Source organism: Streptomyces sp. NPDC007971 (assembly GCF_042958635.1).
In the GTDB taxonomy this organism is placed as follows: domain Bacteria; phylum Actinomycetota; class Actinomycetes; order Streptomycetales; family Streptomycetaceae; genus Streptomyces.
This window is the reverse complement of record NZ_JBIBJK010000016.1, coordinates 39,681-97,351: the sequence shown is the minus strand read 5'-3', so window position 1 is coordinate 97,351 and position 57,671 is coordinate 39,681. Positions and strand designations below refer to the sequence as shown.

At 71.7% G+C, this 57,671-nt stretch carries 43 protein-coding genes and 2 pseudogenes; 30 read left to right on the top strand and 15 right to left on the bottom strand.

Annotated elements, in window-relative coordinates; genetic code table 11:
• Positions 1 to 260: 260 nt before the first annotated feature.
• Positions 261 to 950, bottom strand: a complete 690-nt coding sequence (locus ACFZCP_RS30565) for a glycerophosphodiester phosphodiesterase family protein (RefSeq protein WP_391433079.1) — start codon at positions 948 to 950, stop codon at positions 261 to 263.
• A gap of 42 nt (positions 951 to 992) precedes the next feature.
• Positions 993 to 2,089, bottom strand: a pseudogene (locus ACFZCP_RS30560) (adenosine deaminase).
• Positions 2,090 to 2,253: 164 nt separating this feature from the next.
• Here ACFZCP_RS30560 and ACFZCP_RS30555 point away from each other — a divergent pair.
• Entirely contained in the window at positions 2,254 to 2,967 is a 714-nt protein-coding gene (locus ACFZCP_RS30555) for a DUF4190 domain-containing protein (RefSeq protein ID WP_391433076.1), read from the top strand.
• Positions 2,968 to 3,026: 59 nt separating this feature from the next.
• On the opposite strand, the gene ACFZCP_RS30550 is transcribed toward ACFZCP_RS30555, so the two are convergent.
• Positions 3,027 to 3,584 (bottom strand): NADAR domain-containing protein, encoded by a 558-nt coding sequence (locus ACFZCP_RS30550; RefSeq protein WP_391433073.1) that lies wholly within the window; start codon positions 3,582 to 3,584, stop codon positions 3,027 to 3,029.
• Positions 3,585 to 3,793: 209 nt separating this feature from the next.
• Here ACFZCP_RS30550 and ACFZCP_RS30545 point away from each other — a divergent pair, with 209 nt between their 5' ends.
• The 8 genes from ACFZCP_RS30545 to ACFZCP_RS30510 all read left to right on the top strand — a co-directional run bounded on the left by ACFZCP_RS30545 (position 3,794) and on the right by ACFZCP_RS30510 (position 13,626).
• Positions 3,794 to 5,329 carry an aminobutyraldehyde dehydrogenase gene (locus tag ACFZCP_RS30545; RefSeq protein WP_391433070.1) on the top strand — a complete coding sequence of 512 codons (1,536 nt, stop codon included), beginning with the start codon at positions 3,794 to 3,796 and terminating at the stop codon, positions 5,327 to 5,329.
• Between the two features lie 54 nt (positions 5,330 to 5,383).
• A complete protein-coding gene (locus ACFZCP_RS30540) occupies positions 5,384 to 6,631 on the top strand; it encodes a spermidine/putrescine ABC transporter substrate-binding protein (protein WP_362690881.1) in 1,248 nt (415 codons plus the stop codon).
• Between the two features lie 8 nt (positions 6,632 to 6,639).
• On the top strand, positions 6,640 to 7,797 hold the full coding sequence (locus ACFZCP_RS30535; RefSeq protein WP_362690878.1) for an ABC transporter ATP-binding protein: 1,158 nt from the start codon (positions 6,640 to 6,642) through the stop codon (positions 7,795 to 7,797).
• Between the two features lie 2 nt (positions 7,798 to 7,799).
• Positions 7,800 to 8,729: an ABC transporter permease subunit gene (locus tag ACFZCP_RS30530; RefSeq protein WP_391433066.1), complete on the top strand. Its 930-nt coding sequence runs from the start codon at positions 7,800 to 7,802 to the stop codon at positions 8,727 to 8,729.
• On the top strand, positions 8,729 to 9,529 hold the full coding sequence (locus ACFZCP_RS30525) for an ABC transporter permease subunit (RefSeq protein ID WP_391433063.1): 801 nt from the start codon (positions 8,729 to 8,731) through the stop codon (positions 9,527 to 9,529). Before ACFZCP_RS30530 ends, ACFZCP_RS30525 begins: the two co-directional genes overlap by 1 nt.
• Before the next feature lie 22 nt (positions 9,530 to 9,551).
• A complete protein-coding gene (locus ACFZCP_RS30520) occupies positions 9,552 to 10,982 on the top strand; it encodes an FAD-dependent oxidoreductase (RefSeq protein ID WP_391433060.1) in 1,431 nt (476 codons plus the stop codon).
• A gap of 272 nt (positions 10,983 to 11,254) precedes the next feature.
• Positions 11,255 to 11,713, top strand: coding sequence for a hypothetical protein (locus ACFZCP_RS30515; RefSeq protein WP_391433057.1), 459 nt, complete (start codon positions 11,255 to 11,257; stop codon positions 11,711 to 11,713).
• A gap of 86 nt (positions 11,714 to 11,799) precedes the next feature.
• Complete coding sequence (locus ACFZCP_RS30510; RefSeq protein ID WP_391433055.1) at positions 11,800 to 13,626, top strand: carbohydrate binding domain-containing protein; 1,827 nt, start codon at positions 11,800 to 11,802, stop codon at positions 13,624 to 13,626.
• Between the two features lie 76 nt (positions 13,627 to 13,702).
• Here the strand turns inward: ACFZCP_RS30510 and ACFZCP_RS30505 are convergent.
• Together ACFZCP_RS30505 and gabT are read right to left on the bottom strand one after the other, a co-directional pair.
• Positions 13,703 to 13,954, bottom strand: a pseudogene (locus tag ACFZCP_RS30505) (phosphatase PAP2 family protein); the annotation flags it as partial.
• Positions 13,955 to 14,660: 706 nt separating this feature from the next.
• Positions 14,661 to 15,995 (bottom strand): 4-aminobutyrate--2-oxoglutarate transaminase, encoded by a 1,335-nt coding sequence (gabT, locus tag ACFZCP_RS30500; protein ID WP_391433052.1) that lies wholly within the window; start codon positions 15,993 to 15,995, stop codon positions 14,661 to 14,663.
• Positions 15,996 to 16,245: 250 nt separating this feature from the next.
• On the opposite strand from gabT, the gene ACFZCP_RS30495 reads away from it, so the two are divergent.
• From ACFZCP_RS30495 to ACFZCP_RS30480, 4 genes are all read left to right on the top strand, one after another.
• Positions 16,246 to 18,666, top strand: coding sequence for an ATP/GTP-binding protein (locus ACFZCP_RS30495; protein WP_391433049.1), 2,421 nt, complete (start codon positions 16,246 to 16,248; stop codon positions 18,664 to 18,666).
• 258 nt (positions 18,667 to 18,924) lie between these two features.
• Complete coding sequence (locus ACFZCP_RS30490) at positions 18,925 to 20,526, top strand: PucR family transcriptional regulator ligand-binding domain-containing protein (RefSeq protein ID WP_391433046.1); 1,602 nt, start codon at positions 18,925 to 18,927, stop codon at positions 20,524 to 20,526.
• A 426-nt stretch (positions 20,527 to 20,952) separates the two neighbouring features.
• Complete coding sequence (locus tag ACFZCP_RS30485) at positions 20,953 to 22,398, top strand: aldehyde dehydrogenase family protein (protein ID WP_391433043.1); 1,446 nt, start codon at positions 20,953 to 20,955, stop codon at positions 22,396 to 22,398.
• A 340-nt stretch (positions 22,399 to 22,738) separates the two neighbouring features.
• Positions 22,739 to 24,127, top strand: a complete 1,389-nt coding sequence (locus tag ACFZCP_RS30480; protein WP_362690848.1) for a S53 family peptidase — start codon at positions 22,739 to 22,741, stop codon at positions 24,125 to 24,127.
• A 128-nt stretch (positions 24,128 to 24,255) separates the two neighbouring features.
• Here the strand turns inward: ACFZCP_RS30480 and ACFZCP_RS30475 are convergent, their stop codons facing one another.
• From ACFZCP_RS30475 to ACFZCP_RS30465, 3 genes are read right to left on the bottom strand one after another with little or no spacing between them, the layout of a single operon-like run.
• On the bottom strand, positions 24,256 to 25,461 hold the full coding sequence (locus ACFZCP_RS30475) for a cytochrome P450 (protein WP_391433039.1): 1,206 nt from the start codon (positions 25,459 to 25,461) through the stop codon (positions 24,256 to 24,258).
• A gap of 34 nt (positions 25,462 to 25,495) precedes the next feature.
• Complete coding sequence (locus ACFZCP_RS30470) at positions 25,496 to 26,863, bottom strand: FAD-dependent oxidoreductase (RefSeq protein WP_362690842.1); 1,368 nt, start codon at positions 26,861 to 26,863, stop codon at positions 25,496 to 25,498.
• Positions 26,853 to 27,062 (bottom strand): ferredoxin, encoded by a 210-nt coding sequence (locus ACFZCP_RS30465; protein WP_391433035.1) that lies wholly within the window; start codon positions 27,060 to 27,062, stop codon positions 26,853 to 26,855. The genes ACFZCP_RS30470 and ACFZCP_RS30465 overlap by 11 nt, the downstream gene beginning before the upstream one ends.
• Positions 27,063 to 27,407: 345 nt before the next feature.
• On the opposite strand from ACFZCP_RS30465, the gene ACFZCP_RS30460 reads away from it, so the two are divergent.
• Together ACFZCP_RS30460 and ACFZCP_RS30455 are read left to right on the top strand one after the other, a co-directional pair.
• Positions 27,408 to 27,812: a hypothetical protein gene (locus ACFZCP_RS30460; protein WP_391433032.1), complete on the top strand. Its 405-nt coding sequence runs from the start codon at positions 27,408 to 27,410 to the stop codon at positions 27,810 to 27,812.
• A 150-nt stretch (positions 27,813 to 27,962) separates the two neighbouring features.
• The gene (locus ACFZCP_RS30455; RefSeq protein WP_391433029.1) at positions 27,963 to 29,900 is read left to right on the top strand and encodes an acyl-CoA dehydrogenase family protein; all 1,938 of its coding nucleotides are present in this window, start codon (positions 27,963 to 27,965) and stop codon (positions 29,898 to 29,900) included.
• A gap of 32 nt (positions 29,901 to 29,932) precedes the next feature.
• Here ACFZCP_RS30455 and ACFZCP_RS30450 read toward each other — a convergent pair whose 3' ends face one another.
• On the bottom strand, positions 29,933 to 30,409 hold the full coding sequence (locus tag ACFZCP_RS30450) for a hypothetical protein (protein WP_362690833.1): 477 nt from the start codon (positions 30,407 to 30,409) through the stop codon (positions 29,933 to 29,935).
• A 522-nt stretch (positions 30,410 to 30,931) separates the two neighbouring features.
• On the opposite strand from ACFZCP_RS30450, the gene dxr reads away from it, so the two are divergent.
• From dxr to ACFZCP_RS30430, 4 genes are all read left to right on the top strand, one after another.
• Positions 30,932 to 32,212: a 1-deoxy-D-xylulose-5-phosphate reductoisomerase gene (gene dxr / locus ACFZCP_RS30445; RefSeq protein ID WP_362690830.1), complete on the top strand. Its 1,281-nt coding sequence runs from the start codon at positions 30,932 to 30,934 to the stop codon at positions 32,210 to 32,212.
• Positions 32,209 to 33,513, top strand: coding sequence for a site-2 protease family protein (locus ACFZCP_RS30440; protein WP_391433025.1), 1,305 nt, complete (start codon positions 32,209 to 32,211; stop codon positions 33,511 to 33,513). Before dxr ends, ACFZCP_RS30440 begins: the two co-directional genes overlap by 4 nt.
• 169 nt (positions 33,514 to 33,682) lie before the next feature.
• Positions 33,683 to 34,840: a flavodoxin-dependent (E)-4-hydroxy-3-methylbut-2-enyl-diphosphate synthase gene (ispG, locus tag ACFZCP_RS30435; protein ID WP_391433022.1), complete on the top strand. Its 1,158-nt coding sequence runs from the start codon at positions 33,683 to 33,685 to the stop codon at positions 34,838 to 34,840.
• 168 nt (positions 34,841 to 35,008) lie between these two features.
• Positions 35,009 to 35,857 carry a GNAT family N-acetyltransferase gene (locus ACFZCP_RS30430; RefSeq protein ID WP_391433019.1) on the top strand — a complete coding sequence of 283 codons (849 nt, stop codon included), beginning with the start codon at positions 35,009 to 35,011 and terminating at the stop codon, positions 35,855 to 35,857.
• Positions 35,858 to 35,997: 140 nt separating this feature from the next.
• Here the strand turns inward: ACFZCP_RS30430 and ACFZCP_RS30425 are convergent, their stop codons facing one another.
• A complete protein-coding gene (locus tag ACFZCP_RS30425; protein WP_391433016.1) occupies positions 35,998 to 36,486 on the bottom strand; it encodes a hypothetical protein in 489 nt (162 codons plus the stop codon).
• Positions 36,487 to 36,666: 180 nt separating this feature from the next.
• Complete coding sequence (locus ACFZCP_RS30420) at positions 36,667 to 37,455, bottom strand: metalloregulator ArsR/SmtB family transcription factor (protein ID WP_362691230.1); 789 nt, start codon at positions 37,453 to 37,455, stop codon at positions 36,667 to 36,669.
• A 104-nt stretch (positions 37,456 to 37,559) separates the two neighbouring features.
• Between ACFZCP_RS30420 and ACFZCP_RS30415 the strand changes: the two genes are divergently transcribed.
• Both ACFZCP_RS30415 and ACFZCP_RS30410 read left to right on the top strand, forming a co-directional pair.
• Positions 37,560 to 38,090 carry a GNAT family N-acetyltransferase gene (locus ACFZCP_RS30415; RefSeq protein WP_391433013.1) on the top strand — a complete coding sequence of 177 codons (531 nt, stop codon included), beginning with the start codon at positions 37,560 to 37,562 and terminating at the stop codon, positions 38,088 to 38,090.
• A 143-nt stretch (positions 38,091 to 38,233) separates the two neighbouring features.
• A complete protein-coding gene (locus ACFZCP_RS30410; protein WP_391433010.1) occupies positions 38,234 to 39,937 on the top strand; it encodes a proline--tRNA ligase in 1,704 nt (567 codons plus the stop codon).
• Positions 39,938 to 40,697: 760 nt separating this feature from the next.
• On the opposite strand, the gene ACFZCP_RS30405 is transcribed toward ACFZCP_RS30410, so the two are convergent.
• From ACFZCP_RS30405 to ACFZCP_RS30395, 3 genes are read right to left on the bottom strand one after another with little or no spacing between them, the layout of a single operon-like run.
• Positions 40,698 to 41,606 carry an aminoglycoside phosphotransferase family protein gene (locus tag ACFZCP_RS30405; RefSeq protein WP_391433007.1) on the bottom strand — a complete coding sequence of 303 codons (909 nt, stop codon included), beginning with the start codon at positions 41,604 to 41,606 and terminating at the stop codon, positions 40,698 to 40,700.
• 48 nt (positions 41,607 to 41,654) lie between these two features.
• Positions 41,655 to 42,140: a DUF4439 domain-containing protein gene (locus ACFZCP_RS30400; RefSeq protein ID WP_391433004.1), complete on the bottom strand. Its 486-nt coding sequence runs from the start codon at positions 42,138 to 42,140 to the stop codon at positions 41,655 to 41,657.
• The gene (locus ACFZCP_RS30395; protein ID WP_391433000.1) at positions 42,137 to 42,724 is read right to left on the bottom strand and encodes a hypothetical protein; all 588 of its coding nucleotides are present in this window, start codon (positions 42,722 to 42,724) and stop codon (positions 42,137 to 42,139) included. The genes ACFZCP_RS30400 and ACFZCP_RS30395 overlap by 4 nt, the downstream gene beginning before the upstream one ends.
• 209 nt (positions 42,725 to 42,933) lie before the next feature.
• Here ACFZCP_RS30395 and rimP point away from each other — a divergent pair, with 209 nt between their 5' ends.
• The 9 genes from rimP (at position 42,934) to ACFZCP_RS30350 (ending at position 55,816) form a co-directional block, all read left to right on the top strand.
• Entirely contained in the window at positions 42,934 to 43,443 is a 510-nt protein-coding gene (gene rimP, locus ACFZCP_RS30390) for a ribosome maturation factor RimP (protein WP_391432997.1), read from the top strand.
• Positions 43,444 to 43,445: 2 nt separating this feature from the next.
• Positions 43,446 to 44,444: a transcription termination factor NusA gene (gene nusA, locus ACFZCP_RS30385; RefSeq protein ID WP_391432994.1), complete on the top strand. Its 999-nt coding sequence runs from the start codon at positions 43,446 to 43,448 to the stop codon at positions 44,442 to 44,444.
• 101 nt (positions 44,445 to 44,545) lie between these two features.
• Positions 44,546 to 44,827 carry a DUF448 domain-containing protein gene (locus tag ACFZCP_RS30380; RefSeq protein WP_391432991.1) on the top strand — a complete coding sequence of 94 codons (282 nt, stop codon included), beginning with the start codon at positions 44,546 to 44,548 and terminating at the stop codon, positions 44,825 to 44,827.
• 164 nt (positions 44,828 to 44,991) lie between these two features.
• Entirely contained in the window at positions 44,992 to 48,144 is a 3,153-nt protein-coding gene (gene infB, locus ACFZCP_RS30375; RefSeq protein ID WP_391432989.1) for a translation initiation factor IF-2, read from the top strand.
• Positions 48,145 to 48,545: 401 nt separating this feature from the next.
• Complete coding sequence (locus ACFZCP_RS30370; protein ID WP_116146515.1) at positions 48,546 to 48,839, top strand: DUF503 domain-containing protein; 294 nt, start codon at positions 48,546 to 48,548, stop codon at positions 48,837 to 48,839.
• 40 nt (positions 48,840 to 48,879) lie between these two features.
• The gene (gene rbfA / locus ACFZCP_RS30365; RefSeq protein ID WP_391432986.1) at positions 48,880 to 49,359 is read left to right on the top strand and encodes a 30S ribosome-binding factor RbfA; all 480 of its coding nucleotides are present in this window, start codon (positions 48,880 to 48,882) and stop codon (positions 49,357 to 49,359) included.
• Positions 49,356 to 50,261, top strand: a complete 906-nt coding sequence (gene truB, locus ACFZCP_RS30360) for a tRNA pseudouridine(55) synthase TruB (protein WP_391432982.1) — start codon at positions 49,356 to 49,358, stop codon at positions 50,259 to 50,261. Before rbfA ends, truB begins: the two co-directional genes overlap by 4 nt.
• A 544-nt stretch (positions 50,262 to 50,805) precedes the next feature.
• Positions 50,806 to 54,738 carry a trypsin-like peptidase domain-containing protein gene (locus tag ACFZCP_RS30355; protein ID WP_391432979.1) on the top strand — a complete coding sequence of 1,311 codons (3,933 nt, stop codon included), beginning with the start codon at positions 50,806 to 50,808 and terminating at the stop codon, positions 54,736 to 54,738.
• Between the two features lie 130 nt (positions 54,739 to 54,868).
• On the top strand, positions 54,869 to 55,816 hold the full coding sequence (locus ACFZCP_RS30350) for a bifunctional riboflavin kinase/FAD synthetase (protein WP_391432976.1): 948 nt from the start codon (positions 54,869 to 54,871) through the stop codon (positions 55,814 to 55,816).
• Positions 55,817 to 55,905: 89 nt separating this feature from the next.
• On the opposite strand, the gene ACFZCP_RS30345 is transcribed toward ACFZCP_RS30350, so the two are convergent.
• Positions 55,906 to 57,671: AAA family ATPase (locus ACFZCP_RS30345; protein WP_391432973.1), on the bottom strand; the 1,766-nt coding region annotated here is incomplete at its 5' end.

Genomic DNA, 57,671 nt, shown 5'->3' with positions numbered 1-57,671 from the left:
GGGTTCCGGTATCTCCTATGGAGGCTCTCTGCGCGGGGGAACCTTGACTGAGTCTGTGAACCTACCACGTACTTTCGGTGCCCGAGCTGTGAGGGTGGGGCGAAGTGCCATTTCAAGGCTGATTCCGGTCAGGATCGGGCAGGGTCTGCCGACTGGCGAGGCCTGCCGGCCAGAGAGGCTGCCGACCGGAGAAGGCTGCCGATCAGAGAGGGCTCCGATCAGAGAGGGCTGCCGGGCGTGGTGCCCGGCGGCCGGCGGGGTCAGCCGGGCTGCGACCGCAGCATGTGCAGGGTGTCGATGCGGTTCGTGGTGATGGAGTCGACCCCCAGGTCGAGGAGGCGGCGCAGGGAGCGGCGGGTGTCCGGCGTCCAGACGGACAGCAGGTAGCCGTCGTGGTGGACGCGGGCGGCCAGGTCCCGGTCGACCAGGGAGAAGCGGTAGTTGAGCCAGCGGGGGCGCACCACCTCCAGCAGCGCGGGCCGGGGCGGCGCCAGGGTGGTCCAGGTCAGGGCGATCTCGGCGGACGGATCTTCGGCGCGGACGGCGAGCATGGCCTCGGCGTGCGCGCAGTAGTAGACGCGGTCCCGGGCCCCGGCCTGCCGTACGGCGTCCATGGTCCTGCGCACGGTCCGGCGGTCGACCCGGCCGCACAGGTCCACCATCACGCGGCTGCCGTCGGTCGCGGTCAGGGCCTCTTCCAGGGTCGGCACGCCGCCCCCGGTGAGCCCGCGCACCTCGTCGGCCGACAGCGAGTGCAGGGGACGGTCGTGTTCCCACAGCCGCTTCAGCGTCTCGTCGTGCAGAAGCACGGGGACGCCGTCGCGGGTGAGCCGTACGTCGAACTCCACCGCGTCCGCGCCCCGGTCGAGCGCGGAACGCAGGGAGTCGACGGTGTTCTCGCGGAAGCGGTAGGGGTCGCCGCGGTGGGCCACGGCGGTCACGGTCTGCATGGCCCCATTGTGACCGTGCCGCCCCGGGTCATGACGCAGGGATCAGGAGGCGAGCCACGTGGTGGTGTACGTGTCGATCTCCTGCGCGATGCGGGCCTTGTCCGCCGTGTCCATGAAGGACGCTTCGACGGCGTTCTGCGCGAGGCCGGCCACGCCCCGCTCGTCCAGGTCGAGGAGGCGGGCCGCCACCGCGTACTCGGTGTTGAGGTCGGTGCCGAACATCGGCGGGTCGTCGGAGTTGATGGTGACCAGCACGCCCGCCGCGGTGAACTCCTTGATCGGGTGCTCGTCGAGGGTGCGGACCGCACGGGTGGCGATGTTGGAGGTCGGGCAGACCTCCAGCGGGATGCGGTGCTCGGCGAGGTGGGCGAGCAGCGCGGGGTCCTGGACCGAGCTGGTGCCGTGTCCGATGCGCTCGGCGCGCAGCTCGGTCAGCGCGTCCCACACCGTCTGGGGGCCGGTCGTCTCCCCGGCGTGCGGGACGGAGTGCAGACCGGCGGCGATGGCCCGGTCGAAGTACGGCTTGAACTGCGGCCGGGGTACGCCGATCTCGGGACCGCCGAGCCCGAACGAGACCAGGCCCTCCGGGCGGATCCGGTCGTCGGTGGCGAGGCGGGCGGTCTCCTCCGCGGACTCCAGACCGGCCTCGCCGGGGATGTCGAAGCACCAGCGCAGGATGGTCCCGAACTCCGCCTCGGCCGCCTTGCGCGCGTCCTCGATCGCGGCCATGAAGCCCAGCTCGTCGATGCCGCGCCGGGTCGAGGAGAAGGGGGTGATGGTCAGCTCGGCGTACCGCACCTGCTGCCGGGCCAGGTCACGCGCCACCTCGTAGGTCAGCAGCCGCACGTCCTCCGGGGTGCGGATCAGGTCCACGACGGACAGGTACACGTCGATGAAGTGGGCGAAGTCCGTGAACGTGAAGTAGTCGACCAGCGCCTCGGGGTCGGAGGGGACCTTGGAGTCGGGGTGGCGGGCGGCCAGCTCCGAGACGATGCGCGGGGAGGCGGAGCCCACGTGGTGGACGTGCAGCTCGGCCTTGGGCAGTCCGGCGATGAAGCCGTGCAGATCGCGGTCGGTCAAGGGTTCCTCCCCTTAAGCGGCGCCCGCGGAATCGGATCCGTGGTACGGGCGCGGGTGATCGGCTGATCGGTGACGCGGGATCATCCTAGGCCGGGCGCGCTGCGCCGGTGGCGGCGCCGGGAACCGGTCGGACCGGCCCGCCGGCACCGCCCGCGGATACGGCCCGCAGGGCTGCACAGGCCCTGCTTTACCATGACCTGACGATCGACCGAGGGGATGGGACGTGACGGATCCGACGCAGCCGGGGGCGGGCGAGGGAGCGGGCTTCGACCCGTGGGCGCCGCCCGAGAGCAAGCTGTCGCTGGACAAGGGCGCGCAGCCGCCCGCGCCCGGGCAGCAGCCTCCTGTGCAGGACCAGCAGCCCCCGGTGACCCCGCCGGCCGTGCACGACCAGGCCACCATGACGTCGCTGCCCAGCAGCGGCTTCGGTGCGCCCGGCTTCGGCCCGCCCGGCGCTGCCCCCGGCCAGGGCTGGAGCGAATCCGCCGTGCCGCCCCCGCCCTCCGCCCCCGGCGCGGCGGGCCCGGCGGCCCCCGGTGGATACGGCTACCCCGCCTACCCGCAGGGGTACGGCTGGCCCGGGATGCCGATGGCCCCGCAGAACGGCATGGGCACCACGGCGCTGGTGCTCGGCATCCTGTCCTGCTGCCTGTTCTGCTTCTACGGTGTGCCCTCTCTCGTGCTCGGCGTCATAGCCGTGGTGCTCGGCGTCAAGGGCAAGAAGCGGGCCGAGCGGGGCGAGGCCACCAACCGCGGTCAGGCCCAGGCGGGCTTCGTCACGGGCATCATCGGGATCATCCTCAGCCTCGCGATCATCGCCTTCTTCATTGTCGTCATCGTCGTCGCCGTCAAGCACGACAAGAACGACGACACGGACCCCGGCACGTCCTACAACTCCGCCCCCGGCATCTCCGCACCCGTACTGACGCGGGGCTGACCCCGACCCGCGCGGCCCGTCCGCCCGCTTTCTGCGTGGTGCGGGCGGGCGGGCCGCCGTCACAGGGGCCGCAGCCGCTCCCGTGCCTCCATCAGCGCGAAGCCCAGCAGGTTCGGCCCCCGCCAGCGCTCGGGGTGCGCGGCCGCCTCGTCGCCCGCGGCGAGGCCGATGCCCCACACCAGGTCCACGGGGCTCGCCTCCACCAGGACCCGGTCACCGGTGCCCAGCAGGAACGCCCGCAGCGCGTCGTCCGACGCGAACTTGTGGACGCTGCCCTCGACGACGATCCGGAAGCGCTCGCGCTCCCATGCCGCCTCGTCGAAGTCCCGGACCAGCCGCCCCGCCTTCTTCGCCTCGGCGGGATGCTCCGCCGCCAGCACCCGGCGCTCGGCCTCCGCGTCCTCGAACAGACGCGCCTTGCCGGCCATCATCCAGTGCTCGGCCGTCGCGTACCGCACGCCGTCCACCACGAACGGTGACGGCCACCACTGGCTCAGGCAGCTCGCGCCGATCCGGCCGTCGGGCCGCGGCCGGTGCCCCCAGAAGTGCAGATACCTGACCCGGGACCCCGCCCCGACTTCCCTGATCAGGGCTTCCACCCCGTCGATCTTCCCCATGCACGCGAGTGTGGCACGCACCACTGACACTCCGTCCGCCCTTTTCCGTGCCGACTCGACACCTGGTCGACAGATTCCGTCGCGTAACCAAAAGGCAACAACGGAATCACTTGTTGGAGGCTTATTGCTCTGTCAGGATCGGCACTCAAATCGAGCTGGAGCTACGCCACCCACCCCCCGGGACGGGGCGAACGGCGGAGGAGAGCGACATGCACAACCCGGGCACCGCCACCCAGGAACGATTTCCCGCGCAGGAGCGATTCGCGGACGGCGCGCAGTTCATCGCGGGACGCCTGACCAAGGGCACCTCGGGCCGGACCCACGCCGTGGTCGACCCTGCCACCGGCGAGGAGGTGTACACCTACGAGCTGGCCGGCCCCGACGACGTCGACGCGGCCGTGGCCGCCGCGCGCGAGGCCTTCCCCGGCTGGGCCGGCGCCACCCCCGGCGAGCGTTCCGACGCCCTGCACCGGTTCGCCGCCGTGCTCGCCGAGCGCGCCGAGGACTTCGCCCGCGCCGAGTCGCTGCAGTGCGGCAAGCCGCTGAAGCTGACCCGCGAGTTCGACGTGCCGGGCACCATCGACAACACCGCCTTCTTCGCGGGCGCGGCCCGGCACCTGCAGGGTCAGTCCGCCGGGGAGTACTCGGGCGACCACACCTCGTACGTCCGCCGGGAGCCCATCGGGGTCGTCGGGTCGATCGCGCCCTGGAACTACCCCCTGCAGATGGCGGCCTGGAAGATCCTTCCGGCGATCGCCGCGGGCAACACCATCGTGCTCAAGCCCGCCGAGCTGACCCCGCTGACCTCACTGCTGTTCGCCCAGGCCGCCACGGACGCGGGCATCCCGGACGGTGTGATCAACATCGTCACCGGCACCGGCAGGGAGGCCGGCGAGCGTCTCGTCGGGCACCCCGACGTCGCCATGACCTCCTTCACGGGGTCCACCGCCGTCGGCAAGCGCGTCGCCGAGGTCGCCACCGCCACCGTCAAGCGCCTCCACCTGGAGCTGGGCGGCAAGGCTCCCTTCGTGGTCTTCGACGACGCCGACCTGGAGGCCGCCGTCAACGGCGCGGTCGCGGGCGCGCTGATCAACACCGGGCAGGACTGCACGGCCGCCACGCGCGCGTACGTGCAGCGGCCGCTGTACGAGGCCTTCGTGGAGCGGACGGCCGCCCTGATGGAGACGGTGCGGCTCGGGGACCCGTTCGCCCCGGGCACCGACCTCGGCCCGCTGATCTCGCACGTCCAGCGCGACCGCGTCGCCGGCTTCGTGGAGCGTGCGCGTGCCTACGCCCGCGTGGTGGCGGGCGGCGAGGCCCCGCAGGGAGATCTCGCGGACGGCGCCTACTACCGGCCCACCCTCGTCGCCGACGCCGCCCAGGACAGCGAGATCGTCCAGTCCGAGATCTTCGGCCCGGTACTGGTCGTACTGCCGTTCGATAGTGAGGACGAGGGGATCCGGCTGGCCAACGACACCCCCTACGGCCTGGCCGCCTCGGCGTGGAGCAGCAACGTCTACCGCGCGAACCGCGCCACCCGTGAGATCAAGGCGGGCTGCGTCTGGATCAACGACCACATCCCGATCATCAGTGAGATGCCGCACGGCGGCTACAAGGCCTCCGGCTTCGGCAAGGACATGTCGGCGTACTCATTCGAGGAGTACACGCAGGTCAAGCACGTAATGTTCGACAACACCGCGGTGGCCAGGAAGGACTGGCACCGCACCGTCTTCGGGGACCGCTAGAAACAACGACCCGGCCACCGACCAGGCCGATCCTCCCGAAAGGGCACCACGAGCATGGAGCAGTACGAGCCCGACCGTCTCACGCCGGTCGAAACGGCCGCCATGCGGCGCAGCCTGCGAAGCGGCCGGGCCGCCATGACCCGCCGGTCGCTGCTGCGCGCCTCCGCGGGCGGCGCGCTCACGGTCGGCGGTCTCGGGGCGCTGAGCGCCTGCGGGATCCCCGCTGCGACCAAGGCGCAGGGCGGCGTGTCCGCCGACGACCACTCGGCCACGGAGAAGACCGTCAACTTCTCCAACTGGCCCGAGTACATCGACGTGGACGACAAGGGCAAGACCCACCCCACGCTCGACGCGTTCGCCAAACGGACCGGCATCCGGGTCAAGTACACCGAGGACATCAACGACAACGACGAGTTCTTCGGCAAGATCCAGCCGGAACTCGCCGCCGGCCAGGACACCGGCCGCGACCTCATCGTGCTCACCGACTGGCTGGCCGCCCGGATGATCCGGCTGGGGTACGTCCAGAAACTGGACGCGTCCAACCTGCCGCACGCCTTCGCCAACCTGTCGGACCAGTTCCGTGACCCCGACTGGGACCCGGGCCGCGCCTACTCGTACCCCTGGCAGGGCATCTCGACCGTCATCGCGTACAACAAGAAGGCGCTCGACGGCATCGAGGTGAAGTCGGTCTCGGACCTGCTGGACAACCCCAGGCTCAAGGGCCGCGTCGGCTTCCTGACCGAGATGCGCGACAGCGTCGGCATGACCATGCTCGACATGGGCAAGGACCCGGCCAGGTTCACCGACGACGACTTCGACGCGGTGATCGCCCGCCTCCAGAAGGCCGTCGACAAGGGCCAGATCCGCCGCTTCACCGGCAACGACTACACGTCCGACCTCGCCAAGGGCGACTTCGCGGCGTGCGTCGCCTGGGGCGGCGACATCGTCCAGCTCCAGGCGGACAGCCCGGACGTCGGGTACGTCATCCCGGACAGCGGCTACATGACGTCGACCGACAACATGCTGATCCCCAACAAGGCGCGTCACAAGACGAACGCCGAGCGGCTCATCGACTTCTACTACGAGCCCCAGCCGGCCGCCGAGCTGGCCGCCTACATCAACTACGTGAGCCCGGTCGCAGGAGTGCAGCCGTATCTCGCCAAGCTAGACAAGTCGGCGGCGAGCAACCCGCTGATCATTCCCGACAAGGCCATGCAGGCCAGGTCCCACGCCTTCCGCGCCCTGACGCAGAAGGAAGAGACGGCCTACCAGCAGAAGTTCTCGAAGCTCACAGGGGCGTGACGACGACGATGACGACGAAAGACACCAGCGGCGACGTCCGCCTCACCGGGATCGGCAAGACCTACGACAACGGCTTCACCGCCGTGCAGCCGCTGGACCTGACCGTGCCGCAGGGCTCCTTCTTCGCCCTGCTCGGCGCCTCCGGCTGCGGCAAGACGACCACCCTGCGCATGATCGCCGGTCTGGAGGAACCCACCTCCGGAACCGTGCACCTCGGCGACCAGGACGTCACCCACCTGCCCCCGTACAAGCGGCCGGTCAACACGGTCTTCCAGTCCTACGCCCTCTTCCCGCACCTCGACATCTTCGAGAACGTCGCCTTCGGTCTGCGCCGGCGCGGCATCAAGAGCGTGAAGAAGCAGGTCGACGACATGCTGGAGCTGGTCCAGCTCGGCGAGCAGGCGCGCAAGAAGCCGCACCAGCTCTCCGGCGGCCAGCAGCAGCGCGTCGCGGTGGCCCGCGCGCTGATCAACCACCCCAAGGTGCTGCTGCTCGACGAGCCGCTCGGCGCCCTCGACCTCAAGCTGCGCCGCCAGATGCAGCTGGAGCTCAAGCGCATCCAGACCGAGGTCGGCATCACCTTCGTCCACGTCACGCACGACCAGGAGGAGGCCATGACCATGGCCGACACGGTCGCCGTGATGAACGCGGGCCGCGTCGAGCAACTGGGCGCTCCCACCGACCTGTACGAGAACCCGCGGACCACCTTCGTCGCGAACTTCCTCGGCACCTCCAACCTCATCGAGGCCGAGGTCGACTCCAGGAGCGGCGACGACATCGTCCTCAAGGCGGGCGGCGGCAAGCTGGTGCTGCCCGGGGCGCGCTGTTCCGCGCCGGCGAAGGCCGGCGGCAAGGTGCTGGTCGGCATCCGCCCCGAGAAGATCTCCCTCACCCACGCCGACGACGCCGGCTCCATCCCCGAGGGCCGCAACCGCCTCACCGGCAGGATCGCCGACGCGAGCTTCATCGGCGTCTCCACGCAGTACGTCATCGACAGCCCCGTCTGCGACGAGCTGTCGGTGTACGTCCAGAACGTGGAACGCGACGGCCGGCTCGTCCCCGGCGCCGAGGTCGTCCTGCACTGGAGCCCGGCCCACACCTTCGGCCTCGACGCGTCCCAGGACATCGACGCCGGCGTGGAGACCGTCGAGGAAGAGGCCGCATAGACATGTCGACGCTCACCGAGGCGCCGCCGCCTCTCGCCCCCGCGAACACCGCGAAGAAGCCACCGCGCAAGCGAGGCCGCTTCACGCCCTACTGGCTGCTGCTGCCCGGCATCCTGTGGCTGGTCGTGTTCTTCGCGCTGCCGATGATCTACCAGGCCTCCACGTCCGTGCAGACGGGTTCCCTGGAGCAGGGCTACAAGGTCACCTGGCACTTCGCGACGTACTGGGACGCACTGTCCGAGTACTGGCCGCAGTTCCTGCGCTCGGTCTTCTACGCGGCCGCCGCGACCCTGCTGTGCCTGGTGCTCGGCTACCCGCTCGCCTACCTGATCGCCTTCCGCGCGGGCCGCTGGAAGAACCTGATCATGATCCTGGTGATCGCGCCGTTCTTCACCAGCTTCCTGATCCGCACCCTGGCCTGGAAGACGATCCTCGCCGACAACGGCCCGGTCGTGCACACCCTGAACTCGCTGCACATCCTGGACCTCACGAACTTCCTCGGCTGGACGGCCGGCGACCGCGTCCTGGCCACCCCGCTCGCGGTGGTGTGCGGACTGACGTACAACTTCCTGCCGTTCATGATCCTTCCGCTCTACACCTCGCTGGAGCGGATCGACGGGCGGCTGCACGAGGCGGCCGGCGACCTGTACGCCAAGCCGTGGACCACCTTCCGCAAGGTCACCTTCCCGCTGTCGATGCCGGGCGTGGTCTCCGGCACGCTGCTGACCTTCATCCCGGCGGCCGGTGACTACGTCAACGCCGAACTCCTCGGCTCGACCGACACCCGCATGATCGGCAACGTCATCCAGACGCAGTTCCTGCGCATCCTGGACTACCCGACGGCCGCCGCCCTCTCGTTCATCCTCATGGCCGCGATCCTGGCCATGGTCACGATCTACATCCGCCGGGCCGGGACGGAGGATCTGGTCTGATGCCCATCGTCACCTGGCTCAAGCGCCATCTCATAGTGATCGCGGGTCTCCTGACACTCGCCTACCTCCTGCTGCCCAACGTCGTCGTGACGGTGTTCTCCTTCAACAAGCCGAAGGGGCGCTTCAACTACCAGTGGCAGCAGTTCTCCACGGACGCCTGGAAGGACCCGTGCGGCGTCGCCGACATGTGCGGCTCGCTGTCCATCAGCCTCCAGATCGCCCTGTGGGCGACGATCGGGGCCACCGTCCTCGGCACGATGATCGCCTTCGCGCTGGTCCGCTACCGCTTCCGCGCCCGCGGCGCCATCAACTCGCTGATCTTCCTGCCGATGGCGATGCCCGAGGTCGTCATGGCCGCCTCGCTGCTCACCCTGTTCCTCAACATGGGCGCCCAGCTCGGCTTCATGACGATCCTGATCGCGCACATCATGTTCTGCCTCAGCTTCGTCGTCACCGCCGTCAAGGCGCGTGTGATGTCGATGGACCCGCGCCTGGAGGAGGCCGCCCGGGACCTGTACGCCGGCCCGGTGCAGACCTTCGTGCGGGTCACCCTGCCGATCGCGGCACCCGGAATCGCCGCGGGCGCGCTGCTGTCCTTCGCGCTCTCCTTCGACGATTTCATCATCACCAATTTCAATGCCGGCTCGACCGTCACCTTCCCCATGTTCGTGTGGGGTTCGGCGCAGCGCGGAACGCCCGTTCAGATCAACGTCATCGGTACGGCCATGTTCCTGGTCGCCGTGCTGTTCGTCCTCGTCTCGATGCTGATCACCAACCGCCGCAACAATCAAAAGGCGTAGAGCTCTGTAGGGAGTTGAAATCATGGCCCCAAGCGCCATGAGTCGTGGTAAAGACAACTGGATCGCCTCTCTTTCCGAAGCCCAGCCGGTCCCGTACTGGCTGGAAGACCCCGGCAAGCCCCCCGCCGAGCCCGCTCTCACCGGTGCACAGACCTGCGACCTGCTGGTCGTCGGCGGCGGCTACAGCGGACTGTGGACCGCGCTCAACGCCAAGGAGCGCGACCCGCAGCGCGATGTGGTGCTGCTGGAAGGCCGCGAGGTGGGCTGGGCCGCCTCCGGCCGCAACGGCGGCTTCTGCGCCGCATCCCTCACCCACGGCCTGCCCAACGGCCTCGCCCGCTGGCCGGACGAGATCCACCAGCTCCAGAAGATGGGCGCGCACAACCTCGACGAGATCGAGGCGGCGATCGCCCGGCACGGCATCGACTGCGAGTTCGAGCGCACCGGCGAGATCGACGTCGCCACCGAGACCTACCAGGCCTGGGAGCTGCGCGACTGGCACCGGCAGCTGGAGGAGAAGGGCCTCGCGGACGGCATCGAGTTCCTGGACGCCGACGCCGTGCGCGAGCAGGTCGCCTCGCCCACCTTCGAGGCGGGCCTGTGGGACCGCCGGGGCGTGGCCATGCTGCACCCGGCCAAGCTGGCCTGGGGCCTGAAGCAGGCGTGCATCGGGCTCGGCGTACGCGTCTACGAGCACACGCCCGCCCTCGGCCTGAAGCCGTACGGCGCGGGCATGGCCGTCCGCACCCCGTACGGCTCCGTCCGCGCCCGCAAGGTCGCGCTCGGCACGAACATCTTCCCGAGCCTCCTGCGGCGCGTGCGCTCCTACACCGTCCCGGTCTACGACTACGCGCTGATGACCGAGCCGCTCAGCGCCGACCAGCTGGCCTCGATCGGCTGGAAGAACCGCCAGGGCCTCGGCGACTCGGCCAACCAGTTCCACTACTTCCGGCTGTCCGCCGACAACCGGATCCTGTGGGGCGGCTACGACGCGATCCACCACTACGGCGGCCGGGTGCGCGCCGAGTACGACGACCGTCCGGAGACCTACGCCAAGCTCGCCGGGCACTTCTTCACCTGCTTCCCGCAGCTGGAGGGCGTCCGCTTCACGCACGCCTGGGGCGGTGCGATCGACACCTGCTCGCGCTTCTCGGCGTTCTTCGGCACGGCCCACCGGGGGAACGTGGCGTACGCGGCGGGCTACACGGGCCTCGGCGTCGGCGCCACGCGCTTCGGTGCCGACGTGATGCTGGACCTGCTGGACGGCGAGGACACCGAGCGCACGCGCCTGGAGATGGTCCGCAGGAAGCCGCTGCCGTTCCCGCCGGAGCCGTTCGCCTGGACCGGTATCGCGCTCACCAAGTGGTCGCTGGCCCGTGCCGACGAGCACGGCGGCCGCCGCAATCTGTGGCTGCGGGCGATGGACCGGCTGGGGCTGGGCTTCGACAGCTGAGCCCGCCGAGCGGCTCTTTTTCTGCGCACAGGCCCAGGTCACAGACCTGGGCCTGTGCCTTTCTCGCCGTTTCCCCGCGACGACCGCACCACTGCGCGGACCACCGGGTCCGGGACGAGGACCACCGAAACAGGGGCTTGCCCGGGAAGGGCGGTCCGAGTGGGTGTGACCCGGCTCACCCGAAAGAAGACCGGCAACCTGCGTAATGCCCGCCGCAAGGCCTCCCTCTCCCTCGGGACGTGACCGCGTCCACGAGAGAGGGAGGTCTTCTCATGACTGGGGCGAAGACAGCGGCCGAATGGCTGGCATCCGTCGCGCCGGATCCCGAGTCCTGCCGGTGGGAGTGGGAGCGCCACCCCATGGGGGTCGCGCTGCTGCCCGCAGGCAAGGCCTGGGACGTACTGATCCTGCCGGGCGGCCTCGGCCTTCCCACGCTCGACGTGCTCACCCGCGTCCTCGACCGGCCCGGCCCGGTGCTGGCCGACTTCGGGGACAACCGGGTCGGCTTCTTCGTGCCGCCGGGTACCGCGGCCCGCTGGCTGGGCACCGGCATCCGCACCGCCGGACCGGGCACCTGGATCGTCGTGCCGCACCCGGGCCGGGCGACGCGCGGCGTGCGCTGGCTGGTACCGCCGGACGGCTCGGGGACGCTGACCGACCCGGCATTGCTGGAGCTGGCGATGCACGAGGCGGCGGCGGGGCCGGCGAGGGGCGGGGGCGGGGACGAGTAGCACCCGGGCACCTTGACAGGAGGATTGGTCTGGACCAAGTTGAGTGCACTCCGCCCCCTCCAACTCCCCCTTCGCCGGAGGCCCTTGTGGAACGCGCTCGCAGCAAGCACGGCGCAAGACGTCCCGGATCCGCCCTCGCCCTGCTGACGGCCGCACTGCTGGCCGTACCCGGCATCACCGCGCTCTCGTCGGCCGCCCGTGCGGCCGACGCGGACCTCGTCCGCAACGGCGGCTTCGAATCCGGCCTCGACGGCTGGACCTGCACGGCCGGTACGGCAGTCGACTCGCCGGTGCACAGCGGGACTTCCGCGCTGCAGGCCACACCGGCCGGCAGCGACGACGCCCCGTGCACGCAGACGGTGACCGTCCAGCCGAACGCGCAGTACACGCTGTCCGGATACGTACGGGGCTCCTACGTCTACCTCGGTGCGAACGGCACCGGCACCACCGACGTCTCCACCTGGACCCAGTCCGCCCCCGACTGGCAGAAACTGACCACCACGTTCACCACCGGTTCCACCACGACCAAGGTGACCCTCTACACCCACGGCTGGTACGGCACCGGCGTCTACCAGGCCGACGACATCTCCCTGATCGGCCCGGGCGCGTCCGCCGGACAGCCGCCCGCCGCGCCCGGCGGCCTCACGGCAGGCGCCGTCACCTCCTCCTCCGTCACCCTGTCCTGGCCGGCCGTGACCGGCGCCACCGGCTACTCCGTCTACCGCGACGGGGTCAAGGTCCGGACGGCGAGCGGCACTTCGGCCACCGTCGGCGGTCTTTCGCCCTCGACGGCGTACAGTTTCCAGGTCACCGCGAGCAATGACGCCGGGGAGTCCGCCCGATCGGCCGCGGTGACCGCGACGACCACGGCCGACACCGGCGGCGGCTCGCCCGGCCTGCCCGCCCACGCCCTGGTCGGCTACCTCCACACCACCTTCGCCAACGGCTCCGGCTACACCCGCCTCGCCGACGTGCCCGACAGCTGGGACGTCATCGACCTCGCCTTCGGGGAGCCCACCTCGGCCACCTCCGGTGACATCCGCTTCAACCGCTGCCCCGATGGGGGAGAGTGCCCGAACGCCGAGCGCGACGCCGACTTCAAGGCGGCGATCAAGGCCAAACAGGCGGCCGGCAAGAAGGTGCTGATCTCGATCGGAGGCCAGAACGGCCAGGTCCAGCTGACCACGGCCGCCGCCCGCGACACCTTCGTCTCCTCCGTCGCGAAGATCATCGACGACTACGGGCTCGACGGACTCGACGTCGACTTCGAGGGCCACTCGCTGTCCCTGGACACGAACGACACGGACTTCAAGAACCCCACCACGCCCGTGATCGTCAACCTCATCTCGGCGCTGAAGACCCTCAAGGCCCGGTACGGCGCCGAGTTCGTGCTGACGATGGCTCCCGAGACCTTCTTCGTGCAGAACGGCTACCAGTTCTACGGCACCGGCAAATGGGGCGGCCAGGACCCGCGCTGCGGCGCCTACCTCCCGGTCATCCACGCCCTGCGCGACGACCTCACCCTGCTGCACGTCCAGGACTACAACTCGGGCCCGGTCATGGGGCTGGACAACCAGTACCACTCCATGGGCGGCGCCGACTTCCACATCGCCATGACCGACATGCTGCTCACCGGCTTCCCGGTCGCGGGCGACGCGAACAACGTCTTCCCGCCGCTGCGCCCCGACCAGGTCGCCATCGGCATGCCGGCGTCGACGAACGCGGGCAACGGCTACGTGCCTCCGGCCGAGGTCACCAAGACCCTGGACTGCCTGACGAAGAGGACGAACTGCGGGTCGTACGCGACGCACGGGACGTGGCCGGCCCTGAGAGGTCTGATGACGTGGTCGGTGAACTGGGACCGCTACGCGAACTGGGAGTTCCAGAAGAACTTCGACGCGTACTTCGGCTGACGCCCCGGCCGATCACGAGGGACAGGGTGGTCAGCAGCACGGTGCACAGGCACCAGCTGGCCACCACGTCCAGCGGCCAGTGCCAGCCCCGGCGCACCAGGCCGTAGGAGACGGCGAGCACGAGGGCCGCGCAGCCACCGGTCAGGGCCCGGCGGGCGGCGGGCGTGCGGAGCCGGGGCAGGAGGAGCAGGGTCGCGGAACCGTAGGCGATCGCCGCCGTCGCCGTATGGCCGGAAGGGAAGTAGCCGACGGCCGGGGGCACCACGGGGGTTCCCGGCCGGGCGGTCCAGTCCTTCAGCGGCACGACGATCGCCGGGACCAGCGCCATCAGGACGGCCGCCGCGGCCGGCGGCAGCCACCACCGGGCCGTACCGGCGGCGCGGCCCCGCCAGGCGCACCAGGCCAGGGCGAGGACGAGCACCGGCACGGCGACCTGGATGTCGCCGAGGTCGGCGAGCAGCTCGGAGAACCGGTCCGGGTGGACGAGCGCCCGGCTCAGCCGCGCGTCCGGGCCGAGCAGCGGGCCGTGGACGGCGACCTGCCAGGTGATCAGGGCGAAGGTGAGGGCCGGGACACCGAGGAGCAGGGCACGGCGGACTGAGGTCGACACGGGGCCCAGCTTCGCAGGTGCGGACGCGGCGAGGAGGAAGCCGCCGCGGAGAAGTGCCGCGGGAGGCAAGAGGGGAGAAGGAGGTCGGCCGCCCCGGAACAGGGGGGGTGGTTTCGAGGCGGCCGTCCGGATCGGGACGTCGCGCGCCCCGGGGGGTTTGGGGCGGCGACCGTCCGATCGGTGAGGAGATCCCGGAGCCGTCAGGCCCCGGTTGTGTGCGCGAGGGCACGACCAGGTCGAAGCTGGGGAGGCCCCGGCCTGAAATCGCCCACAGTCCCCTGTGGACGGGGTGTATCTCTCATCTGGGTAGAACCTACGGCAGCCCGAGGCGCTTGGGCAGACGGAATCGCGTCCCGTCATCCACCCCGCACACCTTCTTCACACCGCCTGCCGCAGGTGCCCTTCAGAGGTGCGGACCGCTCGCTCAGATGCGCGAAAAGGCCTGCTCGATGATGTCGAGGCCCTCGTTCAGGAGGTCCTCGCCGATGACCAGCGGGGGCAGGAAGCGCAGCACGTTGCCGTAGGTGCCACAGGTCAGGACCAGCAGGCCCTCCTGGTGGCAGGCCTTGGCGAGCGCGGCGGTCGCCTCCGCGTTCGGCTCCTTGGTGGCGCGGTCCTTCACCAGCTCGATGGCGATCATGGCGCCACGGCCACGGATGTCGCCGATGATGTCGAACTTCTCGGCCATGGCGCCGAGGCGGGACTTCATGACCGCCTCGATGTTCTTCGCCTTGGCGTTGAGGTCCAGCTCCTTCATCGTCTCGATGGCGCCGAGCGCACCGGCGCAGGCGACCGGGTTGCCGCCGTAGGTGCCGCCCAGGCCGCCCGCGTGCGCGGCGTCCATGATCTCGGCGCGGCCGGTCACGGCGGCCAGCGGCAGACCGCCGGCGATGCCCTTGGCGGTGGTGATCAGGTCCGGAACGATGCCCTCGTCCTCGCACGCGAACCACTGGCCGGTGCGGCAGAAGCCGGACTGGATCTCGTCGGCGACGAAGACGATGGCGTTGTCCTTGGCGAACTGGCTGATCGCCGGCAGGAAGCCCTTGGCCGGCTCGATGAAGCCGCCCTCACCGAGCACCGGCTCGATGATGATCGCGGCGACGTTGTCGGCGCCGATCTGCTTGTTGATCATGTCGATGGCCTGGGCGGACGCCTCGGCGCCGGCGTTCTCCGGGCCGGTCAGCCACCGGTATCCGTACGCCACCGGCACGCGGTAGACCTCGGGCGCGAACGGGCCGAAGCCGTTCTTGTACGGCATGTTCTTGGAGGTCAGCGCCATCGTCAGGTTCGTACGGCCGTGGTAGCCGTGGTCGAAGACGACGACGGCCTGGCGCTTGGTGTACGCACGCGCGATCTTGACGGCGTTCTCGACGGCCTCGGCGCCGGAGTTGAACAGCGCCGACTTCTTGGCGTGGTCACCCGGGGTCAGCTCCGCGAGGGCCTCGGCGACCTCCACGTAGCCCTCGTACGGGGTGACCATGAAACAGGTGTGGGTGAAGTCGGCCAGCTGGGCGCTCGCGCGGCGTACGACGGCCTCGGCGGAGGCGCCGACGGAGGTCACGGCGATGCCGGAGCCGAAGTCGATGAGGCGGTTGCCGTCGACGTCCTCGATGATGCCGCCGCCCGCGCGCGCGGTGAACACGGGCAGCACGGAGCCCACGCCCTGCGCGACCGCGGCGAGACGGCGGGACTGCAGCTCCTGCGACTTCGGGCCGGGGATGGCGGTGACGACGCGGCGCTCCTGCGGAAGTGCGGTCATGAGGGGCTCCTGGGGGTATTACGGACGCTTACCTTCTTTTCTCGCAGGCTAAGGCGGGGTGTGGAGGGTGGGCATGCTCCATGTGGGCGTTGTCGGGGAGACCGGTTGTCCGCGGTGGACATAGCAGCGCGGGCGGAGTGCGCCCGGACCGGCCGCGCTCTTCGGCCGCGTAAGCAGTGAACTCCCCTTGCCGGGGCATTAGATTGGCTCGCTGACGGTGGACGGAACGGCTGGTCAAGGGGCAGGCTCGATGGACTCGGACGGCACGAAGGACACACGCGGCACGCGGCGGCACGGCGTTCCGCGGCCCTCCGCGCCACCGAGCGGCACCGGCCGAGAGACCGCCGGCCCCCCGGGGCCGGGACCCGCCGCGTATCCACCGCCCCCGGCCCTCCCGCCCCGTCCCGCCCACCGGCCCGGCGCGGACAGGACGGCACCGGGCGCGGACTCCGGCGGCCTGCTGTCCTGGCTGCTCACGCCGCGCGCCGCGGCCGAGCCGGGGCTGTGGCGCTACGGACACCGCCCCCGCCCCGAGGACGCGCCCGACCGGGTGTCCGACCGGGCCCTGCTGACCGGGGCGGTCGGTGCCCTGCTCGCCGCATTCCTTCTCTGGTCGCTGTGGGCCAACAGCCTGGTGCCCCACAAGAACGTCCTGCTGGAACTGGTGACACCGTCCGACTGGTGGGGCCTGGAGAAGCCCCGTGCCGCTCTGACGGCACGCGCCGTCTACGACAGCCTCTTCGCCACCCTGGTGCTCTACTACTTCGGGCGCGTCGGCAACTGGAAAGAGGTGGCGCAGCGGTACGTGATCTCCCGTCCGCAGCCCTCCCGCGCGCTGCGCGCCGCCGTCCTGGGAGGCCTGGTCGTCTGGCTGGTCGTCTGGCACGAACTGTTTCCCTATGAGCGGCTCGCCGTCAGCCTGACCCCGTCCGACTGGCTCTTCGGGCCCACCGACGTGAGCACCGTGCACCGGCTGCGGGTGTTCAACACGCTGCTCACCCTGCTGGGCCTGTGGCCGTTCGCCGTGCTGGGCGGCTGGCGGGAACTGCTGCGCGGACTGCGCCGCCGCGAGCCGGGCGCCGAGACCTCGCCGCAGACCGTCGCCGAGACCCCGGCCGACTGGCCCGAGCTGCGCGCCCTGGGACAGAACGCGGCGGCCGACCGGCTGGCCGAGGAGGTGCGCACCGGCCGGATGAACGACGTGGACTGCGCACGCATCCGCCGCGCCTGGACCTCCGTGGTGGCCCACCCCTCACGCCTGGACGCGTTCGCCTCGGCCGTGCTCCACGAGGGTGCCCATGCGTGCGCGCACCCGTCGGGGGAGCGCGACCTTCCCGCCCGCACCGCGGTCCACGACCTGCTGACCTCCCAGGTGCGCCTCGGCCGGTACACGGACGCCGAGCGCACGCCGCCGGCCCGCCGGCACGTGGGTGCCGCCGTCGATCCCGGCACGCTGGGCACCTCGCTGCTGGCCGTCGGCCCCTCCGGCGCGGGCAAGACCGAACGCCTGGTGCGGCCCGTCGCCGAGTCCCTCGCGCTCCAGGCGCTGGCCGGGCAGGCGGCGCTCGTCGTGGTGGCCGCCGCGGGAACGCCGCTGGGAGCCGACCAGGGCTACGACATCGTGGTGCGGCCGGGGGACCAGGCCTCGGTGTACGACCTCGACCTGTACGGAGGGGCCGAGGACCCGGACGAGGCGGCCACGCTCCTCGCCGACGCCCTCGTGGGAGACCTCGGCGAGGTCGACCTGCGCCGGGCGGGGACCGTACTGGCCCAGTTGCTCGGCCCCTTCCGGGCAGCCCACGGCCGCTTCCCGGCCGTCGGCGAGCTGCGGGAACTGCTCGACGGGGTGCCGTCGGCGCTGGAGGGACTGAGGGCCGGGCTCGACCCCGAGACGCACCCGGCCCTGCTCCGGGAACTCGACGCGCGCGCACGGCAGGCGGGCCTGCCCGGGGACCCGGGCGTCGTGCTCGCGGGACGGATCGCCTGTCTCGACCGCCCGGCCTTCGAGGGCTTCTTCGACACCTCCCCGGACGCCCGGCCCTTCACCCTGCGCTCCCTCGACCACCCGCTGCGGGTCAGGGTCGACCTGCCGGAGCGGGCGCACCCGGAGGCCTCCCGGCTGCTGACCCGGCTGCTGCTGGTCCAGTTCACGGCCGCGATGACCACCCGCCGGGACCGGTCCCTGTTCGCCTGCCTCGTCCTGGACGACGCCACGCACGCGGTCACCGCCGAGTCCGTGCGCTCGCTGCGGCGGCTGCGGCAGAGCAACGCGGGCGTCGTGCTGAACCTGCGGGCCCTGGGCGACGTCGCGGAGCAACTGCGTCAGCCGCTGCTCGCCGCCGTCGGCTGCCATGTCGCCTTCTCGGGCGTCACCACCTGGGAAGGTGCTCTGTTCGCCCAGGTCTGGGGCACCGAGTGGGTGGAGACCACCGAGGTCGCCAAGCACACGGTGTTCGCGGACCAGCCGCTGACCCGGATGATCCACGCCGTGCGGAAACTGGGCACGGGCAAGCCGGTCACCACGGACGCCGTCACCGTGCGGAAGGTCGAACGCGAGCGCTGGTCGGCCTCCCAGCTGGCGCACGAGGTGCCGCCCGGGCATGCGGTGCTGTCGCTGACGACCGTGCAGGGTGAGCACGCCCCGCCGCTCCTGGTCGACCTGCGCGGCTGAGGCGCGGCGGGCAGCGGGAGCCGACGGGCGTGGCCGGTAGGGGGACCGCCGGGTGCGGCCGGCAGTGAGCCCGGCACCGCAGTGAGCGCGGCAGGGGGACCGACGGTGAGCCCGGCAGTGGGACCGAGGCTGGGACCGATGGTGGGACCGTACGGTGAGGCAGAAACGGCATAGGCTGTTCATACGCGGCGGCCAATTGATCACAAAGATCACCGGATCTCCGTGACCTGCTGTTCCGGTTCTCCCACTGAAGGCCTCATGCCCCCGACGCTCGCCTCGCTCGTCCACCATTCCGCACTCAAGCTGACCGTGCGCGCCGGCGAGGACCGTCTCGACGTGCCCGTCCGCTGGGCGCACGTGAGCGAGCTGGCCGACCCCGTGCCCTACATGGAGGGCGGCGAGTTGCTGCTGATCACCGCGCTCAAGCTGGACGCGGAGGATCCGGAGGCGATGCACCGGTACGTGAAGCGGCTGGTCGGCGCGGGTGTCGTCGGGCTCGGCTTCGCGGTCGGAGTGAACTACGAGGAGATCCCCGAGGCCCTGGTGGACGCCGCCGCGGGCGAGGGGCTGCCGCTGCTGGAGGTGCCCCGCCGCACCCCCTTCCTCGCCATCAGCAAGGCCGTGTCCGCCGCGATCGCCGCCGACCAGTACCGGGCCGTCACGGCAGGCTTCGCCGCCCAGCGCGAGCTGACCAGACAGGCCCTGAACGCCGGCCCCGAGGGCCTGCTCGCCGCACTCGCCGCGCAGGTCGACGGGTGGGCGGCGCTCTACGACGCCTCGGGTGCCGTGGTCGCCACCGCGCCGGAGTGGGCCGGCCGCCGGGCCTCCCGGCTCACCGCCGAGGTCGAACGGCTGCGGGAGCGGCCCGCCCCCGCCTCCTCGGTGGTCGGCGGACCCGACTACGAGGACCGGGTGGAGCTGCACTCCCTGGGAACCGGCCGACGCCCGCGCGCCGCGCTCGCCGTCGGCACGGCCGCCGCCCCCGGCACCGCCGAGCGGTACGCCGTCCACTCCGCGATCGCCCTGCTCACCCTCACCACCGAGCGCTCCCGCTCCTTGCAGGAGGCCGAGCAGCGGGTCGGCGCGGCGGTGCTGCGCATGCTCCTCGCGGGCGAGCCGGACCACGCCCGGGCCGTCGCCGGGGACCTGTACGGCGGGCTGCTCGACGCGCCCTTCCGGATCATCGTCGCGGAGGCGGCGCCCTCCGCGGCCGCGCGGGCCCGTGCGGAGGCGGAGGGCGATGCGCTGGCCGGGATCGCCGAGGCCGCGGAGTCGGCGGCGGCGCGGGCCGGGGAGGCCGTGCTGGTCGTGCCCGAGGGGGAGCGGCTGGTGGTGCTGGCCGCGGACGGAGGCGCGGCGGTGACCGCGTGTGCCGGGTACGCGGCGGCGCTGGAGGCCGCGCGGGCCGTGCCCGAGCAGGCGGCCGGGGACGAGGACGAACTGGTCGTCGGCCTGTCCGCCCCCGTCGGACCGATCGCCGCGGCCGCGGCCTACAAGCAGGCCGAGCAGGCTCTGTCGGTGGCCCGGCGGCGGGGGCGGGTGCTGGTGGAGCACGAGCAGCTCGCGGCGGGGTCGGTGCTGCCGTTGCTGGCCGACGATGCGGTGAAGGCGTTCGCCGACGGGCTGCTGCGGGCGCTGCACGAGCACGATGCGACGGGGCGCGGGGATCTGGTCGCCTCGCTGCGGGCGTGGCTGTCCCGGCACGGTCAGTGGGATGCTGCGGCGGCCGATCTCGGGGTGCACCGGCACACGTTGCGGTACCGGATGCGGAGGGTGGAGGAGATTCTCGGGCGCAGCCTGGACGATCCCGACGTCCGGATGGAGCTGTGGCTGGCCCTGAAGGCGACCTCACCGGAATGACCGCCCAGGGGGCTCCGCCCCCGACCCCGGCCTACGCCCACCCACCACCCGACTCGGTAGGCCGAGCGGCGAGAGAAAAAGACCCGGGGCAAGCCCGGGGGAAAGCCCCAGGGAAAGGTCCTGGGGCAAGGTGTGGGGCGGGATGAGGGGGATGGGCGGGGAAACGCGGAGTGGCGTCACCACGCCAGAGCGGAGTGGCGTCACGCCAGAGCGGAGAGGCGCCACCACGCCAATGCAGGAGAGGCGCGACCGCGTCGAAGTGGGGAAGGCGCCACCGCGACGGAGCGGGAAAGGCGCCACCACGCCAAAGCGGAGCATCGGCCATCCGCATCAGTACGACTCGGACAAGCGACCCTCGCGCGTACCCGCCCTACCGTGGACCACGAACCGTAAGAACACCCCCAACGCGGAAGGGCCGGATTCACCATGGCTTCCACCCACGCCTTCTGGCTCGCCGGCCGCCAGGTCACCGGCGAGGACACCTTCGACGTCACCTCCCCGTGGGACGGCCGGCTCGTCGGCAAGGTCAGCGTGCCCACCGACGCCCAGGTCGAGGAGGCCGTGGCCGCCGCGTACGCCGTGCGGGACGAGTTCGCCGCCACCCCGGCGCACGTCCGCGCCGCCGCCCTCGACCACGTCAGCAAGCGCCTGGTCGAGCGCACCGCGGAGATCGCCCAGCTGATCTCCGCCGAGAACGGCAAGCCGATCAAGTGGGCCCGCGGCGAGGTCGGCCGTGCCGTGTCCGTGTTCCGGTTCGCGGCCGAGGAGGCCCGGCGGTTCAACGGCGGCGAGGCCCAGCGGCTCGACACCGACCTCGGCGGCCAGGGCCGCCTCGCGCTGACCCGCCGCTTCCCGAAGGGCGTCGTCCTCGGCATCGCACCGTTCAACTTCCCGCTGAACCTGTGCGCCCACAAGGTCGCCCCGGCCATCGCCGCCGGTGCCCCGATCATCCTGAAGCCGGCCCCGGCCACCCCGCTCTCGGGCCTCATCATCGGTGACCTGCTCGCCGAGACCGACCTGCCCGCCGGCTCCTGGTCCATCCTCCCGGTCGCCAACGACCGCATGCCCGCCCTCGTCCAGGACGAGCGCCTGCCGGTGATCTCGTTCACCGGTTCCGAGAAGGTCGGCTACGCGATCATGGACTCGGTGCCGCGCAAGCACTGCACCCTGGAGCTCGGCGGCAACGGTGCCGCCGTCGTGCTCGGCGACTTCGCCTCCGACGCCGACCTCGACTGGGCCGCGACCCGCATCGCGACCTTCTCCAACTACCAGGGCGGCCAGTCCTGCATCTCCGTGCAGCGTGTGATCGCCGACGCCTCCGTCTACGACCGCCTGCTGCCCCGCATCGTGGCCGCCGTGGAGGCTCAGGTCACCGGTGACCCGGGCGACGACAAGACCGATGTCGGCCCGCTGGTCAGCGAGGACGCCGCCAAGCGGGTCGAGACGTGGGTGGACGAGGCGGTCGCCGCCGGCGCCAAGCTCCTCACCGGCGGCAAGCGCGACGCCGCCTCCTACGCGCCGACCGTCCTCACCGAGGTGCCGGCCGACACGACCATCGCCTGCGAGGAGGTCTTCGGCCCGGTCCTGACCGTGCAGAAGGTCGACGGCGAGGCCGAGGCGTTCGCCGCCGTCAACGAGTCCAAGTACGGCCTCCAGGCGGGTGTGTTCACCCATGACGTCCAGGTCGCCTTCCGCGCCCACCGCGCCCTTGAGGTCGGCGGCGTCGTCGTCGGCGACGTCCCGTCCTACCGCGCCGACCAGATGCCGTACGGCGGCGCCAAGCAGTCCGGTGTGGGCCGCGAGGGCGTGAAGTTCGCGATGGACGACTACACATACGAGCGCGTGCTGGTTCTCACCGGTCTCGCGCTCTGACCTGCCACGGACAGGTCGGCACAACGGCCGCAGCCCACTGTGCGGGGGCTGCGGCCGTTCGTGTGCCCGGCGGTAGGGCCCGGGCGTGCCCGGCCGTAAGGGCAGGGGTGTACCCGGTGGTGCCGGCCGGGTGTACCCGGTGGTGCCGGCCGGGTGTACCCGGTGGTGCCGGCCGGTGTGCGCCCCGTGACGGCGGGCCGGGCGTGCCCGGGGGTACGGGCTCGGTAAAGGATTCGGCATCTACAGTTCAATAACCTTGTCCTGTGCATGACTCGCCGGGTGGGATGCGCATGACCACTTCGTCCGACTCCGGACGTCTCAGGGCCACTCAGGGGAATTCATGCACATAGCCCGTACCGGGCGTGGCGTCGCGGCATCCGCGGCCGCCACCGCCGCCCTCGTCGCCGCCGCGCTGGCGACCACCTCGCAGGCCGGCGTCACCGCTGCCGCGCCCGCGGCCGTGCCGCACACCAAGGCGGTTCCGGCCATCGCCGGCCACAACCTGGTGCACGGAGTGGCCAGCCCGCTCCCCATCGCGCAGTGCCAGGCCAAGTGGCACATCAACTGCTACACCCCGCTCCAGTACCGCACCGCGTACAACCTCAACCCGCTGTACCGCAAGGGCATCACGGGCAAGGGGCGCACCATCGTCATCGTCGACTCGTTCGGTTCCCCGACCGTCCAGCACGACCTCGACGTCTACAGCAAGCAATTCGGCCTGCCCAGCACCAAGGTCAAGGTGGTCAAGTGGGGGCACGTCCCCGCCTTCGACCCCAAGAACTCCGAGATGACCGGCTGGGCCGGTGAGACCACGCTGGACGTGGAGATGGCCCACGCCGTGGCGCCCGGTGCCAAGATCGTCCTGGTGGAGACGGCGGTCTCCGAGACCGAGGGCACCACCGGTCTGCCGGAGATGATGTCCGCCGAGAAGCACCTGATCGACCAGGGCGTCGGCGACGTCATCAGCCAGAGCTTCGGCGCCACCGAGAACACCTTCCCGGGCTTCGGCAGGGGCGACTTCACCAGCATCAAGAAGCTGCGCTACGCCTTCCAGGCCGCGGACCGCAAGCACGTGACGGTCCTCGGTTCCTCCGGCGACGGCGGCGCCACCGACATGCAGGCGGACGGCAAGACGTACTACAAGAAGCGCGTCAACTCCTGGCCGTCCTCGGACCCGCTGGTCACCTCCATCGGCGGCACCCAGCTCCACCTGAACGACAAGGGTGAGCGCGTCAAGCCGGACAGCGTCTACAACGACTACGGCGCGGGCGGCGGCGGCCAGTCGCACGTGTTCTCCCGGCCCGCCTTCCAGGACGGCGTGAAGAACGTCGTCGGCGCCCGCCGCGGCACCCCCGACATCTCGATGGCCGCCGCGGTCAACGGCGGCGCCTGGGTCTACTCCAGCTACGACCCGACCGCCACCGGCTGGGACGTCTCCGGCGGCACCAGCGAGGCGAGCCCGCTCTTCTCGGGCATCGTCGCCCTCGCCGACCAGGCGGCCGGCCACCGGCTGGGCAACATCAACCAGGCGCTGTACGACCTCTCCCGGCGCGCCGCCCACCACGACCGCAGCACCGGCATCGTCGACGTCAACGACGGCACGAACAACAGCTACGAGCACGTCACCGGCTACAAGGCCGTCAACGGCTACGACATGGCCACCGGCGTGGGCACGCTGGACGCCCTGCGCTTCGTGCCGGCCCTCGCGAAGGCGAGCCGCCACGGCTGACGCGGCACTGCCGCGACGGGGCTGAGTCCCCGGCAACGATGGTGACGACGGCCCGGGTCCTGCACCCGGGCCGTCCGTCTGTCCGCCCGCGCGCGGGACCGGGGGAGGGGCGCGGCAGGGACGCCGGTTCAGAACGCCACGGGGAGGTGGCGGGGGCCGCGGAGCATGGCGTTGGTCCGGTAGGGCGGCGGGTCCTGCACCAGGGACGCGGTGCCGAGGCGGGGGATCAGCGCGCCGAGCGCGGTCTGGGCCTCGATGCGCGCGAGCGGTGCGCCGAAGCAGATGTGGACGCCGCTGCAGAAGCCGAGATGCTCGTTGTCCGGGCGGGTGGGGTCGAACCGGTCCGGTTCGTGGAACCGCTTGGGGTCACGGCTGCCCGACGCCAGCGCGACGATCACGCGCGCGCCCTTGGGAAGCGTGGTGCCCGCGAAGTCCACGTCGGCGAGAGGGATGCGCTCGCGCATGTGGACCGGAGGCTCGTAGCGCAGGAGTTCCTCCACCGCGCGCGGCAGCAGGTCGGGATCGCTGCGCAGCCGCTCCAGCTGGTCGGGATGGCGCAGCAGGGTCAGGACGCCGTTGGTGATCAGGTTGACGGTGGTCTCGTGTCCGGCGATCAGCAAGAGTATGGCCGTTTCGGCGAGTTCCTCGGAGGTCAGCCGCAGGGCGGGGTCGGGCTCGTTGACGAAGGCGGAGAGCAGATCGTCGGTCGGACGGCCGACGCGCTGCTGGGCGAGGTTCAGCAGATACCCGCCCATCTCCTGCTGGGCCTGGACGGCCGCCTTCTGCCGCTGTGCGATGTCCTCGCCGGTCCCGATGTCGGCGGCCGCGACGAGGACGTCGGTCCAGGCCCGGAACGTCGGCTCGTCCTCGTGCGGGACGCCGAGCAGCCGGCAGATGACGGTGACGGGCAGCGGGTAGGCGAAGTCGTCGACGATGTCGACCTGTTCGCGGTCCCGGACCGACTCGGTCAGCTCCTCGGTGATCCGGGCGATCTCGCCGCGCATGGCGTCGATCCGGCCCGGGCTGTGCGGCGGGCCGAACGGCCGCATGGTGAGCGTGCGCAGCCGGTGGTGCTCCGGGTCGTCGAGCCGCAGGAACGGCAGCCGCCGTGTCTCCTGGGACGGGTCCGACGCGGCGGCGTCGAGATTGCGGGGGTCCACGCTGATCCGCGGGTTGTGCAGCAGGGCGACGATCTCGTGGTAGGTGCCGACCAGGTAACTGCCGTCCCGCTGCGGCACCACGGGACCGGCCTCCCGGAGTTCCGCGTACAGCGGCCAGGGGTCGGGGCGGTTGGCGTAGTCGGTGATCCGCTCCAGCAGGGTGTCGGCGGTCATGGCGGGGCTCCTCGTGGACGGGCGGGGCGACGGGTCACCCGGCGGGCCGCATCATGACCAGTCGGCGGTCCGGCAGGTGACCGGTGAGCGCGACGGTCGGGCCGTGGGAGAGCACGCTCGGATCCGGCACATCGGAAGGGATCGGGACCTCTGCCGCCGGCGGACGGTCGGAGGCACCGGCCGCGGGCGGGAACGGCGCGGCGGTCTCGATCAGATCCTGGTAGTACTCCAGCGACTTGGCCATGTTGACGGTGACCGCGGCGGTCACGCGGCCCCGGTAGCCGTAGACCACCGCAAGGCGGCGGGCCTCCAGCGAGCCCTGGGCGATGACCACCTGGTCGGAGTAGGTCGGGACGCCCACGGACTTGATGTTGAGGCCGAACTGGCTCGACCAGAACGTCGGTACGGCGAGGTGCGGGCGCCGCAGCGCCTCCGGACTGACCATGTTGTGGGCGGCCACCTCGGCCTGCTCCACCGCGTTGCGCCAGTGTTCGAGCGACAGCAGCTGGTAGTCGAACAGCGGGTGCGGGAAGCGCGAGACGTCACCGGCCACGAAGACGTTGTCGGTGACGAGCCCGTACATGGTGAAGGCCCGGCATCCGGCGTCACAGGCGACCCCGCGGGGACCCGCGGCCAGCCCGGAGTCCGCCAGCCACTCGACGTTGCGGACCGCACCCATGGCGACGACGCACACGTCCGCGTCGACCCGGCTGCCGTCGGAGAGGTCCGCGCCGGTGAAGTGCCCGTTGCCGCGCAGCGCGGTGACCTTGACCCCGCAGCGCAGGTCCACGCCGTGGTTGCGCTGCATGGCGGCGGCGAGCTTCGCCAGCGTCCCGCCGAGCGCGCCCACCAGCGGCGCGGGGCCGAGTTCGGTGACGGTGACCTCCAGACCGCGCTCCCGGCAGGCCGAGGCGATCTCCGAACCGGTGAAGCCCGCACCGATCACCAGCACCCGGCGTGGCCCGGCGGCCAGCCGCTCGGCCAGGAGTGCCGCGTCGTCGCTGGTGCGCAGGGTGAACACCCCGTCCAGGGCCGCCTCCTCGGCATGCGGCCACGGCCGCGCCCGCGTCCCGGTCGTGATCAGCACCCGGTCGTAGGGCAGCGACTCCCCGTCGGCCAGCAGCACCCGCTTGCCCTCCGTGTCCAGTCCGGTGGCGCGCACCCCGAGCCGCCACTCGGCCTCCGGGTCACGGCGCATCGGCAGCACGGTGCTGTCCGCCGGGATCTTGCCGAACAGCACCTGCTTGGACAGCGGCGGGCGGTCGTACGGCGGATGGGTCTCGTCGCCGACGACGGTCAGGGAACCGGCGAAGCCCTCCTCGCGCAGCTTCTCGGCAGCCCGCAGCCCGGCGAGCGAGGCGCCCACGACGACGATCCGGCCGTCCCGGAAGTCACCGGGCACCAGAGCTCACCCCCTCGCCCAGCAGGATGGCCTGGACCGGGCATGCCGCCGCGGCCTGGAGCACGCGTTCGCGCTGTTCGTCGGGAACAGCCGGGTGGTACAGCAACGCCTCCTCGCCGTGCAGCTCGAACATCTCCGGCGCATGGAACACGCACTGCGCATAGCCCTGGCAACGGGCGAGGTCCACCAGGATCTGCATCGCTGGTCACTCCCTCCGGCACACCGGCTTCTTCTTCCTTTCTAGCCCCAGGGAGGTCGGGGCGCGCGCTGGGCTGCGGACCCGCGTCTCACCGGCCGGTCCACCGGCCATCCGCTGAGACACCGGCCGACCGGCACGTCTTCCGATCCGAAGCCCCTGACCAGGACGGGTACGGGGACTTCCGTGCAGCCGACTGCGCCCGGCAGGCCGCCGGGCCGGACGAGAACGCCGGCCCGCCCGCGACGAGGCTGCCCGCGGCCGCGTGCCACCCATGGCTCAGGTACTCGGGTGGAACTGAGTATCTGCGCCCTGGCCGGTGACGGCGTGGGCCGACACCTTGAAGACATGCGCGAAGGACTATCGAAACCCGTGTCCCACCTGCTGTCGCTCCTCGTCCTGGCCGGGACGGCATCGGCGCTGTGGGCTGCCTGGCTGGGCTGGGACCAGCACCGTGACGTGCACCCGGACGGTACGGAGACCGGCCCGTACGAGGCGTGGCAGGTGATCGGGCTGGTGCTGACCCTGCTGGCACCCGTGTGCTGGGCGGCGTACCGCCACCACATCGCGGGCGCCGTGCTCGGCACCACGGCCGGGCTCACGGCCGCCGCCTACTACGACTGGTCGGACGACTCCAGCGGTCTCTTCGTCGTCGGCGTGGGCCTGGTCATGCTGGGCACGCTCTGCGCGACGGCCGTCGTCAGTACCGTGATCGCCTCCATGAGACCGGACGCCCAACGGCTCACGGTATGACGGCCCTCGCGCGGCGGCAGGACGTCACGCTTCGGCCGATCGGACGCGCGAGGGGTGGTGGGGTCGCCCCGATTCGGGTACCAACGATCCAGTAGCACCGGTCGGTAGCGAACGGTCCCCCATCATCCTCTTCGCGGCGAGGTGAGCCTCATGTCCGCCCCCACCACCCCACGCAAGACCGTCTCCGAGCGCGAGGCCCGTCAGGTGGCGGAGGCCGCCCGGGAACAGGACTGGCGCAAGCCCAGCTTCGCCAAGGAACTGTTCCTCGGGCGCTTCCGGCTCGACCTCATCCACCCCCACCCGCTCCCGGACCCCGAGAGCGTGCGGCGCGGCGAGGAGTTCCTCGCCAAGCTGCGCGCGTTCTGCGAGACGACGATCGACTCCGCCCGCATCGAGCGCGAGGCACGCATCCCCGACGAGGTCGTCGCGGGCCTGAAGGAACTCGGCGCCCTCGGGATGAAGATCGACCCCAAGTACGGCGGTCTCGGCCTCACCCAGCTGTACTACAACAAGGCCCTCGCCCTGGCCGGTTCCGTGAGCCCCGCGGTCGGCGCCCTGCTCTCCGCCCATCAGTCGATCGGCGTACCGCAGCCGCTGAAGATCTTCGGCACCCAGGAGCAGAAGGACGCCTTCCTGCCCCGCTGCGCCCGCACCGACATCTCCGCCTTCCTGCTGACCGAGCCGGACGTCGGTTCGGACCCGGCGCGCCTCGCCACGACCGCCGTCCCGGACGGCGAGGACTACGTCCTCGACGGAGTGAAACTGTGGACCACCAACGGGGTGGTCGCCGACCTGCTCGTCGTCATGGCCCGGGTGCCGAAGTCCGAGGGGCACAAGGGCGGCATCACCGCGTTCGTGGTGGAGGCCACCGCGGAGGGCATCACCGTCGAGAACCGCAACGCCTTCATGGGCCTGCGCGGCATCGAGAACGGCGTCACCCGTTTCCACCGGGTCCGGGTGCCGGCCGCCAACCGCATCGGCCCCGAGGGCGCCGGCCTGAAGATCGCGCTCACCACCCTCAACACCGGCCGGCTGTCGCTGCCCGCGATGTGCGCCGGTGCCGGCAAGTGGTGCCTGAAGATCGCCCGCGAGTGGGCGGCCGAGCGGGAGCAGTGGGGCAAGCCGGTCGCGCTGCACGAGGCCGTCGGCTCCAAGATCAGCTTTATCGCGGCCACCACGTTCGCCCTGGAGGCGCTGCTCGACCTGTCCTCGCAGATGGCCGACGAGGACCGCAACGACATCCGCATCGAGGCCGCCCTCGCCAAGCTCTACGGCTCCGAGATGGCCTGGCTGATGGCCGACGAACTGGTGCAGATCCGCGGCGGCCGCGGCTATGAGACGGCCGAGTCGCTGAAGGCGCGCGGCGAACGGCCGGTTCCCGCCGAGCAGATGCTGCGCGACATGCGCATCAACCGCATCTTCGAGGGCTCCACGGAGATCATGCACCTCCTGATCGCCCGCGAGGCGGTCGACGCCCACCTCTCGGTCGCCGGTGACCTCATCGACCCCGACAAGTCCCTGTCGGACAAGGCGAAGGCAGGCGCGAACGCGGGCGTCTTCTACGCCAAGTGGCTGCCGAAGCTGGTCGCCGGACCCGGGCAACTGCCCTCTTCGTACCACGAGTTCAAGCGCGAGACCGACCTGTCCGGGCATCTGCGCTATGTGGAGCGGCACGCCCGGAAGCTGGCCCGCTCCACCTTCTACGCCATGTCCCGCTGGCAGGGCCGGATGGAGACCAAGCAGGGCTTCCTCGGCCGGATCGTGGACATCGGCGCCGAACTGTTCGCGATGAGCGCGGCCTGCGTGCGGGCCGAACGGATGCGGGGCGAGGGCGAGCACGGCCGTGAGGCCTACCGGCTCGCCGACGCCTTCTGCCGCCAGTCCCGCATCCGCGTCGAGGAACTCTTCGGCCGCCTGTGGTCCAACACCGACGACATGGACCGCGCGGTGGTCAAGGGCGTCCTCGACGGCGCCTACACCTGGCTGGAGGAGGGGGTCATCGACCCCTCGGGCGAAGGCCCGTGGATCGCCGACGCGACCCCCGGACCGTCCGCACGCGAGAACGAGCGCCGCCCGTTCGGCGTCTAGACCCGCTCCTCACCCGACCGGGCAGCTGGGGCTCACGCGCCCCAGGTGCCCTGGTTCGTGGCGCAGTTCCAGCCACTGCCCTTCAGGGTGAACTGCACCCTGTAGGAGTGGGTGTTGAGCAGGTGCGTGGGCACCTTCACACCGAGGCTGGCCTTCTTCTTGAGCGTCGTGGTGTACACGGACACCGTCTTCGACGTGTTCTTGGTGACCTTGCCGCCCGTGGCCTTGGCCCGGCCGAAGCGAATGTTCTTCACGTCGGTGACGGTGAACGTGACCTTGCGGAAGCTCTGGGTGGTGCTCTTGTTCTTGATCCCGAAGTAGAGCCCCCCGTTGGTCACCCAGCCGTGCGAGTCGACGTAGAAACGGCTGGGGTAGACGAGATTGACCGGGCAGCCGCTGCGCTGCGGTGCCCGGGTCGCGGCCGACGCGGCCGTGCCGAGACCGAGTTGAGCGGCGGTGACGACACCTGCCGTGGCCAGGACGGCTGCGGTCGTGCGGATGCGGTTCATCGTGAGTTTCTCCTCCCCGTGGGCCCTGCTTGACGGGCCCGACCGGAAGGATCTCATCCCGGGCGGCCGAAAGCGCGCCATTTGCGGGACTGTTGGGACACCGCTCCACGCCGCACGGCCCGACCAGGGCGGTTCGACGTCCCGGGCCGGACCGGTGGCGCGATGTCCCGGGCCGGACTCATGCGGTGCGACGAGCTCTCGGACCGGACCGGACCGGGGCGGCTGGACCTCTCGGGCCCGACCCGGGTGGCGCGATGTCCCGGGCCGGACCGGGCGGGACCCGGCGGGACCCGGCCTGGAGCGGGACCGCCGAGCCGTACGCAGGAAGAGATCTCCCAAGGACGTGTCCGCGGACACGGTCCGGGCCGGTCGTCCGCCGGTCAGGGAGCGAAGTGTTATCAGGAGATCTTCACCATTGCTTCACAAAGGGAAAACTGCTCCATCCGGCAACGAAAGCTGTTAACGCACCCGCCCGAGGGATGCCCTGTCCTGGCGGCCGGCACTTGCGGCAACAATGGAGGGATGACCGACAGTCCCGCCAGTCCGGCACCCCTCGCCGATCCACACCTCGTCTACGACCCCCTCACGGGCGACGGCCCGAAGGACGTGGTGATCCTCGGCTCCACCGGGTCCATCGGAACCCAGGCCATCGACCTCGTACTGCGCCACCCCGACCGCTTCCGGGTCACCGCCCTGTCCGCGAACGGCGGCCGCGTGCCGCTCCTCGCCGAGCAGGCCCGCCGCCTGCGGGTACGGACCGTGGCGGTCGCCCGCGAGGACGCCGTGCCCGCTCTGCGCGAGGCGCTGGCCGCCGAGTACGGCGCGGGGGAGCCGCTGCCCGAGATCCTCGCCGGACCGGACGCGGCCACCCAGCTCGCCGCCGCTGATTCCTCGGAGTGTCACACCGTTCTCAACGGCATCACCGGGTCCATCGGGCTCGCGCCCACCCTGGCCGCCCTGGAGGCGGGCCACACCCTCGCCCTCGCCAACAAGGAATCGCTGATCGTCGGCGGCCCCCTGGTCACGGCGCTCGCCAAGCCCGGGCAGATCATCCCGGTCGACTCCGAGCACGCCGCACTCTTCCAGGCGCTCGCCGCCGGTACCCGCGCCGACGTGCGCAAGCTGGTCGTCACCGCCTCCGGCGGCCCCTTCCGCGGCCGCACCAGGGCGGAGCTGGCGAACGTCACCGTCGAGGACGCCCTCGCCCACCCCACCTGGGCCATGGGCCCGGTGATCACGATCAACTCGGCGACCCTCGTCAACAAGGGCCTGGAAGTCATCGAGGCACATCTCCTCTACGACATTCCCTTCGACCGCATTGAGGTCGTCGTGCATCCCCAGTCGTATGTTCACTCGATGGTCGAGTTCACCGACGGATCCACGATCGCCCAGGCGACGCCCCCCGACATGCGCGGGCCGATCGCCATCGGTCTGGGCTGGCCCGAGCGCGTCCCGGACGCGGCGCCCGCCTTCGACTGGAGCAAGGCCTCCACCTGGGAGTTCTTCCCGCTGGACAACGAGGCCTTCCCCTCGGTGAACCTCGCCCGGCACGTGGGGCAGCTCGCGGGCACCGCCCCGGCGGTGTTCAATGCCGCCAACGAGGAGTGCGTCGAGGCCTTCCGCACCGGCGCACTGCCCTTCAACGGAATCATGGAGACTGTCACCAGGGTCGTCGAGGAGCACGGCACCCCGGTCACGGGAACCTCACTCACCGTGTCGGACGTCCTCGAAGCGGAGACCTGGGCCCGGGCCCGGGCCCGGGAACTGACAGACCGGACGGCAATCGCGGAGGCGCGTGCATGACGACCTTGATGTTCATCCTCGGCATAGTGGTCTTCGCGGTCGGCCTGCTCGTCTCGATCGCCTGGCACGAGCTGGGGCACCTGTCCACGGCCAAGCTCTTCGGCATCCGCGTCCCGCAGTACATGGTCGGTTTCGGCCCGACCGTCTGGTCGCGCAGGAAGGGCGAGACCGAGTACGGCATCAAGGCGGTCCCGCTCGGCGGCTACATCCGCATGATCGGCATGTTCCCGCCCGACGACGCCGGCCGGGTCTCGGCCCGCTCCACCTCACCGTGGCGCGGCATGATCGAGGACGCCCGCTCGGCGGCCTTCGAGGAACTCAAGCCCGGTGACGAGACGCGCATGTTCTACACGCGCAAGCCGTGGAAGCGCGTCATCGTCATGTTCGCGGGCCCGTTCATGAACCTGATCCTCGCGATCGCCCTGTTCCTCACGGTGCTGATGGGCTTCGGCATCCAGCAGCAGACCACGACCGTCTCGTCGGTCTCGCCCTGTGTCATCGCGCAGAGCCAGAACCGCGACAACTGCAAGAAGTCCGACCCGGCCTCCCCGGCCGCGGCCGCCGGGATGAAGGCGGGCGACAGGATCGTCTCCTTCGACGGCAGGCCGACCAAGGACTGGAACACGCTGTCCGACCTCATCCGCGACAGCGCCGGCAAGGACGTGGCCGTCGTCGTCGACCGCAAGGGCCATGAACTGACCCTGCACGCGAAGATCGCCACCAACCAGGTCGCCAAGAAGGACTCCAGCGGCACCTACGTCCAGGGCAAGTACGTCAAGGCGGGCTTCCTGGGCTTCAGCGCCGCCACCGGCGTCGTCCAGCAGAACTTCGGCGACTCCGTGACCTGGATGACCGACCGGGTCGGCGACGCCGTCGACTCCCTGGTCGCCCTGCCCGGCAAGATCCCGGCCCTGTGGGACGCGGCCTTCGGCAACGGCCCGCGCGAGCCGGACTCCCCGATGGGCATCGTCGGGGCGGCCCGGATCACCGGCGACATCGCCACGCTGGACATTCCGGCCTCGCAGCAGGTGGCCATGTTCGTCTTCGTCCTGGCCGGTTTCAACCTCTCCCTGTTCCTGTTCAACATGCTCCCGCTGCTCCCGCTCGACGGCGGACACATCGCGGGAGCCCTGTGGGAGTCGCTGCGGCGGAACGTGGCCCGGGTGCTGCGCCGGCCCGACCCCGGTCCGTTCGACGTGGCCAAGCTGATGCCGGTGGCCTACGTGGTGGCCGGGATCTTCGTCTGCTTCACCGTCCTGGTGCTCATCGCGGACGTGGTTAACCCGGTGAAAATCTCCTAGCCACCCAAGGTTCGAGGCGGCCCGGGACCCTGTGGTCCGGGCCGCCTTCCATTGAGTGGGTTTGCCGGGTGGGATGTGCTGGAGCAAGGGCCGGTGCCGTAATCTCGAAGTCCGGAGCCCGCCGTTCACGGGGCCGGACCTTGATCCACGACTTGGGGTTGCACAGCAGATGACTGCGATTTCTCTCGGCATGCCGTCCGTTCCGACCAAGCTCGCCGAGCGCCGGAAGAGCCGGCAGATCCAGGTCGGATCCGTGGCCGTCGGCGGAGACGCACCCGTCTCGGTCCAGTCGATGACCACGACGCGCACGTCCGACATCGGTGCCACGCTGCAGCAGATCGCCGAGCTGACCGCGTCCGGCTGCCAGATCGTCCGCGTCGCCTGCCCCACCCAGGACGACGCCGACGCGCTCGCGACCATCGCCCGCAAGTCGCAGATCCCGGTCATCGCGGACATCCACTTCCAGCCCAAGTACGTCTTCGCCGCCATCGAGGCCGGCTGCGCCGCCGTCCGCGTCAACCCGGGCAACATCAAGCAGTTCGACGACAAGGTCAGGGAGATCGCCAAGGCCGCCACGGAGCACGGCACCCCGATCCGTATCGGCGTCAACGCCGGCTCCCTGGACCGCCGTCTGCTGCAGAAGTACGGCAAGGCGACTCCCGAGGCCCTGGTCGAGTCGGCGCTGTGGGAGGCCTCCCTCTTCGAGGAGCACGACTTCCGGGACATCAAGATCTCGGTCAAGCACAACGACCCCGTCGTGATGATCGAGGCCTACCGCCAGCTCGCCGAGCAGTGCGACTACCCGCTGCACCTCGGTGTGACCGAGGCGGGCCCGGCGTTCCAGGGCACCATCAAGTCGGCGGTGGCCTTCGGCGCGCTGCTGAGCCAGGGCATCGGCGACACGATCCGCGTCTCCCTGTCGGCCCCGCCCGCCGAGGAGGTCAAGGTCGGCATCCAGATCCTGGAGTCGCTGAACCTGCGCCAGCGCGGCCTGGAGATCGTCTCCTGCCCGTCCTGCGGCCGCGCCCAGGTCGACGTCTACAAGCTCGCCGAAGAGGTCACCGCCGGCCTGACCGGCATGGAGGTCCCGCTGCGCGTCGCCGTCATGGGCTGCGTGGTCAACGGCCCGGGCGAGGCCCGCGAGGCCGACCTCGGCGTCGCCTCCGGCAACGGCAAGGGCCAGATCTTCGTCAAGGGCGAGGTCATCAAGACCGTCCCCGAGTCCAAGATCGTGGAGACCCTCATCGAGGAGGCCATGAAGCTCGCGGAGAAGATGGAGGCCGAGGGCGTCGCCTCCGGTGAGCCGTCCGTGGCGGTGGCGGGCTGAGTTCCCGGTGGGGCCGCGCCCCTGAAAGGGGCGCGGGGAACTGCCCGACCGGCCACCGGAGACGGGCAGCCGCCCGCAGGCCGGAACCCTCCGGACTCCGAGGCGCACCGGCCAAGCAGCGCAGCTATAGTGCGGAGATCAGCAGAACCCCAGCGTGAGGCCCCGCACGTGTTGACCCAGACCACCTCACGGGTGCTCGATCCGAGCGACCTTGACGCCGCGCTCGCCGTCCTCGACCGCGAGCCGGTCGCGAACGCCTTCGTGACCTCCCGGGTCCAGATCGCGGGCCTCGACCCGTGGCGGCTCGGCGGCGAGATGTGGGGCTGGTACGAGGACGGCATGCTGACGTCCCTGTGTTACGCGGGCGCCAACCTCGTCCCCATCTGCGCCACCCCGCGCGCCGTGCGCGCCTTCGCCGACCGGGCCCGCAGGTCCGGCCGCCGCTGCTCCTCCATCGTCGGCCCCGCCAAGTCGACGGCCGCCCTGTGGCGCCTGCTGGAACCCCACTGGGGACCGGCCCGCGAGGTCCGCGCCCACCAGCCGCTGATGGTCACCGACCGCATGTCCGCCGACATCGCCCCGGATCCCGGCGTCCGCCGCATCCGCAAGGACGAGATGGAGACGATCATGCCGGCGTGCGTGGCGATGTTCACCGAGGAGGTCGGCGTCTCCCCGATGGCCGGGGACGGCGGCCTGCTCTACCAGGCCCGCGTCGCCGAGCTCGTGGGCTCCGGCCGTTCCTTCGCCCGCGTCGACGAACACGGCAAGGTCGTCTTCAAGGCGGAGATCGGCGCGGCCACGTCCCAGGCCTGCCAGATCCAGGGCGTGTGGGTCGCCCCCGAGTACCGGGGCAAGGGCCTGGCGGCCCCCGGCATGGCGGCGGTCCTGCGCTACGCCCTGTCGGATGTCGCCCCCGTGGTCAGTCTCTACGTGAACGACTTCAACACCGCGGCGCGCAGGACGTACCGGCGGGTGGGGTTCCAGGAGGTCGGCGCGTTCATGAGCATCCTCTTCTGAGGGAAGAAGAGCGCGTTCCTGCCTCCGGAGAGGCCTGTCCCCCTCCGGAGAGTCCTGATCTCCGCCGGAGAATCCTGTCCTCCTCCGGAAGAGGCTTGTCTCCCTCGGGAGAGGCATGTCCCTGCCCGGAAGAGGACTGCTCACTGCGGCAGGAGGGCCAGGAGCTGCTTCGTGTGGCCGGGCAGCTCCGCATCGGCCAGGCCCGAGATGAGGTCCCTGAGCGGCAGGGGCTGATCGACCAGGAGCGTGTCGTTCGACAGGAGCAGGCTGGGGACGAGCGTTTCGAGTTCGGCCTCGCTCAGCATCGGGCCGCCCAGTGCGCACAGGGCGTCCGCCTGGATGCGGATGCGCTCCCGCAGCCCCGCGTTGCCGCCGGCGAGCGCGATGACGCGTTCGATGGTCCAGGTGTCGAGCGCGATGCGGTTGTCGTACGTCGTCCTCGCGCCCGCGGCGACGGCGGAGACCGCGCTGATGGTGGCGGCGTTGACGAGGGTGACGTGCGCCAGAATCTGGTCGGCGTTCCATTCGCCGGCCGGCGGGGCGGGGCTCGTGCCGCCGGAGCCGTCCACCGTGGCGGCGGCGTCCAGCAGTGCGCGATAGGCGTCCCGCAGCGGGGCGGTGTCCATCATGTCCTGTCCCTTTCGATCTCGTCCGGGTCCGTCCGGGGCTTGCCGAGTCCTTCTGACTCGTGCCGGATCCTGCTGGGGCTCTTCTGACGACCGCCTGTCACCGTCGACGCCTGCCGAGGTGCGGCCGACGCCTGCCGAGTGGTGCTGCGGGCCTGCCGCGAGGCGGTGGCAGCCGCCGCCTCAGCCGTGTGCGCGGTGCATCTCCCAGGGCGCCTGCGGGAGGACCTCGCCGGTCTCCAGCAGCGACTTGAGGTTCGCCAGCACGGCCGGCCAGCCCTGCGAGATGCCGTTGTACATGTCCTGGTTGGCGAGGCTCTCGTGGGTCACGGTGAGGCGGACGATGTCCTGGTGCGGTTCGACGAGGAACGTGACCACCGACGGGTCCCTGGGCAGCTCGGCGTCGGGGGCGTCGTCGAAGGTGATGACCAGGCGCGTCGGGGGTTCGGCCGCGAGCACACGGCCGAAGACGTCGACGGTGCCCGAGCCGTCGACGCGCCGGTGTTCCCAGTCCGAGCCCGGCTGCCAGTCCGAGACGTTGGCGTGCCCCCAGTAGCGGGCGGTCAGGTCGGCGTCCGTCAGGGCCCGCCACACCTGCTCGGCGCTCGCCCGGATGTAGGTGACGTAGACGTAGGTCGGCACGGATGCGGGTGTGTCGGTCATGGCGTACTCCTCTGCCTGGGTCCTGATGGCGCTGATCGCCCGCAGACGGGGCCTGTCGAACTCCGAGATCCAGCGCTCCTCGATCTCGTGGATGGGGGCCGGGTTGAGGTAGTGCAGCCGCTCCCGTCCGCGCCGCACCACGGTCACGAGGCCGGCCTGCTGGAGAAGGTCGAGATGCTGTGTCGCCGACTGGCGGGTCATGGCCAGGCGTTCGCACAGCTCCCGCAGCGTCTGGCCGTTGTGCTCGCGCAGACGGTCCAGCAGGAGCCGTCGTGTGGGGTCGGCCAGCGCTTTGAAGACCGAGTCCATCGCTCTTGCTTCGTGGCTCACACTCCGATTATGCAGGCAGTTGCCTGCATATTGTCAAACGGCGCCCCGGCTACGGCCGCCACCTGCCCTGTACGCTCCCCCGCATGGACGTCGTGATCGGCCCCCTGGACCTTTCAGCCCACGTAGACGAGGCCCTGGCGGTCCAGGCCGTCGCCTTCGGACTCGGCTCCGACGAGGTGGCCGTACGCCGCCAGATCGTCCAGCGGCACATGCAGTACCCGGGTGCGCGCGCCCTCGGCGCCAGCAGCGAAGGGCGCCTCGTCGCCTTCGTCTACGGCATGCCCAACTCCCGCACCCACTGGTGGTCCACCGTCGTGGAGCCCTACCTGCGCGCCGGCGGCAACGACTTCTGGCTGGACGACTCCTTCGTCATCACCGAGCTGCACGTCCACCCCGGCCACCAGAACCGCGGCATCGGCCGCCGTCTGATCACCACGATCACCGACAGCGCCGCCGAGCCCCGCTCGATCCTCTCCGCGATCGACACCGACAGCCCGGCCCGCGGCCTCTACCACTCCCTCGGCTACGTCGACCTCGCCCGCCAGGTCCACTTCCCGAGCGCCCCCAGGCCGTACGCCGTCATGGGCGCCCCCCTGCCCCTGCGCCGGAAATAGCCGCCGCGTCGGAGCCCGTGCGGGAGGAGACGGCCCCTGCTGCGGAGACAGCCGCCGCGTCTCGGACAACCGATTTCCACCGGCACAGGCACCCCGGCTAACCTCCTATGCCACCACCCTTATCCGGCAGGAGTACGAGAACCATGGCGAACGCACCGGTCCAGCGCATGTCCCAGTTGATGGCGAAGACGCTGCGCGACGACCCGGCGGACGCCGAGGTCCTCAGCCACAAGCTGCTCGTCCGCGCCGGGTACGTCCGCCGCACCGCGGCCGGCATCTGGTCCTGGCTCCCGCTCGGCAAGAAGGTCCTGTCCAACGTCGAGCGGATCGTCCGCGAGGAGATGGACGCCATCGGCGCCCAGGAGGTCACGCTCCCCGCCCTGCTGCCCCGTGAGCCCTACGACGCCACCGGCCGCTGGGACGAGTACGGCCAGGAACTCTTCCGGCTCAAGGACCGCAGGGGCGGCGACTACCTCCTCGGCCCCACCCACGAGGAGATCTTCACCCTCCTGGTCAAGGACCAGTGCACGTCCTACAAGGACCTGCCCGTGATCCTCTACCAGATCCAGACCAAGTTCCGTGACGAGGCCCGCCCCCGGGCCGGCATCCTGCGCGGCCGCGAGTTCCTGATGAAGGACTCCTACTCCTTCGACCTGGAGGACGAGGGCCTGGCCAAGTCCTACGCCCTGCACCGCCAGGCGTACCAGCGCATCTTCGACCGGCTCGGCCTCGACTACCGCATCTGCGCCGCCACCGCGGGCGCGATGGGCGGCTCCAAGTCGGAGGAGTTCCTGGCCCCGGCCGAGGCCGGCGAGGACATCTTCGCGGACTGCCCGAACTGCGACTTCGCCGCGAACACCGAGGCGATCGCCTACGAGCTGAAGCCGGTCGACGGCTCCGCCGTGCCCGCGCTCGAGGAGATCCCCACCCCCGACACCCCGACCATCGAGACCCTCGCCGCCCACCTCGGCGTCCCGGCCTCCGCCACGCTGAAGAACCTGCTGGTGAAGGTCGACGGAGAGATCGTCGCCGTGGGCGTGCCCGGCGACCGCGAGGTCGACATGGACAAGGTCGAGGCGCACTTCGCCCCGGCCGCCGTCGAGCTGGTCACCGCCGAGGACTTCGTCGGCCGCCCCGACCTGGTCCGCGGCTACGTCGGCCCGCAGGGCCTGGGCGAGAAGGTCAAGTACATCGCCGACCCGCGGGTGGCCCCCGGCACCGCCTGGATCACCGGTGCCAACAAGGAGCACACGCACTCCAAGAACGTCGTCGCCGGCCGTGACTTCGAGGTCGACACGTACGTGGACGTGGTCGTCGTGCAGGAGGGCGACCCCTGCCCGAAGTGCGGCACCGGCCTGAAGCTGGACCGTGCCATCGAGATCGGCCACATCTTCCAGCTGGGCCGCAAGTACGCCGACGCCCTCAAGCTCGACGTGCTCGGCCAGAACGGCAAGCCGGTCCGCGTCACCATGGGCTCCTACGGCGTCGGCGTCTCGCGTGCCGTCGCCGCGATCGCCGAGCAGACCGCCGACGAGCACGGCCTGTGCTGGCCCAAGGAGGTCGCCCCGGCCGACGTGCACGTCGTCGCGGCCGGCAAGGCGCTGCAGACCGAGCTGGCGCTCGACGTCGCCGAGAAGCTGGCCGCCGCGGGCGTCCGCGTCCTCGTCGACGACCGGGCCGGGGTCTCCCCGGGCGTGAAGTTCACCGACGCCGAGCTGATCGGCGTGCCCCAGATCCTGGTCGCCGGCCGCCGCTCCGGCGAGGGCGTCCTGGAACTGAAGGACCGCAGGACCGGCGAGCGCGAGGAACTCCCGATCGCCGAGGCCATCACCCGCCTGACGGCCTGACGGCCTGACGGCCTGACGGCCTGACGGCCCGCCCCGCCGCGCCCCGAAGGGGACGCGGCGGGTGCACCCGTCCTACGCCTGTCCGCCCCGAGCTTTCGTGGCTGACGCCGGCTCAAAAGGGGCGCGGGGAACTGCGCGAGCAACCACATGCGACCTGCAGCGTGAAGCGGGCGTGTACCCCCTTGGCCTGCCGTTGACCGGCCCGCCGTTGACCGGGCTGCTCCTGCAGTCGTCCGGTGAGTTCGGGCATCGGTTCCGTGTCCGCCCCGAGCTTTCGTGGCTGACGCCGGCTCAAAAGGGGCGCGGGGAACTGCGCGAGTAACCACATGCGACCTGCAGCGTGAAGCGGGCGTGTACTCCCTTGGCCTGCCGTTGACCGGCCCGCCGTTGACCGGGCTGCTCCTGCAGTCGTCCGGTGAGTTCGGGCATCGGTTCCGTGTCCGCCCCGAGCTTTCGTGGCTGACGCCGGCTCAAAAGGGGCGCGGGGAACTGCGCGAGTAACCACATGCGACCTGCAGCGTGAAGCGGGCGTGTACTCCCTTGGCCTGCCGTCGACCGGCCCGCCGTTGACCGGGCTGCTCCTGCAGTCGTCCGGTGAGTTCGGGCATCGGTTCCGTGTCCGCCCCGAGCTTTCGTGGCTGACGCCGGCTCAAAAGGGGCGCGGGGAACTGCGCGAGCAACCACACACGACCCGCAGCATGAAGCGGGCCCGCACCACCCCGGCCCCCCACCACCCGCACAGCCGCCCGCTGCCCCGCCCCTAGAACCACCCGGCGAACTCCAGCAACAGCTCCGCGTCCTTCGGCCGCCCCACCCGGAGGGCCCGTACGCCCGACTCCACCGCCCGGAAGAGCGTCCACCCCCGCAGCCGCTCCTGATCGACGTCCAGCGACTCGGCGAGCCGCTTGATCCGCCGCCGGATGGTGGCCGCCCCCGACGGCATGGCGATCAGATCCTCCACCCGGTCCCGCACCAGCCGGGCCAGATCGAACGCGCACTCACCGACCACCGGGTCCGGCCCCACCGCGAGCCACGGCATCCGCTCCCCGGCCAGCACCTTGCTCTGGCGGAACGTGCCGTGCAGCAACCGGTGCTCGGGCGGCGCGGCCAGCAGCTCCTCGCGTGCCGTGAGCGCCGCGTCCACCAGTGTCGCCGCCCCGGGATCGGCCTCGGCACTCGCCCGCATCGCCTCGGCCTGGCGCCCGGTCCGCTCCGCCACCGTCTCGAACGTATGGCCGCCCGGCGGCTCCACCCAGAGCCGTCGCAGCGTCCCGGCGGCCTCCAGCAGGGCCTTCGCCTCCGGCAGCGACCGCACCGACACGTCCGGATGCAGCCGCTCCAGCAGCAGTACCCCCTCGGCGGCGTCCTCGGGATCCACCGCCAGCAGCTGTACGGCACCCAGTCCGGCCCAGTGCGCCAGCGCCGCCCGCTCGCTCTCGGGGCGCGCCCGCGGCGGGGCGAGCTTCAGCACGGCGGGGCTGCCGTCGGCCCGCCGTACCAGTACCACCAGGCTGCTGCGCCCGCCGGGCACCTGCACGCGTTCCACGCTCAACTCGCGCCGGGCGACCGCCCGTTCGGCTGACTCGGGCAGCCGCGCCAGCCAGTCCTCACCGGCCGGTGCCGTCTCACCGAGCGCCCGCACCAGCCGCCGGGGCGGTTCGAAAGCCATGCGCCAGTTGTTCCTTCCTCCTGGACCTGCCGCAGGGCGGCTGCGCGGTCACGTCGTCGGGGACGCCGAGGTCCGGGGTCCGGCCGCACCTGCATCGTCACCGGCCCGCTCGGCGAGCCCAGGGAAGGCTACGCTCTCCCCGCTCCAGCCCACCGCCCGCACCGCTGCCTCCCGCAGCGCCGCCGCGGCAGCGCCGCGCCGCCGGCCGGTCGCGGCCCGCACCAGGTCCGAGTAGACCCCCGCCACCCGCTCCTCCAACTGGGCGGCCAGCCGCACTGCGGAGGCCGCGTCCGGCACCGGGAACGGCAGCGCGTAGGCGGCGCTCGCGGCGACCGGCTCGCCGCCCAGATCGCGCACGTCGCGCACCAGCGCGTCCCGGCGGGCCCGGTGCGCGACGTAGGCCGTCCGCGCCTCGGCCCGCCGCTGGTCGCCGATCCGCCCGCCGACGACGCCGTACCCGTACACCGCCGCGTGCTCGGCCGCGAGCGCCGCCTGCAGCGCGGTCAGCTCGGCCTTCTGGGCCTCGTCACTCACTTGGCCTCCCCGGTCAGTACGAACGCGTGCGCCGCCCCGGCCGCCGCCACCGAGGCCATCAGCCGGGCCAGCTCGCCCGGCACTTCCAGCAGGGCTGTTGTCCGCCGGTCGGCGAGGGCGCGTTCGGCGGCGGCGAGATCGGCGAGGGCGCCCTTCTCGTCGGCGGGCACGGTCGGCGCGGACGCGGTGGACGCCGCGGTGGACGCTGCGGTGGAATCCGCGGCGGAGGCCGCTGTGGACGCTGCTGAGGACGCGGCTGCGGATGTCGGGGAGGCCGTGGAAGAGGGCGACTTGGCGGCGCCGGTGCCGCCGAACGCCTTCGCGTGCGCCGCGACCTGGGCACGCAGCGGCCGCAGCCGCTGGGCCAGCGCCGGATGGGCGGCGAGCACGGCGTCGTAGTGCTCCAGCAGCGCCGCGCTGTCCCGGGCCGCACGCGCGCGTGCCCGTTCGGCCGCCGAGGGTGCGGCTCCGCCGCCGGAGTCCGGTCCGGCCGAGCAGCCCACCAGCAGGGCGGCCCCGGCGGCCGAGGCGAGCAGGGATCTTCTGCGCGGCCCCGAGGGGGTGCGCGGCGGCGGGTACGGCACTGCAGACGTCCTCGGGGCACTCGTACGAAAGGAAGACCAACCAACAACGGGCGGCACGCCCGTGATCACCGTACCCGCGCGCCCCGCGCACACCACTCACCGGCACCGTCCGGACACAGGTGGACGGCAACACTCCCCGCGACCGGATACCCTTTGACCAGACACGCGACCCATCCCACAACAGCACACGCGGCCGAGGAGTCACCCGGATGAGCACCACCCAGAGCGAGAGGCTGCGAGAGCTGCTGGAACCGCTCGTCACCTCCCAGGGGCTGGATCTCGAAGAGATCGCTGTGGACTCCGTCGGACGCAAGCGGGTGCTGCGCGTGGTCGTCGACTCCGACACCGGGGCGGATCTGGACGCGATCGCCGATGTGAGCCGCGCGCTCTCGGCGAAGCTCGACGAGACCAACGCGATGGGTGACGACGCCTACGACCTGGAGGTCGGGACCCCCGGCGCCGAGCGCCTCCTCACCGAACACCGCCACTACGTGCGGGCCGTGGACCGGCTGGTGAAGTTCCAGGTGGCCGAGGACGGGGAACTGGTCGCGCGGATCCTGACGGTCGACGACGAGGGCATCGATGTCGAGGTGCCCGGCGTGAAGGGCCGCAAGGCGACCGCCCGCAGACTCGCCTTCCCGCAGATCGAGAGGGCGCGCGTGCAGGTCGAGTTCAACCGCAAGGACAAGAAGGACATGAAGGAAGAGGAGGAGGCGTAGCCGTGGACATCGACATGAGTGCCCTGCGGGGCTTGGTTCGGGAGAAGGAGATCTCCTTCGACCTGCTGGTCGAGGCGATCGAGTCGGCCCTCCTCATCGCCTACCACCGCACCGAGGGAAGCCGCCGGCACGCGCGCGTGGAGCTCAACCGGGAGACCGGACACGTGACCGTGTGGGCGAAGGAGGACCCGGAGGACCTCGAGGAGGGCCAGGAGGCCCGCGAGTTCGACGACACCCCGTCCGGCTTCGGCCGGATCGCCGCCACCACCGCCAAGCAGGTGATCCTGCAGCGGCTGCGCGACGCCGAGGACGACGCCACGCTCGGCGAGTACGCCGGCCGTGAGGGCGACATCGTCACCGGTGTGGTCCAGCAGGGCCGCGACCCGAAGAACGTGCTCGTGGACATCGGCAAGCTGGAGGCCATCCTGCCGGTGCAGGAGCAGGTGCCCGGCGAGACGTACCCGCACGGCATGCGCCTGAGGTCGTACGTCGTCCGGGTCGCCAAGGGTGTGCGCGGCCCGTCCGTGACCCTCTCCCGTACGCACCCCAACCTGGTGAAGAAGCTCTTCGCGCTGGAGGTGCCGGAGATCGCCGACGGGTCGGTGGAGATCGCGGCCATCGCCCGTGAGGCCGGTCACCGCACCAAGATCGCCGTACGGTCCACCCGTGCGGGCCTGAACGCCAAGGGCGCCTGCATCGGCCCGATGGGCGGCCGGGTGCGCAACGTGATGGGCGAGCTGAACGGCGAGAAGATCGACATCGTCGACTGGTCGGACGACCCGGCCGAGATGGTGGCGAACGCGCTGTCACCCGCTCGGGTGAGCAAGGTGGAGGTCGTCGACATGGCCTCCCGCTCCGCCCGGGTGACCGTGCCGGACTACCAGCTGTCGCTGGCGATCGGCAAGGAAGGGCAGAACGCCCGGCTCGCGGCGCGGCTCACCGGCTGGCGGATCGACATCCGTCCGGACACCGAGCAGACCGGGGAGCGTGGCGGGGAATAGATCCCGGCCACGCGTGGCTGAGATCACCACAGCCTGCATCGAGTAACTGTTCGACTTTTCCCTCGAAGGGGTGAGGTCGCTACGGGGAGGTAGACTTAGGAGTGTCTGGCCGGACGCGTGCCCGTGTATGCCCTGAACGCACCTGTGTGGGGTGCAGGCAGCGAGCGGCCAAGGACGATCTGCTGCGCACCGTGGCGGATCAGGAGCAGTGTGTTCCCGATCCTCGCGGTACGCTGCCCGGCCGGGGTGCCTATGTGCACCCCGACCTGGTCTGTCTCGACCAGGCGGTGCGCCGCCGGGCGTTCCCACGGGCGCTGCGCGTCCCGGGGCCGCTCGACGTAAAGGCGTTGCGTCAGTACGTCGAGCAGACAGAGAGTTGCTGAGCAGGCAACACGGCAAGAAAGCATGTCGCACGGATCCCCCCGTGCGGCCTGGTACCTCGCGAGTCGAAAGCAGGTCGAGATTGCGATGAGCACTCGATGAGTACGCGATGAGTACGCCCATGAACTAGCGACGGTCCGGCTTCCCCGGACCTCAGAGGAGCGAAGTGGCTAAGGTCCGGGTCTACGAACTCGCCAAGGAGTTCGGTGTGGAGAGCAAGGTCGTCATGGCCAAGCTCCAGGAACTCGGTGAATTCGTCCGTTCGGCGTCTTCGACCATCGAAGCGCCGGTTGTACGCAAGCTGACCGACGCCTTCCAGGGTGGTGGCTCCGGCAAGTCCGCCGGCAAGTCCGCCCCCCGCAAGGCTGCCCCCAAGCCCGCCGCGCCCTCTCCGGCGCAGGCGGCCCGTCCGGCTGCCCCGAGGCCGGCGGCCCCCAAGCCTCCGACGGCGCCGCAGCCCGCTGCTGCTCCGTCGGCCCCTGTGGCCCCGGCGGCCTCCGCGCCGGCACCGGGCCCGCGTCCGGGCCCGAAGCCCGCGCCGCGCCCGGCTCCGGCCGCCCCGGAGTTCACCGCTCCGCCGGCCGCTCAGGCTCCCCAGGCCCCCCAGGCCCCGCAGGCTCCGGCCGCGCAGGGTCAGGGTCAGGGTGCCGCGCAGGGTCAGGGTGCCGCGCAGGGTCAGGGTCCGCGTCCCGGCGGCGCCCGTCCCGGTGCGCCGCGTCCCGGTGGCCGTCCGGCCGCCCCCGGCCAGGGCCAGGCCCGTCCGGGCCAGGGTGCTCCGCGCCCCGGTGGTCAGGGTGCGCGTCCCGGTGCTCGTCCGGCCGGTCCGCGTCCGGGTAACAACCCCTTCACGTCCGGTGGCTCCACCGGCATGGCACGTCCGCAGGCGCCCCGCCCGCAGGGCGGCCCGCGTCCGGGCGGTCCCGGTGCTCCCGGCGGCGGTCCCCGTCCGCAGGCGCCCGGCGGCCAGGGCGGCGGTCCGCGTCCGCAGGCTCCGGGTGGTCACGGCGGTGCCTCCGGGCGTCCGTCCCCGTCCGGCATGCCCCGTCCGCAGGGCGGCCCGCGTCCCGGCCCGGCCGGTCCGCGTCCCAACCCCGGCATGATGCCGCAGCGTCCCGCTGCGGGCCCGCGTCCCGGTGGCGGTGGCCCCGGCGGCCGTGGTCCCGGTGGCGGCGGCGGTCGTCCCGGTGGCGGCGGCGGTCGCCCGGGTGGCGGCGGCGGCTTCGCCGGTCGTCCCGGTGGCGGCGGTGGCGGCGGCTTCGCCGGTCGTCCCGGTGGTCCCGGTGGCGCTGGCGGTGGCGGCGGCTTCGCCGGCCGTCCTGGCGGTCCCGGTGGTGGCGGCGGTGGCCGTCCCGGCTTCGGTGGCCGTCCCGGCGGTCCCGGTGGCCGCGGTGGCACGCAGGGTGCCTTCGGCCGTCCCGGCGGTCCCGCGCGTCGCGGTCGCAAGTCGAAGCGGCAGAGGCGCCAGGAGTACGAGGCCATGCAGGCCCCGAGCGTCGGCGGCGTGATGCTGCCGCGCGGCAACGGAGACACCATCCGTCTCTCCCGCGGCGCGTCGCTCACCGACTTCGCCGAGAAGATCAACGCCAACCCGGCGTCGCTCGTCGCGGTCATGATGAACCTCGGCGAGATGGTCACGGCCACGCAGTCCGTCTCCGACGAGACGCTGCAGCTCCTCGCCGGCGAGATGAACTACCAGGTTCAGATCGTCAGCCCCGAGGAGGAGGACCGCGAGCTGCTCGAGTCCTTCGACATCGAGTTCGGCGAGGACGAGGGCGACGAGGAGGACCTGGTGGTCCGTCCGCCGGTCGTCACCGTCATGGGTCACGTCGACCACGGTAAGACCCGACTGCTCGACGCCATCCGCAAGACGAACGTCATCGCGGGCGAGGCCGGCGGCATCACCCAGCACATCGGTGCCTACCAGGTCTCGACCGAGGTCAACGACGAAGAGCGCAAGATCACCTTCATCGACACCCCGGGTCACGAGGCGTTCACCGCCATGCGTGCCCGTGGTGCGAAGTCGACCGACATCGCGATCCTGGTCGTCGCGGCCAACGACGGCGTCATGCCGCAGACGGTCGAGGCGCTCAACCACGCCAAGGCGGCCGACGTCCCGATCGTCGTGGCGGTCAACAAGATCGACGTCGAGGGTGCCGACCCGACCAAGGTGCGCGGTCAGCTGACCGAGTACGGCCTGGTGGCCGAGGAGTACGGCGGCGACACGATGTTCGTCGACATCTCCGCCAAGCAGGGTCTGCACATCGACTCGCTGCTGGAGGCCGTGGTCCTCACGGCCGACGCCTCGCTCGACCTGCGGGCCAACCCGGCCCAGGACGCGCAGGGCATCTCGATCGAGTCCCGTCTCGACCGCGGCCGTGGTGCCGTGGCGACGGTCCTCGTGCAGCGAGGCACCCTGCGGGTCGGCGACACGATGGTCGTGGGCGACGCCTACGGCCGTGTGCGCGCCATGCTCGACGACAACGGCAACAACGTCGCCGAGGCCGGCCCGTCGACGCCGGTCCAGGTCCTGGGCCTGACCAACGTCCCGGGTGCGGGCGACAACTTCCTGGTGGTCGAAGAGGACCGTACGGCCCGTCAGATCGCCGAGAAGCGCGCCGCCCGCGAGCGGAACGCGGCGTTCGCCAAGCGCACGCGCCGCGTGTCGCTGGAGGACCTGGACAAGGTGCTCAAGGCCGGCGAGATCCAGCAGCTGAACCTGATCATCAAGGGTGACGCCTCTGGTTCCGTCGAGGCCCTCGAGTCCTCCCTGCTCCAGCTGGACGTCGGCGAAGAGGTCGACATCCGCGTCCTGCACCGCGGCGTCGGTGCGGTCACGGAGTCGGACATCGACCTGGCCATGGGCTCCGACGCCATCGTGATCGGCTTCAACGTCCGTGCGGCCGGCCGCGCGGCGCAGATGGCCGAGCGCGAAGGTGTGGACGTCCGGTACTACTCGGTCATCTACCAGGCGATCGAGGAGATCGAGGCGGCCCTCAAGGGCATGCTCAAGCCGGAGTACGAAGAGGTCGAGCTCGGTACGGCGGAGATCCGCGAGGTCTTCAAGTCGTCCAAGCTGGGCAACATCGCCGGTGTCCTCATCCGCTCGGGCGAGGTCAAGCGCAACACCAAGGCGCGCCTCATCCGCGACGGCAAGGTGGTCGCGGAGAACCTCAACATCGAGGGCCTGCGTCGCTTCAAGGACGACGTCACCGAGATCCGCGAAGGCTACGAGGGTGGTATCAACCTCGGCAACTTCAACGACATCAAGGTGGACGACGTCATCGCGACGTACGAGATGCGAGAGAAGCCGCGGGCCTGATCGGCCGACGGTTTGCTGCTGGCCGGCGGGACTTCGCTCCCGTCGGCCAGCGGGCCGTTCCTGGGGGCTCCGCGCCCCCGGCCCCGGCTTTTCGCCCACCCGCCCACTCGTCCCGGCAGGCAGAGAGCACACTCTCCACCCCTGACCGAGTCGTGTGCCGGGCGGGTGGAGCCGGGCCAACGGGCGATGCCGACAGTCGATGCCGACAGGCGAGGCCAACGGGCGACAGCGAAAGCGGGAAAGCGGGGTCCAGGGGCGGAGTCCCCCGGGGCACAGCGCACCCCAGGGCACGGCAAAACCCCGTCGAGCCACCGGCAGGAACGGGGTACCGTTCTTGATGTCCCCGGCCACACGGACCCGGGGCCATCGATCCCGTACCGGCGGGTGAACCGGCTACATACATGTACGTGGGGACTCTGTCCTTCGACCTGCTCCTCGGCGACGTCCACTCGCTGAAGGAGAAGCGCTCCGTCGTCCGCCCGATCGTCGCCGAACTCCAGCGGAAGTACGCAGTGAGCGCGGCGGAGGTGGACCACATGGACCTCCACCGGCGAGCGATCATCGGCCTGGCCGTGGTCTCCGGCGACGCGGCGCACCTCACCGACGTACTGGACCGGTGCGAGCGGCTGGTCGCCGGCCGCCCCGAAGTGGAGCTGCTGTCCGTACGACGCCGCTTCCACGGCGACGACGACTGACCACAGAACGCAAGAAGAAGAAAGAACGGGAGACGGACCAGTGGCCGACAACGCGCGGGCGAAAAGGCTGGCGGACCTCATCCGGGAGGTGGTGGCCCAGAAGCTGCAGCGCGGGATCAAGGACCCGCGGCTCGGCTCGCACGTCACCATCACGGACACCCGGGTCACGGGCGACCTGCGGGAGGCGACCGTCTTCTACACGGTCTACGGGGACGACGAGGAGCGGCAGGCCGCGGCCGCCGGCCTGGAGAGCGCCAAGGGCATCCTGCGCTCCGAGGTCGGCCGGGCGGCCGGCGTGAAGTTCACGCCGACCCTCACCTTCGTTGCCGACGCCCTGCCCGACACCGCCCGGACCATCGAGGACCTGCTCGACAAGGCACGGCAGTCCGACGCGCAGGTCCGCGAGGCCTCCGCGGGGGCGGCGTACGCGGGCGGCGCGGACCCGTACCGCAAGCCGTCCGAGGACGAGGCGGCCGACGCGGCCGAGACGACCGAGACGGACGGCGACGCCGCGGAATGACCCAGAAGCACACCACGCCCGACGGCCTTGTCATCGTCGACAAGCCGTCGGGCTTCACTTCGCACGACGTGGTGGCCAAGATGCGCGGCATCGCGCGCACCCGCCGCGTCGGCCACGCCGGGACCCTCGACCCGATGGCCACCGGCGTCCTCGTCCTCGGTGTGGAGCGCGCCACCAAGCTCCTCGGGCACCTCGCCCTGACCGAGAAGGAGTACCTGGGCACCATCCGGCTCGGCCAGAACACCCTCACCGACGACGCCGAGGGGGAGATCACCTCCTCCGCCGACGCGTCCAAGGTGACCCGGGAGGCCGTCGACGCCGGCATCGCCGCACTGACCGGCACCATCATGCAGGTTCCGTCCAAGGTCAGCGCCATCAAGATCGACGGCGTACGGTCGTACAAGCGGGCCCGCGAGGGCGAGGAGTTCGAGATCCCCGCCCGGCCGGTGACGGTCTCGTCCTTCACGGTGTACGACATCCGGGACGCAGTCGCCGAGGACGGCACCGCCGTGCTCGACCTGGTGGTCTCGGTGGTCTGCTCCTCCGGCACCTACATCCGCGCCCTCGCCCGCGACCTTGGCGCCGGCCTGGGTGTCGGCGGCCACCTCACCGCGCTGCGCCGCACCCGCGTCGGCCCGTACAAGATCGACTCCGCGAGGACGCTGGACCAGCTCCAGCAGGAGCTGACCGTGATGCCGATCGCCGAGGCCGCCACGGCCGCGTTCCCGCGCTGGGACGTGGACGCCAAGCGCGCCCGGCTGCTGCTCAACGGTGTCCGGCTGGAGATGCCGGACGAGTACGGGGGCGCGGGGCCCGTCGCCGTGTTCGACCCCGACGGGCGCCTGCTCGCGCTGGTCGAGGAGCACAAGGGCAAGGCGAAGAGCCTGGCCGTCTTCGCCTGACCGGATTGCGTACCTGACCGGAGTGTGTGCCTGACCGGATTGCGTACCGGACCGGTGGGGATCCGTAGGGGGTCCGTGCCGGTCCGCCGCGCTTTTCTGCGACGGCAGGGGTCTGTACCGACAAGGGTCTCTACCGACTCCACGGGTCCATATCACCGGTCCGTGCCGACCTCACGGACAGATACCACCGTCTCCACGGACAGGCATCGACTGCACGGACAGGTATCGACTGGACGGACAGATACCGACTTACCGACCGGGCGGAGAGCTACCGACTCCACGGACAGGTACGGGCCGTACGGGGCCTGCCCGTGGAGCGGCGGCCACGGGGTCCTGCCACTGCCGCCGCTCCACGGTCCCCCCTCGGTTCCCCCACCCCTAGGGTGTATCCAGCCGCCCCCGCCTATTCACCCGACCGGGCAGGCGCTCGGAGTGAAGCGGGGGAGCGGAAGGGGGCGCTTTCGCCCCGCGAGCTGTCCCGCTGATCACCACACGCCTACCGTCGATGACGAGGGCACGTGTGTACGGGCGGGGAGGTACGGCCATGGTGGGTCGGGGCGGCGATGTGAACCGTACCGGCGTCTTCGGCCGCCCCCGGGAGCCGCACCGGGACAGGAGCCGGGAAGCGGGCCGGGACGGGAACCGTACGGACGGCACGCACCTCACCGGCGGGCCCGCTCGCACGGACCTTCTCGTCCAGATCCACGACCTGGCAGGCCGCCTGCGCGGGGTCGGCTTCCTCGCCGACCACCAGGGCACCCTCCTCACCAGTCACGAGGTCGTCGACGGCCTGCCCCGCCTGGTCCTGCGCGCCCCGCAGGACCGCTCCTGCGTGGTCGACGCCGACGCCGTCACCCCGATCCCCGCACTCGACCTGGCCCTGATCCGCACCGAGGGCCTGCGGCTGGACCCCCTTGCGCTGACCGTCCGGGACCGCATCGAGGCCGGCACCTACGTCCGGATCGCGGCAGGCTGCTGGCGCGAGGCGCGGGTGCTGGCCGCCACCCGGGTGACGTACACCGCCACGGACCGCTTCCACCGCCTGGAGGACGCCCTGGAGCTGGCCATCGGCACGGCCGGCCGGGACGCCCTGCGACTGGGCGGCGGCGCGGCCGGCGGGCCGGTGCTCGACGCGGCCACCGGCGCGGTGCTCGGCATCCTCGGCACCGCCCTGCACTCCGCCCAGCGCGACGCCGGGTTCGCGGCTCCCCTGCGGCCCGCCGACGGCCCGCTGGCCGAGCTGCTCGCCCGCAACGCCGCCACGGTGCCCGCCTACGGCGCCGACCTCAACCTGGCCGGTGTCCTGGAGCTGACCGCCACCTCGGTGGGCCAGGACGGCCCGCCGGGCGCCCTCGCCGGATACGTCGGCGCGGCCGGTCCCGGTCCGGTGCGCCCGGTCCAACGCGTCAACCTGGTAAGGGAGTTGGAGGCATTCGTCGAAGGCGACCGGGCCGTACTGGGCCTCGTCGGCGACCCGGGCAGCGGTCGTACGACCGAACTCACGGCCCTCGCCGCCCGGCGCGGCCGGAGCGAGCGGCCCGCCCCCACCCTGTGGCTGCGCGGTGCCGACCTGAAGGACACCGACGGATCCGTGGCCGACGCCGCCCGCCGTGCCCTGGAGCGAGCGGCCCGCATCGTCGCCGCCTCCCGCTCCGTGTGCCCCGCCGACCTCGGCGACGTCACCCCCGAGCGGCTGTCCCGCCTGGCCGAGCGGGCCGGCCGCCCGCTGCTGCTCCTGCTCGACGGCCCCGAGGAGATGCCCCCCGTCCTCGCCCACCGGCTCTCCACGTGGACCGGAGGGACGGCCCAGTGGCTGCGCAGCACCGGAGCCCGGCTGGTGGTGGCCTGCCGGGAGGAGTACTGGGAGCGCGCCGGAGTCGAGTTCCCGGCGGACCTGCGCCACCTGCCGGCGGGCGACGGGTCCGGCCGTCCGGCGTGCGTGCGGGTCGCGGACCTCACCGAGGACGAGGCCGACCGGGCCCGCTCCCGCTACGGAATCCCCGACGACGCCCTGACCGGCCGCGACGCCCGGCATCCGCTCACCCTGCGCCTCCTGTCCGAGGTCCGCGCGGCCCTGCCGGACGCCGAGCCCGCCCGGCCCGTCGACCGGCACGAGGTCTTCGCCGCCCACCTCGACCTGATGTGCCTGCGCATCGCGGTCCGCCTCGCCGCCGAGAACGGCCTGCGGGGTACGGCCGTACGGCGGCTCGCCGCCCGGGTGGCGGGCCAGGTGCACGAGGCGGCACGGCGCAGCCTCGGCCCCGGCCAGGGCGAGCTGGACCGGGCCTCCTTCGAGGCGGTGTTCCCCTGGGGGCCCGCTCCGGCCCGGCTCGGCGGCGGCTCCGGCTGGGCCTCCGCCGTTCTCACCGAGGGCCTGCTGGTCCCGGCCGGCGGTGGCTACCGCTTCGCCTTCGAGGAGCTGGCCGACTGGATCCAGGGCATGCACCTCGACCTGGACGAGGCCCTGCGCGCCCTGGTGCACCGCACCGGCACCCGCACCCCCCGGGCAGCCGAGCTGCTCCCCGTCCCGCACCACCGGATCGGACCGGTCGTCCAGGCCCTGCTGCTCCTCGGCCGCCAGGCCGGACCCCATCAACTCTCTTTCAAGCTGGCTGAGTTGACCGAAACGCTGGACCTGGGTCCCGCCTCCTGGTGGGCCGCCCGGCTGCTCTCCAGGACCCTGCTCCAGGTCCCGGACGCGATGCCGTACACCGAGGTGCTGCACCTCCTCGCGGACCGGATCGTTGCCTGGCGCGGTGCGCAGCGGACCGTACCGGCGGAGTTCGGCCCCGCCTTCTGGCTCGCCCTGCCCCTCCCCGACACCGAGCGCTTCACACTCCTGCGGGAGCTGGTCCTGGCGGACGGCGCGGCATCGGAGGCGGAGGGGCCGTCCTCGGGGGTGGACAGTCCGTCGTCGGGGGTGGAGGAGCCGCCGTCGGAGATGGACGCGGCGCCGTCGGAGATGGACGAGGCGGCGTCGGAGGTGGACGGCGCGGCGGAGCGCGGAAGCGCGGGCGGGCGAAGGTGCTCGGGCGGGCGTGGGGGCTTGGGCGGGCCAGGGGCTTTGGATGCGGGAAGGGAATTTGGCTATGGCTATGGCTCGGGAGTGGGCTGTGGCCAGGGAGTGGGTCCGGGGCAGGAAGTGGGCACGGGGCAGGGAGTGGGGCCGGGCTCGGGTGGGGGTGGAGGTGCCGAAGGGGTGCTCGCCGGTGCGGACGTGGCCGCGGGCGGCTCCGAGACCGCCGGCGCGGCCGAGGACGGGGCCGTGGAGGAGCGGTACCTGGACGCCGTGGCCCGGCTGCTCGCCGCCGACCCCGCAGCCGTACAGCCGCACCTCATCCAGTGGTTCGACGACGAACGGCCGCTGCCCGCGACCCCCGACGCGACCGTCGCGACCGCCGCACAGGCGCTGCTGCACACACACCGGCACGACGCCCTGGACGACCTCACCGAGGCGCTCGTGCACAGTGCGCACCCCAGGGCCGAGGAGCTGCTCACCGTCCTCGCCGAGGACGAGCCCCCGGCACTCTGCCGGGCCGTCGACCGCTGGGCGCACGACGAACGTCCCGCCCTGCGGGTGGCCGCGGTGGCGTTCGCGCTGCGCACCGCCCCCCACACCCGCTCGGCGGCCGACCGTGAACTGCTGCGCTACGCCGCTCTCGCCCTGCTCGCCCGCCCCGCCGATTGCACGCTGCACGGCGGTGCCCTCGCCCTTCTCGTCCGCGACCCGCACACCCGCGACCGTCATCTGGAGGAGGCCCTGCGCCACTTCGCCGACGGCGATCCGCAGCTCCCTCCCGACGCCCTGGTCCCGGCCCTGACCACCCACACCGAACCGGTCCTGCGGGCCTTCCGGACCCGTCTGCGCCACGGCGCGGACGCCGGCGAGACGCTGCGCACGCTCGCCGACGTCACCACCCCCGCCCTGGCCCGCCAGGTCGCGGCCCTCGTCCGCGAGACCGTGGGGGCGCGGCCGGAGACCGCCGGGTACGTGGCCGCGTACGTGGACCGCTGTCTCGACCAGGGACCCGCCGTCCGCTCCGTCCTGCTGCCGCTGGTCACCGGGCTCCTCGACGGCGGTCCCGAACCGGTCCGGGTGGCCCTGGCGACCGTGCTCGCCGTCCCCGGCGCCCCCGCCTCCCGGCTGCTGCGCCGCGAACTGCTGGACTTCCTGCTCGCCCGCGAGGCGGACCCGGCCGTCCTGGAGGCCCTTCTGCACGCGTCGGCCCCGCACGGCGAGGGCAGGGACGCGGAGCTGCGCGCGCTGGTCCACCGCACCGGCCTCCTCCTCGTCCGCACCCCTGACGGCGCCACCCGCTTCGACTGGGGGCTGGTCGTCCTGGCCCGGCACGTGCCCGGCTTCGCCGTGCGGATGGCCCGCTGGCTGGGCGAGAGCCCGCAGGACTGGGAGATGGTGGTGGGCCCCAGCGCCCGCCGCATGATCGAGAACCTGGCGGGGGTAGGGGTACCGGCCTGAGCCGGACGGGGAACGTGCGCCCGGTCACAGCCTCCATGCCGATGCGGGCCCCGGGCACCCGGCATGGCACCCTTAGATCTGCACAAGAGGTCAACGGTAGACACGGACACGGGTTCGAGGAGCGGTCACAGTGCAGCGCTGGCGTGGCTTGGAGGACATCCCCCAGGACTGGGGGCGCAGCGTCGTCACCATCGGTTCCTACGACGGCGTCCACCGCGGCCACCAGCTGATCATCAAGCACGCGGTGGACCGCGCCCGCGAGCTCGGCGTCCCGGCCGTCGTCGTCACCTTCGACCCGCACCCCAGCGAGGTCGTCCGCCCCGGCAGCCACCCCCCGCTGCTCGCCCCGCACCACCGCCGCGCGGAGCTGATGGCGCAGCTGGGCGTCGACGCATGCCTGATCCTTCCTTTCACCACCGAGTTCTCGAAGCTGTCGCCCGCCGATTTCGTGGTCAAGGTCCTGGTGGACAGGCTGCACGCCAAGGCGGTCGTCGAGGGCCCGAACTTCCGCTTCGGTCACAAGGCGGCCGGCACCGTGGAGTTCCTCATCGAGCAGGGCAAGATCTACGACTTCGAGGTGGAGGTCGTGGATCTGTACGTCACCGGCGAGGCGGGCGGCGGCCGGCCGTTCTCCTCGACCCTGACCCGGCGTCTGGTCGCCGAGGGCGACGTGGCCGGTGCCCGCGAGATCCTGGGCCGCCCGCACCGGGTGGAGGGCGTGGTCGTCCGCGGCGCCCAGCGCGGCCGCGAGCTGGGCTTCCCCACGGCCAACGTCGAGACGCTCCCGCACACCGCGATCCCCGCCGACGGTGTGTACGCGGGCTACCTGCACGCGCAGGGCGAGATCATGCCGGCCGCGATCTCCGTCGGCACCAACCCGCAGTTCGACGGCACCGAGCGCACGGTGGAGGCGTACGCCATCGACCGCGTCGGCCTCGATCTGTACGGCCTGCACGTCGCCGTCGACTTCCTTGCGTACGTCCGGGGCCAGGCGAAGTTCGAGTCGCTGGAGGCCCTGCTGGAGCAGATGGCCGCGGATGTGAAGCGGTGCCGCGAGATCGTGGCGGCGGAGGACTAGGTCCTTCGCGGCGGAGGACCTGATCCTCTTCGCGCAGCAGAAGGGCGGCCGGTGCGGAAGACGCACCGGCCGCCCTTCTTCCTGCCGACCTACTGCTGGGGCGGCTGCTGACCCTGCTGAGGCTGCTGCCCCTCCGGGGGCTGCGGGTGGCCCTGCTGCGGCGGGTAGGGCTGACCGGGCGCCTGGGGCGGGTAAGGCTGGCCCGCGGTCTGGGGCGGGTACGGCTGGCCCGGGGCCTGCGGATACGGCTGCTGCTGTGCATGCGGCTGTGCCTGTGGTGGTGCCTGCTGAGCCGGATGGGGCTGCTGCGGCCCGGTGTACAGCTCCTGGCCGGGCGCCTGGGGGTACGGCTGGCCCTGCTGGGGCGGGTACGGCTGCTGCCCCTGCGGGAAGGGCTGCCCCTGCGGATAGGGCTGACCGGGCATCGGCTGCCCCGGCGCGGGCTGGCCCGGCATCGGCTGTCCCGGCATGGGCGGGGCGGCCACCGGCGGCGGGTTGCCGTCGTTGGTCCACAGCCCGTGCGACTGCTGATGCCGTACGAGGTCCTCGGCGACCATGGCGGCGAGATTGAAGTACGCCTCCCGCACCTTCGGCCGCATCATGTCGAGGTCGACCTCGGCACCGGCCGCCAGATGCTCGTCGAAGGGCACCACGACGACGCCGCGGCAACGCGTCTCGAAGTGCGAAACGATGTCCTCGACCTTGATCATCTTGCCCGTCTCGCGGACCCCGGAGATCACGGTGAGCGAACGGGACACCAGGTCCGCGTACCCGTGCGCGGACAGCCAGTCCAGGGTCGTACTGGCACTGCTCGCCCCGTCGACGGACGGCGTCGAGATGATGATGAGCTGGTCGGCGAGGTCGAGCACCCCGCGCATGGCGCTGTACAGCAGACCCGTGCCCGAGTCGGTGAGGATGACCGGGTACTGCCTGCCGAGCACGTCGATCGCGCGCCGGTAGTCCTCGTCGTTGAACGTGGTCGAGACCGCCGGGTCGACGTCGTTGGCGATGATCTCCAGACCGGAGGACGCCTGGGACGTGAACCGCCGGATGTCCATGTACGAGTTGAGGTACGGGATCGCCTGGACCAGGTCACGGATCGTCGCCCCGGTCTCGCGGCGCACCCGGCGGCCGAGCGTGCCGGCGTCCGGGTTGGCGTCGATGGCGAGGATCTTGTCCTGCCGCTCGGAGGCGAGCGTGGAGCCGAGGGCGGTGGTCGTGGTGGTCTTGCCGACGCCGCCCTTGAGGCTGATGACCGCGATGCGGTAGCAGGACAGCACCGGCGTGCGGATCAGCTCCAGCTTCCGCTGACGCTCGGCCTCCTCCTTCTTGCCGCCCAGCTTGAACCGGGACGCGGCGGCAGCGGGCCGACCGCTCTTCGCCTTCTGCCTCTTGTTGTTGAGCAGCCGGTCCGAGGACAGCTCCACGGCCGCGGTGTAACCCAGCGGCGCGGCACCGGGGTTGGTCGGCTGCCGCTGGTCGTGCTGGATGGGCTGCGGCCAGGCGGCACCGGCACGGGGGTCGGCGGGTGCCTGCGGGGCCTGCGCGGACTCGGGGTTCTGCGGGGGCAGAGGCTGCTGTCCGGCCGGGGGGAAGCCATAGCCGCCGGGCTGGGCCTGCGGGTCGGGTGTGCCGGGCGGCGGGAAGCCGTAGCCGGACGGCGGGGTGGGTCCGGTGGGGGCCGGCTGCTGTCCCGGCAGGGGGAAGCCGTAACCGCCGGGCTGGGCCTGCGGATTGGGTGTGCCGGGCGGCGGGAATCCGTAGCCGGACGGCGGGGTGGGTCCGGTGGGGGCCGGCTGCTGTCCCGGCAGGGGGAAGCCGTAACCGCCGGGCTGGGCCTGCGGATTGGGTGTGC

Excerpts from the sequence above, each read along its gene's own strand:
- ACFZCP_RS30565 (WP_391433079.1), bottom strand. The coding sequence starts at position 950 with ATGCAGACCGTGACCGCCGTGGCCCACCGCGGCGACCCCTACCGCTTC.
- ACFZCP_RS30550 (WP_391433073.1), bottom strand. The coding sequence starts at position 3,584 with ATGGGGAAGATCGACGGGGTGGAAGCCCTGATCAGGGAAGTCGGGGCG.
- ACFZCP_RS30545 (WP_391433070.1), top strand. The coding sequence starts at position 3,794 with ATGCACAACCCGGGCACCGCCACCCAGGAACGATTTCCCGCGCAGGAG.
- ACFZCP_RS30540 (WP_362690881.1), top strand. The coding sequence starts at position 5,384 with ATGGAGCAGTACGAGCCCGACCGTCTCACGCCGGTCGAAACGGCCGCC.
- ACFZCP_RS30535 (WP_362690878.1), top strand. The coding sequence starts at position 6,640 with ATGACGACGAAAGACACCAGCGGCGACGTCCGCCTCACCGGGATCGGC.
- ACFZCP_RS30530 (WP_391433066.1), top strand. The coding sequence starts at position 7,800 with ATGTCGACGCTCACCGAGGCGCCGCCGCCTCTCGCCCCCGCGAACACC.
- ACFZCP_RS30525 (WP_391433063.1), top strand. The coding sequence starts at position 8,729 with ATGCCCATCGTCACCTGGCTCAAGCGCCATCTCATAGTGATCGCGGGT.
- ACFZCP_RS30520 (WP_391433060.1), top strand. The coding sequence starts at position 9,552 with ATGGCCCCAAGCGCCATGAGTCGTGGTAAAGACAACTGGATCGCCTCT.
- ACFZCP_RS30515 (WP_391433057.1), top strand. The coding sequence starts at position 11,255 with ATGACTGGGGCGAAGACAGCGGCCGAATGGCTGGCATCCGTCGCGCCG.
- gabT (WP_391433052.1), bottom strand. The coding sequence starts at position 15,995 with ATGACCGCACTTCCGCAGGAGCGCCGCGTCGTCACCGCCATCCCCGGC.
- ACFZCP_RS30495 (WP_391433049.1), top strand. The coding sequence starts at position 16,246 with ATGGACTCGGACGGCACGAAGGACACACGCGGCACGCGGCGGCACGGC.
- ACFZCP_RS30490 (WP_391433046.1), top strand. The coding sequence starts at position 18,925 with ATGCCCCCGACGCTCGCCTCGCTCGTCCACCATTCCGCACTCAAGCTG.
- ACFZCP_RS30485 (WP_391433043.1), top strand. The coding sequence starts at position 20,953 with ATGGCTTCCACCCACGCCTTCTGGCTCGCCGGCCGCCAGGTCACCGGC.
- ACFZCP_RS30480 (WP_362690848.1), top strand. The coding sequence starts at position 22,739 with ATGCACATAGCCCGTACCGGGCGTGGCGTCGCGGCATCCGCGGCCGCC.
- ACFZCP_RS30475 (WP_391433039.1), bottom strand. The coding sequence starts at position 25,461 with ATGACCGCCGACACCCTGCTGGAGCGGATCACCGACTACGCCAACCGC.
- ACFZCP_RS30465 (WP_391433035.1), bottom strand. The coding sequence starts at position 27,062 with ATGCAGATCCTGGTGGACCTCGCCCGTTGCCAGGGCTATGCGCAGTGC.
- ACFZCP_RS30460 (WP_391433032.1), top strand. The coding sequence starts at position 27,408 with ATGCGCGAAGGACTATCGAAACCCGTGTCCCACCTGCTGTCGCTCCTC.
- ACFZCP_RS30455 (WP_391433029.1), top strand. The coding sequence starts at position 27,963 with ATGTCCGCCCCCACCACCCCACGCAAGACCGTCTCCGAGCGCGAGGCC.
- ACFZCP_RS30450 (WP_362690833.1), bottom strand. The coding sequence starts at position 30,409 with ATGAACCGCATCCGCACGACCGCAGCCGTCCTGGCCACGGCAGGTGTC.
- dxr (WP_362690830.1), top strand. The coding sequence starts at position 30,932 with ATGACCGACAGTCCCGCCAGTCCGGCACCCCTCGCCGATCCACACCTC.
- ACFZCP_RS30440 (WP_391433025.1), top strand. The coding sequence starts at position 32,209 with ATGACGACCTTGATGTTCATCCTCGGCATAGTGGTCTTCGCGGTCGGC.
- ispG (WP_391433022.1), top strand. The coding sequence starts at position 33,683 with ATGACTGCGATTTCTCTCGGCATGCCGTCCGTTCCGACCAAGCTCGCC.
- ACFZCP_RS30425 (WP_391433016.1), bottom strand. The coding sequence starts at position 36,486 with ATGATGGACACCGCCCCGCTGCGGGACGCCTATCGCGCACTGCTGGAC.
- ACFZCP_RS30420 (WP_362691230.1), bottom strand. The coding sequence starts at position 37,455 with ATGGACTCGGTCTTCAAAGCGCTGGCCGACCCCACACGACGGCTCCTG.
- ACFZCP_RS30415 (WP_391433013.1), top strand. The coding sequence starts at position 37,560 with ATGGACGTCGTGATCGGCCCCCTGGACCTTTCAGCCCACGTAGACGAG.
- ACFZCP_RS30410 (WP_391433010.1), top strand. The coding sequence starts at position 38,234 with ATGGCGAACGCACCGGTCCAGCGCATGTCCCAGTTGATGGCGAAGACG.
- ACFZCP_RS30405 (WP_391433007.1), bottom strand. The coding sequence starts at position 41,606 with ATGGCTTTCGAACCGCCCCGGCGGCTGGTGCGGGCGCTCGGTGAGACG.
- rimP (WP_391432997.1), top strand. The coding sequence starts at position 42,934 with ATGAGCACCACCCAGAGCGAGAGGCTGCGAGAGCTGCTGGAACCGCTC.
- ACFZCP_RS30370 (WP_116146515.1), top strand. The coding sequence starts at position 48,546 with ATGTACGTGGGGACTCTGTCCTTCGACCTGCTCCTCGGCGACGTCCAC.
- truB (WP_391432982.1), top strand. The coding sequence starts at position 49,356 with ATGACCCAGAAGCACACCACGCCCGACGGCCTTGTCATCGTCGACAAG.
- ACFZCP_RS30355 (WP_391432979.1), top strand. The coding sequence starts at position 50,806 with ATGGTGGGTCGGGGCGGCGATGTGAACCGTACCGGCGTCTTCGGCCGC.